Origin of the sequence: Micromonospora sp. WMMD1076 (assembly GCF_029581475.1) — a bacterium.
GTDB lineage: Bacteria > Actinomycetota > Actinomycetes > Mycobacteriales > Micromonosporaceae > Micromonospora > Micromonospora aurantiaca.
In genome coordinates this window covers 1,855,012-1,912,682 of record NZ_CP120862.1, presented here as the reverse complement: position 1 = coordinate 1,912,682, position 57,671 = coordinate 1,855,012, and the positions used below count along the sequence as shown (strand labels likewise).

The window sequence follows — 57,671 nt, the reverse complement described above, 5'->3', positions numbered from 1 at the left end:
GCGCTCGACGCGATCGTCCGCTCCGGCAAGGCGCTCTACGTCGGCATCTCCAACTACGACTCGGAGCAGACCGAGCGGGCCGCCGAGATCCTGCGCGACCTGGGTACGCCGCTGCTGATCAACCAGCCGTCGTACTCGATGATGAACCGCTGGACGGAGAGCGACGGGCTGCTGGACACGCTGGAGAGCGTCGGCGCCGGCTGCATCGCCTACAGCCCGCTCGCCCAGGGCCTGCTCACCGACCGTTACCTGAAGGGCATCCCGGCCGACTCCCGGGTGCGCACGAGCGTCTTCCTGAACGAGAGCGACCTCGACGAGGAGACGATGGCGACGGTCCGGGGGCTCGCCGCGGTGGCCGAGCGACGCGGGCAGACGCTCGCCCAGCTCGCCCTGGCCTGGGCGCTGCGCGACCCGCGCATGACCAGCCTCATCATCGGCGCGAGCAGCGTGGCGCAGCTGGAGGGCAACGTGGCCGTGCTGGACAACCTCGATCTCGCGGCGGACGACCTGGCCGAGATCGAGAGCCTGCTCGGCTGAGTCACCAGATGCGGCGCCGCCCGGCGCGGTGGTTGCGGACACCGCACGGCCGCCCGGGCGGCGGCCCGCCGGTCCGCCGCAGTCCGACCGCTGCCGCCGCGAGCAGCGCGACGACGAGCGCCGCCGCGCCGACGACGACCGGCCGGGACAGCGGTCCGCCGTCGGTCACCGTCGCGACCGGCACCGCCGGCTCGTCGGTCGCCGCTCCGGCGAGGGTACGCGGAGCGGCAGCGCCCGCCTTCGGCGCTGCCGGTGACGGGTCCGGCTTACCGCGTACCGCCCGGAAGATCACGTCCGAGCAGGAGTAGTACGTGTCCTGGGTGTCCGAGTTCTGCCAGATGACGTAGACGATGTGCCGGCCGCTACGGTCGGCCGGCAGGCGCCCCCGCATCTCGTACGCGCCCGCGCGGATCGGCGGGTCGGTGACCTGGAGGAACGGCTTCTCCTCCAGATCCGCCCAGGTCAGCGAGCGCCGCGGCGAGTACGAGCCGGTGGTGACGTAGTACCGGAACGTGCCCCGGTGCGGGATGGTGGTGCGGTAGCGGAACGTGTGCCGGGCACCGGCTGTGAGCGTGGTGGCGGGCCAGTCGGCACGCGCCAGGTCCAGTCCCCGGTACGCGGACAGCCCGCCGCTGCACAGCTCCCCGTCCGGGATGCGTTCCCGGTCCCGCCCGTCGATCCGGGCCACCCGGATGTTGTCCCACTCGCGTACCGCCGCTCCGGCGGCGATCGCGGCCCGGCAGGCGGGCGTCTGCGCCCGGCCACCCTCCGGCCCGCACGCGGCGGCCCGGCTCAACGGGCTGGTCGGCGCACCGTGCGCCGCGGCCGGCGCGGCGGTCAGCGGCACCGTCGCGGCGACGGCGGCGAGCGCGGCGAGCGCGCGACGTGCGGCCATGTGATCGACCTCCCGCGCACTGGTACGGCCGCGAGCCGCCAAAGGTTCGATCCGCGCCGATCGGCCGGGGCGGCATGACCGAACGGACAACCGGGGCGGCGACGGACACCTGACGGGCCCTACAGTGACGAAACCCCGTGATCGAGGAGCGTCCCTTGTCCGAGCCGGCCCCGTCCCCCGAGCCGTCCCGCGCCGCCCCCGCGGCCGGGCCCGCGCCGGGCGACGTCCCCGCCCCCGCACAGCCGTACCTGCTGGTCCTGCCCACGATGGAGGGCGCTCCCGCGCCGATGCCCTGGCCGGGCGCCGAGGGGCAACCAGGCTGGGCTATTCCGGTCACCGTGCCGCCCGGCACCCAGGGGTACGCGTTGTTCGTCCCGGTGGTCCCGGCGACCGGCCAGCCGACGGTGACCGGCCAGCCTGCGGCGGCGGTGCCCGCGCAGGCCACCGGCGACGCGGCATTGTCCACGCCGGACGCCACCCCGGTGGCTTCGGCCACTACCGAGGCGGCCGGCTCGAAGCCGTCCGTCGCGAGCGCCGCCGCGGCGGGGGCGGCCACGGCCGGCTCCGCTGTGGCCGGGACCGGCACGCGTCCCGGCGACGGCGCTCCGCAGACGGCCGCTTCCGCGACGTCCGGCCCGTCGGGAGCCTCGCAGACGCCTGCCGCTCCCCCGGGCACGCAGCCGGCCTCCGCGTCACGGGCTGCGCCGGGCACGCAGCCGGCCTCCGGGCCGCCGACCGCGCCGGGTGCGCAGCGTGCCCCGGGCACGCCGCCTCCGCACGGCGGTGGGCCGATGGCCGCGCCGCCGCACCCCGGAACGGGGTGGAGCGGGCACCCGCAGGCACCGACGTGGGCGCCGCGACCTCCGGTGCCGCGGACCTCGTTCCTCGGCGCGCGGTGGCCCGGCCCGAAGGCGGCGACCGGGCGGGCCGCGCCGCTCGCGGTGCTGGCCGCCGCGGTCGGCAGCGCGGTCTTCGTGCCGCTCGGCCGCGTCGGCGTCGGCTGGTTCCTGGGCTGGCTCACGCTCACGCTCGCGGTGGTGCTGGCGGTCCGGTCGAAGACCGCCGGCCTGCCGCGCGCCGACAAGCTCATCCGGGCCGGGTGGGCGGCGGCCGCGCTGGCCCTGATCGCCGTGCCGGCGTTCCGCAACGCTTGGTGGCTCGTCACGTTCTGCGTGCTCGGCGCGCTCGGCTGCGCCACCCTCGCGATCACCGGCGGGCGGCTGGTGCGCTCGGTCCTGTTCGGCCTGGTGGCGACGCCGTTCGCGGCGTTGCGCGGCCTGCCGTGGGTACGCCGGCACATCACCGCCTCGCCGCAGGAGGCGACGGTGCGCAAGGTGACCGTCTCGGTGGTCGCCACGGTCGTGGTGCTCGTGGTCTTCGGCAGCCTGCTCGCGTCGGCCGACGCGGCGTTCTCCGAGGCGCTCGGCTCGGTCGTCCCCGAGATCAACGTCGGTACGGTGTTCGGCTGGCTGTTCCTCGCAGTGGTGGGCGGGCTGATCGCTGTCGCGGCGCTCTACACGCTCGCGGCTCCGCCCGACCTGTCCACTGTGGATCGGGTCGGTGAGCGCCGTCTCGGCCTGCTGGAGTGGGCCCCGGCCATCGGCGCGCTCACGCTGCTGTTCGCCGGGTTCGTGGTGGTGCAGTTCACCACGCTCTTCGGCGGCCAGCAGCACGTGCAGCGGATCGCCGGGCTCAGCTACGCCGAGTACGCGCGCAGCGGCTTCTGGCAGCTCCTGTTCGTCACGCTGCTGACGGTGGCGGTGCTCGCCGGGGTGAGCCGCTGGGCCCGCCGGGAGCGGCCGGTCGAGCGGATCCTGCTGCGTGTGCTGCTCGGGCTGATCAGCGCGCTGAGCGTGGTGATCGTGGCGTCGGCACTGTCCCGGATGTGGACGTACCAGAGGGTCTACAGCTTCACCGGCGAGCGGATCTTCGTGATGGCGTTCGAGATGCTGCTCGGCACGGTCTTCCTGATGATCATCGCGGCGGGCGTCAAGTGGCGGGGCCGGTGGATTCCCGGCACCACGCTCGCGCTCGCGGTGGCGATGCTGCTCGGCCTGGCCGTGCTCAACCCGGAGGACTACGTCGCACGCCGCAACACGCTCCGCTACGAGCAGACCGGCAAGATCGACGCCTGGTACCTGCGGGCGCTGTCCGCCGACGCCACCCCGGCGCTCGCCAAGCTTCCCGACCCGGTACGCCGGTGCACGCTGAGCTGGATCGCCGACGACCTGGCCGAACCCGACCCCTGGTACGCCTGGAACCTGGGCCGCCAGCGCGCCCGCAAGGCCCTGGAGGAGGTCGGCCCGAAGGCGATCGGCGGCCCGAAGGACTGCCGCCGGGCCGACCAGTTCGACCTGCCGAAGACCCGGCGTCCCCGCTGACGTCGCGGGCCGGGCCGCGGACCGCCGCGGCCCGGCCACCGGCAGCCGTCCGGCGACCGTTCATCCGCTCCTCACCTCGACGCCACGGCGGGCACCGACTCCGCACCTAGCTTCGGCTGCGCGAACGACAACCGAGGTAGCGGAGGTTTCCCCATGTCCACCCGTCAGCTCTTGACGGCACTCGTCGCCGGCGCGGTGCTCGCCGTGCCGGGCGTCGCCCACGCGGGTCCGGCCGACCGTCCCGGCGTACCGCCGCAGCGGACCCACTTCGACCTTCAGGCCCACCGCGGCGGCATCGGGATGACCACCGAGGAGACGCTCGCCGGGTTCGCCAAGGCGATGCGCCTCGGCGTCACCACGCTGGAGCTGGACACCCAGGTCACCCGGGACGGGAAGGTGGTCGTCACGCACGACCGGCAGGTCAGCGCGCAGAAGTGCCGCGACACCGCCCCGGTGCGGCCCGGCGACCCGGCCTACCCGTACGTCGGGAGGTACATCAAGGACCTCACGCTCGCGCAGGTCAAGACCATGGACTGCGGCTACCAGCAGTTGCCCGGCTTCCCCGAGCAGGAGCAGATCGCCGGTGCCCGGATGGCCGAGCTGCGCGACGTGCTCGACCTGGTGAAGCGCTACCGCGCGCACGGGATCACGCTGAACGTCGAGACCAAGGTGGAGGCGGGCGCGCCCGAGCAGACCGCGCCGCGTGAGCTGTTCGTCCGACGGGTCTTCGAGGAGATCCGGCGATCGGGCATCGAACGGCAGGTCACCATCCAGTCCTTCGACTGGGGCGCGCTGCGGGAGATGCACCGGCTCGCGCCGCGCTGGCCCCTCGTGGCGCTGACGAACTACGACTTCCTCCAGGTCGGCAAGCCGGGCGCGTCGCCGTGGCTGGGCGGGCTGGACGTGGACGACTTCGGTGGTGACTTCGTCCGGGCCGCCGCCGCGATCCCCGGCGTGACCGCGCTGTCCCCGAACTACGGGTTCCCGCAGAACGGCACGATCGCCGACCCGAACTTCCGCTTCTACCCGGACCGCCGGATGATCGCCGACGCGCACGCGCGAGGACTCAAGGTCATCCCCTGGACCTGCGACGACATGCCCACCGTGGCGGCGCTCATGGACATGGGCGTGGACGGGATCATCACCGACTACCCGAACCGGGTGCGGCAGCTCATGGCCGAGCGCGGGATGCGGCTGCCGAAGGCGTACCGGGCGCGCTGAGGTCCGGCGGCGGCCCGGTCAGGCCGGGCCGCCGCCGAAGCCGATCTCGTTGCCGTCCGGGTCGTGGAAGATCACCTTCCGGACGCCGTTGTCGTAGGTCTCCTGCGCGGTCGGCGTCAGCCCACGGGCGGCGATCGCCGCGACGCGGGAGTCGAGGTCGTCGACGAAGACCGTCTGCATGGCGTGACCGGCGTGCTCGGGCCGCACGTCGACGTAGAGGTAGCGGTGCTCGGCCAGCTCCCACACCGCCTCGCTGTCGTCGGGCCGGAACTGCGGCGGGGCGCCGAGCAGCCGCTCGTACCAGTCCGTCGCCACCGCGAGGTCGCGCACCGGGACGCCGGCGAACAGGTCGACAGTCATCCGGCCAATCTATCCGGGCCGACGTGCCGGCGCGGGCTCACGCCGTACCGGCGTTTGAACGCCGTACTCAGGGCGAACGAGCTGCCGTAGCCGACCCGGCGGGCCACCGCGCCGACCGTGGCGCCGGGCTCGCGGAGCAGGTCGGCCGCGAGCGCCAGCCGCCACCCGGTGAGATAGGACATGGGCGGCTCACCGACCAGCGCGGTGAACCGCCGGGCCAGCGCCGCCCGCGACATCCCCACCTCCGCGGCGAGCGACGCCACCGTCCACTGCCGGGCCGGGTCGTGGTGCAGCATCCGCAGCGCGCGGCCGACCACCGGATCGGCGTACGCCAGGTACCAGGCGGGCGCGGCGGCGCCGGGCCGGGCGAACCACTCCCGCAGGGCGGCGATGAGCAGCAGGTCGAGCAGGCGATCCAGCACCGCCTCCTGGCCGGGATCGTCCTTGACGATCTCGGCGGCCAGCAGCGGCACCAGCGGCGTGTCCCAGGACTCGCGCCGCACCACCGCGAGCGGCGGCAACGCGTCCAGCAGCCGCCGCCCCACAGTGCCCCGCACCGGGTACGTGCCGGTGAGCAGCACGGTCCGGCCGTCCGGCCCGTTGCCCCAGGTGCGTACGCCCCACCGCGTCATCGCGAACAGCTCGCGCCCGTCCGGCGTGGTGCAGCGCTGGCCCGGGTGCACGACCACCTGCGGCACCGTGGCCGGGTCGTCCGCCACCGTGTACGGGGCCGCGCCGCGCACGATCGCCACGTCACCGCCGGTCAGCCGCGCGGCCTCCCCCTCCTCCGGCACGATCCAGCCGTCGCCGCGCACCACGGCGACGAGCGTGAGCGGCGCCTCGTCCCGGATCAGCATCGACCAGGGCGGGGTGAGGATCGAGCGCAGCAGGAAGGCGCCCCGCGCCCGGGGACCGTCGAGCAGACCGGAGACAGCGTCCACGAGACGATTGAACACAGGATCGCGCGTCCCGGCCATGGGCCGTCTCACCACGTGGCGGTTCGATGAGGACATGCGACTCGTACAACAACTGACGCTGGTCGGCGCCACAGCCGGGGCCGGGCTGATGGCGGGCCTGTTCGCCGCGTTCGCGTACGCCGTGATGCCGGCGTTGCGCGGCGCGGACGACCGCACGTTCGTGGACGCGATGCAGCGGATCAACGTGACCATCGTCAACGGCTGGTTCCTGCTGGCGTTCCTGGGTACGCCGGTGCTGGCCGCGCTCGCGGCGGTGCTGGCGTGGCGCGGGGCGGCCCGGCCGGCGCTGCCGTGGATCCTCGCCGGGCTGGCGCTGTACCTGGTGATGTTCGTCGTCACCGTGGCGGTGAACGTGCCGTTGAACGACGCGCTCGCGGCGGCTGGTTCCGCCGATCTCGCTGCGGCTCGGGAGCGCTTCGAGTCCGCCTGGGTCACCTGGAACGTGGTGCGGACGCTGGCGAGTACGGCCGGGTTCGGCGCGCTGTGCTGGGCGCTGGTGCTCACCGGCCGCGCCGCGTGAGCGCCGTTTGCCTGCGAGATGCTAGGAGATGAACCTGTCCGCGTACGCCTCCGCAGGTTCCACGTTGGTGATGACGTCGATCAGGACGCCGTCCGGGCCGGCGAGGATGAAGTGCCGCTGTCCGAACTCCTCGGTCCGGACGGGAAGCACGACCTCCAGGTGCCGCAGGCGCTCCCACTCGGCGTCGACGTCGTCCACCTCCAGGTTGAGCAGCATCCCGCCGGCGACCGGCCCGCGGTAGGCCGCCGGGACGGTCTCGTGGCTGCTGTCCAGCACCGCCAGTTCCCAGTTGTCGCGGCGCAGGCTCACGTACCACTCCGTCTCGAAGGTCGGCTGGAACCCGAAGTGCTCGCGGTAGAAGGCCGCGGTCGAGGTCACGTCGGTCGTCATGAGGACCGGGTACGAGCTGGCGAGTGCCATGCCGAACTCCTTTACATACACTGTGTAGGTAAATGAAATATACATACACGGAGCATGTAAAGGAAGGGTGCGGCATGGCGCGAGCCACCAAGGAGCAGAGCGAGATCACCGGCCGGCGCATCCGGGACGTCGCGACCGCCCTGTTCGCCGAACGCGGCTACACCGCCGTCCGCCTGGAGGAGGTGGCCGCCGCAGCCCAGGTCACCAGGGGTGCGGTCTACCACCACTACCGCAACAAGCAGCACCTGTTCGAAGCCGTCGCAGCCGCCGCGCAACAGCGGATCGCCGCTGCGGTCGCCAGCGCCGCCGAAGCGGCCGCCGATCCTTGGGACGGCCTGGTCGCCGGCTGCCGGGCGTTCCTCACCGCCAGCGTCGACGACACACACCGGCGGATCCTGCTGGTCGACGCGCCCGCGGTGATGGGTTGGCGCACGTGGCGCAGCCAGGACGCGGCCGCTTCCGGGCACCACCTGGCCGAGGCGGTGGCCACGCTGGCAGCAGCCGGGCACCTTGAGGTCAACTCGCCCGAGGCAACTGCCACCTTGCTCTCCGGCGCGATGAACGAGGCAGTGCTACGGATCGCCGAGGCCCCGGACCGGGACGCCGCATTGGTCGAGACGTGGCCCGATCTGCTGCGCCTGCTTCAGTGCCTCCGCGGGCCGCACACCGCATCCGTCCGGCACGGTTAGCTGGTGGTGCGGCTTCGAGGGTGATCGGGAAGGCGCCTGCCGCCCGCCATCGCAGATACGGCAAACGCCCTGGCACGGGATCATGTCCCCCCACCAGGGTGTTTTCGCTCGGGTGGGCCGGAGGCACCACCATGCGAATCACACCGCCACGATCGCCGGTGGCCCCCTACCACTGAGTTTGCCCAGCTCACAAGCTTCGGACGGCGCTCGCTGACCTCGGCTCGCCGACGGCGGGGTTGGCCGGAACGACCATTCTCGCCGTGCGTGATGTCGTCTGAGGCTCGCGGCGATCAGGCGATCTGCCGGAGGTCACTGCCGTAGTCGAAGATGATCCGCATCCGGGCGCCCAGTGCTCGTGCGTATCGGCTGAGGGTCGCCACCTCATTGGCGTCCAGGTCGCCGTTCTCGATCTGACTCACCCGGCCGGGCGTTACCCCCATCAACTCGGCGACCTGCCGCTGGGTGAGACCGAGACGTTTGCGCTCCTCGGCAAGGTGGAACGCGCTGACCCATGCCTCGGTACGGGCGCGTTCCGCGTCGAGCGCATCGTCGTCCCCATCGTGCAGCTCGGCGCGGATATCGTCCCAGTCATGGAAGTCGCTCATCAGCTCTCCCTCCGCTTCCTCTCGAAGGCAAGCCAACCTTCGTAGGCGACCTCGGCGATCGGGATCGCGTTCTCGTACCACCGCGTCCAGTCGCCGGCCTTGTTGCCAGCAACCAACAGCACCGCTTGCGACCAAGGGTCGAAGACGAACAGAACCCGGATTGCGACGTCGCGGCCAGATCTCGGCCGCAGTTCCTTGAGGTTGCTGAGGCTCGAACCCCGGAGAGTGTCGACCAGCGGCCGCCCCAGACCCGGACCAGTCTCGGCGAGCATGTCGATCGCCGCGTTCACGGACCGGTACGCCGCAGGGTCTGTCTGACGCAGTGCCGTAACCAGTCACGGACATCACCTGTCGTCCTGATCGCCTAGCGGTGCACTGGCCCCTTGGTCACGGAAGAACTATAGCTCAACCTATACATCTGTTCCGTACCGAGTTTGATGGATCGGTCTTGAAGGTGTGTCGGGCCCGGCTGTGACCAAAAGATCAAGAAAAGCGGCATTCCTCGATGAGAAATGCCGCTCGACCTGCACAAAAAAACAAGGTGGAGCCGAGGGGACTCGAACCCCTGACCCCCACACTGCCAGAAAGGTGAGACACATCACGGCCAATACCGGACCGTGCCGAAACCTGCCGTCAAGTGCGCATATGCACTCCAGGCCATGTCGGCTTATGCCGCGCACCGCCGGATGATGCCAGCGATTTGATCTTGATTTGTGACGCCACCTGTGACCCGCTCGAGTGTGGGGGCCGCCGTGTTAGACGGATAAGCATCGATGAACGCGTGCCCAATGCAAGGATGGAACCGTTAACTGGGTGGCCCTGGCATCTCTTCGGATCCAACAGCCCTGCTTGCCGTTACTGCGCGGCCCCTCGGAGCCTCTAGCAGAAGGTCCAATGGGGTCAGCTAAGCCTGATCCAACACTCTCGCCAACTCATGAGCCAAATCCGTCCTATCGTTCTCACGAAAGAGTCGTTCTAGCATACGAACCAGATCTCGGGCGTTCTGCCTCGGAAACTGCTCGAGAAATTTCTGGATGCATTGCGCAATGACCACCCACTCGCTACCGGGGGCCCACTGACTTACGGACCGCATGATTTCGTCGAAGTCGCCTGGCACCGGCAGGTTTCCATGCTTTGTGATCCAGTACAGCCGGGCTGTTGCAGGATCACAGAAGACATCGTCCCTAAGAAAAGTCAGCTCGGCTCGAACTCTCTCCCTTTCGAGCCTCTTCTGCGACATCTCGCGTACCGACTCCTCATAAAGCTCAGCAGCCTTATAGACAGCGTCAGCTACGGAGACCGCGACATGAGCGGAAATAAATTCTACCTGTTCTGTGGCCCTAGGAAAATCGCGACCCAGCACATAGTTAATCTCCTGCTCCGTCGTTGACGAGCGCAGCACGTTGAAGCGCTCCGCAACTGGCTCGACTATCTGCCGTGCACGACGAGCTGCCAGAGCAACAGCTTGCTGACGACTCATCTCAGCGGCCGAACGACAAGACAACGTCACATGGACGTCGAAAGGAAAGACTTTTCGTCTACTGTCTACCTGATCCGTGTACTGAAAAGTCCAGTTGTCGCCGAATCGAGGACGTGCCCAAAAACTAAGAAGGGCCTTGAGGTTCACGGTGTGCGAGTTGGGTCGGGAATCCCAGGAGTCTCGCTCTCGTCCTTCGCGCCAAGGGACGAGACATACCCCGTCGGAAGTACCTCGACCACCGGTGGCGACGCTGCGGCATCCAATTCTGGCCGCGCGATACCTCGTGGTAGGTCTGGTTCGGCATTAGATAGTTGCCTACCCGCCGTCGATACGTCCGGCTGCCCCGATAGTAGGGCACCATATCCTGATGAATCTTCTTCGAACCAAGACGCGGCTGGAGCCGCAATGGGGTGACTCTCCGCATCATCGGCCGGGTAGTCCGCAGACCGCTCATAGGGAATTCTGTAAACAGAGGCGTCACGTTGACCTGCAGCGTAACGGTCCACATAGAGCAGCTCGTCTAGCTCTCGACGAAGCTCCCTACGCCCCGGGCCGACGTCCAATGCCATCGACCAGCGCTGCAACGAGTCGTCCAGTCGATGACGAAGCAAAGTTGGTACGCTAGATCCATTGACTACATCTCTGAAAAGCTGCAAGACGAACTCGCGTTCATCGGCGGAGGCCAGGCACGCCTCGAACCAACTCCAAACGCATTCGTCTAACTCATTCTCATCAACGGGCGCAGCCAGGAACGTCTGCCAGCAACTGAGAATGGCTGTCAAGTTCGCGGTTGAGCTGTTATCCTGGGCAGCAATGAGGACAGACGGCTTGTGGTGCGTATCGTCCAATATTGCCGCTAGCGCGCCGAAGATATTCGGGCCGGCCGAGTCATTGCCGCTACACCAGGCTTCGACCTGCTTCAGAAGAGTCGGCCGCGTTGTTTTTTCATTCCATAAAGTCTCGACAGCCTCCTTCACTGCTTTGAGAACAGAAGGGTCGTTCGACCTCGCCGCATGCCGAAGTCGAACCAGAGCCTTTCCGGGGTAAGCGAGTCCGAATGCCCCCGCGCACACACGGGCACTCGCCTCTATCAATCTTACGTCCCCTCCAGAAGCCCACAGACGCAGCTTATGGTGCATTCTTCGGTCAATTGATTGATCGAAGCACGCCAGCGACACCAACCGAACGGATTCTTCGTAGAGGGCTTCGTCACCATGCCAAGATTTGACGATTGTGTCGAGAAGATCCAGCTTGTCAAAGCGGACCATGAACGCTAATGAGAACTCTACTACCCTCTTGGCTCTGAATTCTTTGCTTTCCGTCTCGCCATTAACCGGACGAACTACGTCGTTCACTAGCCAACTAAGAAACTCGTCGCGGCAGCGCGGGCGGTCTGCCCAGAAGTACTTGACAACAGCATCTTCCCATCCTGGACGGGCAAAAGAGACTGCATCCTCTGCCAGGTCCGCCCCGACCCGGTCGACTACTTGGAGAACGCCAATCCCTTCTTGACCGTTGGTGGAAAATTCCGCAGAAGGCTCCCCGAAATGCTTGCCCAAACGTTGAGCGGCATCGTACACGTCACCCACAGGAGCATCACCATACGCGGCCGCGATAAGCATGAAGTTGCGCTCGAAACTACTCCTTCCAGGTTGCGAATGCCAAGTAAGGAGTTCTTTGTGCCAACTACGCCTAGCCGCAACCACGCTAAAAACTCGCCGCTGGAATATCTCGTCGCCGACCTTCATCTCTGAAAGTTGGCGATCTTGCAAGACGGCAGGAAGTTGCTCCACAGGAGCTCGGTCGGCTCGCATGATCAGGTGCACCACGCTCATCACGCCTCTCGGCGTTTCATCCTTTAAGAGGCGCACTATCTCATCATCACTGAGCCAGCGGTCAACGTCCCTGTTCCCGTACCGTTCGAGCCAGCCTCGCATGATTTCTGCGCCGGGGGCTGGAGTAACATGGTGCGCCTTAAAAGGTGAATTAACGCCGATCCTGTCCCACTGTCTCTCATCAATAACAACTACGAGCCGACCGCCACTTTCGGCCATGACGGCGGCCATCGCATTCAGATGGTCCCCGAACCTACTCGATACCATAAATCCTGGCGACACTGAAGACCGTTCCCCACTGCGCCCGTCGTCGTCTGGCGGCAACTCGAGGATCGTGCAGACGTCGCTCGAGTCTCTTAGTCGATCTACGTCGATGAGCCGTTCCGCGCCGTAGCCGAGCCTTCTGAATCGCCGCTGCCCTGGCACAATTCCGCTTATGTCAGACAGTAATGCAAGGGCCGTAATCGATTTGCCGACACCCGGTTTGCCGGTTACTACGACGATGGACCCAGGGGCTAAGAGGTCAAATAGGACTTCGTAATAGCCCGCCGATCGTGCAAAGAGGGACCCTATCGATTGAAGCTGGCTCGGCGTTATGGGCTCGGCGGCATGATCTTGCTGAATAAACCCCAGAACTACCTGGGCCCCGATTGCGGTGCCGCCACTTTGCGTGCCGACGTCCACCTTTACGCTCAACTGCTTCGCTAGATCGCCGATTTCGTGGATCGCCTTCTCGAGCATCACTGAATCACCCGATTCGATCGACGCGGGCCCCGGTGAATTCGCCCGATTCATGGACACGGGCAACTTGATTGTCTACTTCTGCATGACCGCCGTGGCTGATCTCACCCAAAACAGCACCGACAGCCCTTCCATGCACATCTTCCAGGCGGTTCTGCACCTTAAATGTTGCATCATCGCCCTTACCGAACTTGAATTCCTGACCATAAACAGCGTCAAGGATCGACTTGGCTTTACCTAGAACTATGCGAAGTTGGGCTTCCCTTCCGTCGAGGTTCTCGTAACCCTGCGAAACCCTCAGCAACGCATGCAAGATTCGAATTTCCGACTCGTGTTGCTCGATGAGATCATCATTAAGTTGCAGTGGTCCGTCAACCTCGATCGATGAGGGAATTTCCAGAGCTTCCGGTGCCGACGGATGTTCGCCCTGTCGGCTCGCACGCCGACGTTCAAGAAAGAGGTCGAGTTGACCGTAGGCAAACCTGACGCCCTCAGCCAGCGCAGCGCCCACCAGGACTGGGAAGGTAACTTCTTCCACTGGGTCTCCTTCCGTAACCATACGTATGGGGCAACCATGTGGCGTTGCTCGGACCAGGCGCCACAACTGCGCGGCCCATCGGGTGCAAGCAGCTCCATACTCGACAATACGGCAACTTTCGCTCTCTCGTCTTGCCGTAGATCGATGAGGATCTGACTCTCTAAGCGTCTGACCTGGGGAACTTGGTCTTCGATAGGACTCGAGTCATTGGATTTGTCGAGTTGCCGACACTCATCCTTGGGCTTTCACTACCGACAGCGGCAGGTGTATGTTGTCTTCCTTTGGTCCACGCAATCACTCGACTATGCGGTAGCTGCTCGCGTCCACGGACAAAAAACCACCCTGCGGCAACGGGCCAATTGGGGCTCCTGCTGAGAGGGCATCAATGAAGTACTGTCACGCTATGACCTGTTTGCGGCAAGCCCTACCTGCCTTATCCGTCGCTGTCGACGGCGAGCGACCCTCGTCGTGCAGGCCATCCTCGTTCTGCGCCACGTCGAAGCCAACCGCTACGCAGAATAAAAAGGCTCAATAGCTGGCCGTCAATGTTTTCCTCAAGGTCAGCCCCTTCTAGCGAACCGCATGCTGCTACTCGGCTGCAATAGTGGTTAAGACCGGAACCCGAAGCTCGTTGGCGATCGGAGTGTAGAGGTCGATGTCCTGCCCATGCGTACGGAGCGAGACGATGAGTGCGTAGCGCACGGGCAGGTTTGTTCGGTCGGAACGGCGGTTGTTTTTCCACCAGCCACCGGTGGGGTAGACGGCGATCGAGTTACACGCCGCGAGCTCCTGGCCCGTGCCGGTCCACTCGTCTTGGTGCAGCGAACCGAGGTGGCGCTGGCTTGGTCCGATGAACCACCGGTCGGTCGTTGTTCCCGTCCGCGAGGTGCCTTCTTCATCGTCTCCGGCGTCGCGGTTGATGCGTCGAACGAACTCGGTCTGGGTCTCGAGCGAACTCTGTAGATCGAAGCGGAGCCCGTGCGAGGGGTAGAGGTACCGCTGTCGCCAGCCGCGTCTTGATGCGGACGGCTCAATGAAGTAGGACAAGGTAATGCGCAGGCGCACCGATGTGTCACCGATGTTGGAAAGCACATCTGCGGGCCAGGGCAGGGTGTGCAGGCGGAACCTCTGCATGCGGTAGTCGCCGTCGAAGGGCACGAAGCGGTCCTGGCTGACGAGCGTGACGGCCTGTTCGGTCGAGTAGAGCACAGCGGCTTCGGTGGGGACGCCCCATCCGTAGCGGCGCAGCAGGTTGAGCCGTCCTGCTTTGCCCGATTTGCTGCGCAGTTCGGCCTCCATCGGAGGAGTCCACTCGGCGGAATGCGTGAGAAGGCCGCGAACTGTCTCGGGCCAGTACTCCGGGTAGCGCGCCATCGTCAGGGCGGCTAGTCGAGATGCTTGAGCCGCGGCGGCGCTGGTGGCGTTCGCGGACGCCAACCGCATGTCGTTGGCGCTTCCGGTGGAGCGGAGTGAGAACAGTGGATGCCGATCTTCGAATCCGCCGGCGCCGTCGCTGAGGACGTTGCCACCCTCCATACAGATGTCAGGTTTGATTGGCCAGCGACGCGGGGCGAACATCACCGATGTTCGGCTATGCGGTGACAGCTCACCGGCCTTCGCCATGGGTTTCCAGCCGTCGTAGTCCGGGTTGCCTGGTAACGCGTCGAGGTCGGTGTGCGCGGCGACGGTCAGGGCGTTCCAGGCTTGCGCAGGATCTTCTATCGCTGATGTGTCCGACTCGGCCCGGTGGTCGAGTTGGTAGCTGTCGACGTTTCCGGCCGCGACGACGATGAGCCGTGCGGCGCTCTCATCGGGTGTAGTGAGCAGCCGTAGTGTTGGGCCGTCGCGGACAATGTCGGTCCCCGTGGCAAGGGCATCGACGGTCGCTGACCAGAGGGTTGGTTCGCCTGGCTTGTCGGGTGTGGTGCTCAGCGGCAGGCAGAAGACGCGACGTCGCGCGGCGGTGATCTCGGGAAGAGCAACGGCGTTGGCGGTGGCCGTCCCGTAGTCGAGTGGGTCGGTTTGTTGTTCGCCGGAACCTGGCCACATCCGCACGGATTCGAGACGGTGCACGAGGCGCACGGGTTCATTTGTGGCGAGCGGGCCGTCCAGGTTGCCGTAGAGGGCAAGGCCTGCCATGGATGTGCCGTGGCCGTTTACGTCGGTGCCGGACTCGCCCATGATGCTGTGCTGGTCGCCGGTGCTGAGCGAGTCACGCAACAGCAGGTGGGTTCGGAAGACGCCGGTGTCGAGGTGGCAGACGGCAGGGGCATCGACGCCTGCCGGGGTAATCCGGGCCGCGAGGTCCTGCACGTACTCGTTCTGTTCGCCGACGGGAAGGTCCTCGAAGGAGTCGATGAACTCGGGACGGCGGATCTCGGCGATCGGGACGCTGAGGAACGGCAAGACCTGAAGTTGCTCCCACGTCGCCTGTACCCATACGACAACTCGATCATAGAAGGTGACCGTTCTGGGGACCGAGCGCAGGCGGTAGGTAGCGAGGAACTTGTCGAAGGCATCTCGGTTAAGTTCTGCGGCTTCGAGCCATAGTTCCCACCAGTGCGTGCCGGATCGTGGTGGCTCGTCGGCGGAGGTCCACAGGTCTTCGAGGATGGCGCGTCGGATCCGGCCGATGTTGGCGACGAGGGCCTGGTTGGCGGGGTTGCCATCCGGGGTTGTCCAGTTTTTCTGGGCGGCCTTCGTGGAGAGCTGTGTGAGGTAGTCCTCGAACAGCTTGAGAAACGCTGCTCGGTGAGCGTCCGCGACCCAGACTGTTGCGCGCTCCGGCTCGTCATCGGTGGCGGGGTGTACCGAGAGCAGCAGCCACATCGGCTGTCTCGGGGTTTTGCGGTGTTTGGTGTGCCGGTTCAGTGAATCGAGTTGAAGCGGGTAAGCCGCGTCGGTGCCCTCTAGGACGATGACCGTGCCCAGCGCCCGGAGCTCTTCGACACTGACGCTAAGGGCATGACGTTCCTGGTCGGCCTCGGAGAATGCTTGATCGAGTTGCTCGCCGACGGCGAGCCCATGGGCCCGGTGCTCGACCGGGCGAATCTTGGGATTGCCCTGCCCACCGCGGTGGAAGTCTTCATCTGCGGCGCGCTCGATGATGTAGAGGTGGTCGAGGTGCCGTAGTTCGTCAGCCAACGCTGGCCTGCCGACGAGCAGTGAGTGCTTCGATCAGATCCTCACGGGTGACGCTGGCTTCGCCGCGCATGAGCGCGCCCTTGGCAGCTGCCTCCGCCGCCTTGACGAGATCGGCATGGCTGAGACCGTGCGTGCACTCGGCCAGCTTCGCAAAGCTCAGCCCTGTTGCTAGAGAGCCGAGCCGCAGACGGATCACTGTGGTTGCCTGGCGGGCGTCGGGTAGGTGATAGGTCAGCACCGCGTCGAAGCGTCTGAACAGGGCCCGATCGAGGATGGAGCGATGGTTGGTGGCCGCGATGACAATCGACTCTGGGCTGGCCTGCTCAAGGAAGACAAGGAACGAGTTGAGGATACGACGAGCCTCGCCGACGTCGTTTCCTGAACGGTCAGCACCGAGCGCGTCGAACTCATCGAAGAGGTAGATACCCCGGCGTGCGGCGACGGCATCGAACACCACACGAAGCTTCGCTGCAGTTTCGCCCATGTACTTGCTGAGCAAGCTGTCTAGGCGGACGGTGAACATCGGCAGAGCGAGTTCGTGTGCGAGCACAGATGCCGTCATCGTCTTGCCGGTACCTGGAGGGCCTTCAAGCAGGAGACGATGTGCGGGGGCGAATCCGTGCTCGAGAAGCGTCTTGCGCTGGCGTTGCTCGCCGATGACTTGCTTGATGTGTGCGACGAGAGAGGCTGGAGCGACGAGGTCGCGCAGCGCCACCTCTGGATGAGACACCTCGACAAGTTCGGCGAGATCTCCGCGGGGCTGGGCGAGTTTGGTGACATTACTACGCGGGGTGGTCTGACGGACGGTGTCGACGGCCTTTTTGATGTCGTCGGCCAGCAGGTGGTGCCCCCGGCGGGCCTCGCGGGCGGCTACCTGCAGCGCGACGGAGTAGAAGGCCGCGTCGTCGCCGGCGGCATGGCTGCGCACCATGGCGGTGATGTGCTCGCCGAGCCCAGCCACGCCTCCCCCTCCCCGCGCCTCTGATGGACAGGGTTATCTCTCTGTCTATCGTACGGGTGCGACGTCCTCGGTCTAAGGACTCGTCCTCCAGGTCGCGTCGCGCGGCGGGCCGAGTCGATCTGGACGCATCGTGACCATCACGCTGCCTCTAATTGATCTCACCGGGCGGCGTCGCTTCCTCCAGACCGAAGCGATCGAAGGTTCTCCGCACAATCGGTGGGCGCCATCAAGGGACAAAAGCCCCTTTAGGTGCTTAAGCGCACGCAAGCCTGGCCAGACCTGGCCGTGGTCACAGTCCCCACATTTCGCCCTTCGCGTGCCTTAGCGTCCTGTGGGACAGAAAGCCCTGGCAGGACCGGGTCTAACACCGACTGATGATCTTTGCTGGCCGTGAGGGTGTGTTGGGGCCAGTTGTGACCATATCTGTGACCAAAAGATCAAGAAAAGCGGCACTCCTCGATGGGAAATGCCGCTTGACCTGCACAAACACAAGGTGGAGCCGAGGGGACTCGAACCCCTGACCCCCACACTGCCAGTAAACCGGCCAGCCTGCTGGGGTCTGCCCGGCAGCGTCGGTTCATGCCGAACATGCAGGTCAGCGCACTCTTGATCGTTCGAACCATGACGGCCTCAACCGGGCCTTTCCAAGCCGTCCGTGAGACGGTGGTGAGATATCGCGGCAGCGGAGCGGGCTGGGCGCCCAGCCCGCTCCCCAACCCAGCATCCACCTCTGCGCCTGCGTTTCAGTCGGCCGGACTCGTTGCACCGGGTTGCTGACTTCGCAGCGCGGAGCAGCCGCCAGGCAGGGTTGTTCCGAGGAAGACCTCAAAGTCGTCGTGATCCACCGCGCTACCCCTGCCCGCACCCATTGCCCGGTAAAGACCAAGCTGGTACGGACGGCTACCGAACGCTATCTGCCGGGCACGTTCCTCTGGCAGACGGTGCCGCGCTCACGGGCCTCGGCATGGTGTTCGGGTACGGCAGCACGCTCCGCGAGGCCCCCCACGGGCCCACCCCTGCATCGGTGGCGCACAGGGTTCGGGATCGCCCGTCTGGGGCCGGCTCCGCCGTACGGGACGGTTACCCGGCTCGTGACGAGAGAAATTCTGGCCGCTTGGCGGGAGATGGCGCCCTGGCCGGCTGGACTTTCGAGCGAATCAGCGGTCCAGAATAGACGACTAGACCTAAACGACCCGAGCCGCGAAACTTGACAGAAACATGACAGGTGGCCGCGACGCGCGTGGCTCTTCATCACTCGGCGCAGACCGAGCCCTAACCTGTCAGCCGTTCACCTCTCGACAAGGAGATAGCGGCGTGCGGGATCACGTTGGGGTTTCAATCCCCTTGACCATTGTCAATGATGGCGGCAAGCGGTTGGATTACTCGCCGGCAGACGTATCCATCGGCATCGTACGGCTGGGCCGATGGCAGATTCACCCGGTGCGGATGGATCGAGGGCTCTTCGACCGTTCCTCGGCCTATCTAATCAAGATGAACTGGGGGTTGGAGCTCGAACCGGACCTGGCAACGATGCCTTGGCTCGAGATCGGACTCCATCTCGACAGCGACGAACGGGCCACCGTTTTGGACGCGGTCCCCCGGAGTTCGAACACGCCCCAGGCAGCCAGCTCGTACACGATAAATCGGCACCTGGAACTCGTCCCCGCAACGTCATCCGACGAAGCACAGATCCATACTCCGGCCATCGAAGAAAGCATCAACCAGCACGACACCGGCACCTCCTCGGTGCGCTGGCGGTACTCGACGCGCTCCCGCTTCGGCATACAACCCGGGTCTCGCGCAGCCTGGATTCTCCTGCTCGCACCGGAGGGCCGTACGCAGCAGCCGTGCCGGCTCGCGGTGCGGTACGACCTGCGGCCGGACGACGACACGCCCTACCTGCCCACCCAGCAATCGGCCACGTTCACGATCACGCTCGACGATTCCCCACCGGAGGGGGCGATCTCCCCGCTGGCGTCCGCGCCCCGCCGCACCGAGCCGGTCGGCAACACCCGATCCGCGTTCATCTGCTACGCCCACGAGTCGCCCCAGTTCAAGGCGGATGTCAAGAGACTCGCCGACGTCCTGCTCGGCGAAGGGCTCGATGTCCACTTGGACCAGTTCGACGGTGGACCGAGAAAGGAATGGGGGAACTGGGCCCGGAAGAATTTCGATGAACAGGAGTTCACTCTCGTCATTGCCTCGAAGGCCATGCGAGATGTCGGAGACGGTCTGATCACGGACGGCCGGCATTCCGGCCTGCAGAGCGAGCTCACCGCGCTCAAGACGTACTACCAGCGCTATCCCGAGTGGCAACGATACGTCCTTCCGGTGATCCTGCCAGAGCAGTCGAAGGACGGCATACCGATCTTCCTCGGGCCCGAAAGCTGGGACTACTACGAGGTGGACGACTACACGCCCCGTGGCGTGGGATACCTGACGGATGCCATTCGAAAGACCGAGCCGCGGACGTTTCGGCTCAAGTAGCCGTCACTCGTCGTCCGGCTCGGAGTTTCGGTAGTCCGGATGGTCCTGGTCCGCGACGATGCTGAGGTGCAGCGGGGCGGGGACGAGGGTTCGGCCGTCCCAGGCGATCGGCTGCTCGCACAGCCGCGCCGCGAGGGCGGCCAACTCCGCCGGCTCCCACAGGCCCGATCGGACGACCAGAATCTCCCGTGCGGTATAGGAGTGCCACGGCACGCCCAGCTCGTGGCGAAGGTGGTCGGGCAGAGTCCAACGGGTGTACTGCGCACCGGTCCGGCCCCCTTTCGCCGCGAGCGATCGGGACTTGCCGGCAAGCAGCCACGACGGCTCGGCGCTCTCCACCAATCGATAGACGCCGTTGCCGGGGGCGGCGGGTTGAAGCGGATCGCTCGCCTGCCGTCCCTCGTTGACCCGGGTGACCGGCCTGCCGAGCTCTGCCATATCGGCGTTCATCCGGACTACGGCGACGTCGAGCCCTTCGGCGCGTAGACGGTCGCCCGGCAGCGGACCGTTCCCGAATCGAACGTTCTGGAGTCCGGGCCAGATCGCCCTGGCCGTCTCCGCCGCCACGAACACCACGACTGGTACGCCCTGCAGATCCGACGAAACCAGATCCATCAGGCGCCGCTCGATCTCCACCCGAGTAGCCCCCGCCTTCTCCCCGGTACGACCGAGATGGGTAACGCCGATGGCACCGGCGTGGAAATCGGTCAGGGCGTCAGCGACCGGGGCCCATTCGCGCCTGCGGTCGCTGTACATCAGCACGCGCCACTGATCCAGCGCGTCTGGATCCGCGAGGATCGCGATCATGGTGATCACAAACGGCCGCTCCCGGCCTGAGGTCCGCTGGGCCCGCGCATGAATGCCGAGCAGAAGGGTGCGCCGGTCCAGCCGGTTACGCAGGCGGATCCTGGCCACCGCACTCCGCACCCGCTCATCGAGCACGCCGGCCGATCGCAGCAGGTCGCGCAGTGCCGCCCGGGCCGCGTGCTCCTGAGTGGCCTCCGTCGCTCGAGGTGCCCCAGACGGCAGGACAGCCGGTTCGGTGGCGAGAAACTGCGTCGGGATGCCCAGGTGCCCGAAGAGCCGGCGCAGGTGTGGCTTGGCGTCGATCTCACGATCGCCCACGCCTGGGTGGTACTCGGTTTCCACCCAGGCAACGACCAGATGATCGTCTTCGTCGGGCAGGTGCAGCGAGTCGAGAGCCGCCGCCCGATTGGGGCTCGCGTGGTCGACCAGGTCTGGGCAGTAGCGGGCGAGCAGGTCCAACCGCTCGTGCACCCGTGTGACGGCGCCGTCGGCCGCCGGCCGGTAACCGGTGAGCTCGTCGAGCTGATCGAGCATGCGATCGCGGGCCTCGGCGGTGCGGTACAGGCAGACGATGGTCACCTTTTTGTAGCCGGTCGGCGCGACCGACTCCGGGCGGACGCCTTCGGCCGGAAACTTTTCGACGCGTTCCGGAAGGTTGATCGCCCCGTCCCGCTCGTAGGTCAGCGGCGCGAGCAGCGGCAGTTCCGCTGTGAGGTATTCGTGCAACCGGAGCATGAACCTCGGCCCCGGGCCGCTGCCCAAGTCGGACCTGCCATGACGCAACTTCGGCCGGTATTCGGCTGGGCACGCGGGAAACTCGTCCGGCAGCCGCAGCGGCGCGAGTTGGCATGCCGAGAGGATGGACGCGAGGGCCGGGTCGAACTCGGCATGCCACTCGTCTCCGACCTTGCGCCGCCTGACCGGAACGTCCAGGATCGGCGCATCGTCCGCGCGCTCGACCCAGAGCGCCCCGTACCACTTGCCGCGCGGGTCGATGAGCGACTGATGGGCGTCGAAGGCCAGTACGAAGTCCTCGATGCCGGGACGGGTGGTCAACCGGACGGACACCGTGGTCATGGCGAACGCCGTGCCGTCCCGGCCGCCGATGAGATCATCCGCCGCCCAGGCCAGTAGCTGCCCGAAGGTGTCCATCCGCAGTCGCACCGGGGCACGGCTGTCGATCGGGAGCGGGCGCGCGGCCAGGGTACGGGCGATCTGCCAGGCGGCCACTCGGAAGACCCAGTTCGGCGCGACCGGTACCGCTCCCGCCCGGAACTCGACGAAGTCCGTGAAGCACCGGCCCTCCTCCGGATCGGGGATGAGGTCGGCCAGGACGGCGGGTCCGCCGGCACGAACGTGACGCTCCCAGGCGCGCACCGCCACCCGGAGGCGATGGTCAAGGGCGCAGTCGGTGGTCAGCAGGAGCGCCTTCGCCCCAGAGTCGCGCTCTCGTTCGGCAAGGTCACGCTCTCCGAACAGCCGCACCGGCCTGCCGGTCGCCGCCATCAGCCCGGTGGCCAGGGATGCGAACGGCGGGCGACCACCCGGCAGCGTCGCCCAGGCGTCCTGGAACCCGGCAGTGAGCGGGTACGCAGTCACCGTACCGAGCAGCGTGGTCAGATGTTCACGGGGAATCCGGTAGGCGAGTGTGCTCAGCACGCGGAGGCTCCATCGCTGTGTCGGGCGGCGTAGTCGAGGAAGGCGTCGAGGGTCGAGCCGTAGAACTCGCGCATGTCGCGTCGTTGCTCCGGCCGCCACCTCGTCAGCAACGTGGTGATCAGTGCCGGCAGATCGGTGCCCCGGGAACCGGTCTGGAAGGCGCCGTCGACCAGATGCAGAACGGCGGAGGTGCCACCCCGGCGGGCCCGGCCGATGAGTTGGATCGCGCCGAGGACGATCTCCGCAGCGACGCCGAGCCGCACCAGCTCGGGTTGGCTCTGGAAGTAGGGTGGACAGCGCATGATCTCGTCGAGGAATTCGCGCGCCTCGTTCCGGCGTCTGGCGAGCAGGGCCACCGGGTCCGCGACCGGACCGGGGTGTCGGTGCAGCGCCCACGCCTGGACGTGAGCGACGAGTTCCGCAGGTTCGTCGATGATCGGTATCGGCCGGATGATCAGCCACACCGACCCGAGCGCGGACCGGGAGCCGGAGCCGATGATGTTGATCCCGCGCTGTACCCGGGCCAGCGGTGCAATGAGAATCTCGGCACCGGGCAGAGACGGGAACATCTCCAACCGATCGGCCTCCAGTTCCTGCCACGATTGCCCGTCCGACGGCTTCGACTCGGGCGGCACACCGAGGCAGATTCTCATCCCGTTCACGCCCGCGGCCACCAGCCCTTCCGCAACGTGCCGGGCCGCGGCGTACGAGGTGGTGGCGAGCAACACTCGCTGCCGATCCGGGTCCTCTCGCGCCAAGCGCTCGAACTCCCCGACAAGGTGTCGTGACCAGAGCGACTTGGCGATCCGCCGGGTGGCGTCGTCCCGGTCGGTACCCTGCCGGCCGGAGATCCGGCCAGCGTCATGGTCCGCGTCGGGCACGGTCGCCGGCTCGACGCGTACCCCTCCGGCCGTCTCGTCGCGCACCCACCATCGTGGCCGCACGTGCAGATGGTGGTGTGGAGCGAACGGAAAGTACGAGGTCGCGGAGAGCCCGAGGACGATGCGCCGGGTGCCGGCGTGGGCCAGCGCGGTGACGTCGCCGAGCCCCACCGCATAGCTGTGCGGATCACCGCCGAACGCCGCGGTCGCGAGCCGGGCGGGTTCGGAGCCGGTGTCGTCGGAGTACTCGGTGAAGGCGAACACGAGCCTGCCCAGCGGACCGTACGGAGTGGACCGCCACTGCCCGTACGCGCCGAGCGCGTCGGCAATTTCCTGCGCCGACTGGATGCCGATGTCCACCAACTGGGAGTTGTTCGCCATCAACCGGTGCAGGAAAAACCGGATGCGTTCGAGAATCGACCGACGGAGCATCCCATCGACAAACTCCCGCCGATCGTCCTCGGACAGAGCAGGGACCATGTCGCCGAGCGCGTGTCGGGCGGCGTGGATCGCGACTCCCGCGAAGCCACCCGTCCCCGCCACGAGCTCAAGCTGACGCCTGGCCCGGTCGAACCCGTCCGGCTCGTCCGAGCCTGGCCGGACCTGGCCCGAAAAGAGCGAGCGGAACAGTCTCGTCTGCTCCTCGGTAACCTGATCCGGCTCGACACCGAAAAGCTTGGCGACAAGCCAGTTGTCCCGCCGACGGGGCAGAATCCAGGCCCGGCCCGGCCCCGGACGACGACGTCCCTTCGGCCCTCGGGCGGCACCCAGGCGTTCGTAGGCCAGGTGACTGACGTAGTTCTCCGACAGGTAGCGGAGACCGAAGTAGGCGTCCCGGACGTTGGCGTCGACATCGTCGTGCAGCCGGCCGAACGCGGCGCCGAAATCCTCGTCGAAAGCCCGTAGTTGAGTGGTCGTCCGACCGGCCTGGTCCAACACCAGACCGCGTCCCGCCTGCTCGATCGCCGTACGCTGGAACACGTCGACCTCATCGACGACGACAACCTGGCAGCGGCGCAGCAGCAACTCCTCGACGCTGAGCCGGTCGTTGCCGCCGTGACCATCCTGCACCGGGGTTTGCAGGACCCCCAGCAGCAGGTTCACGTGCGAGGTCACGATCACGTCGGCGGTGCACGCCGCCCGTGATGCCTGGAACCGGCCGCAGGTCGTGCGCCACGGGCAGGCGAAGACGCGGGGCTTGGCGTTGCCGCGTCGGGGCTCGCGCAGTTTCGTGCAGGGCTCGTTACCGGGCGCCCAGCCGTCAACGCCGCCCGTGCTGGTCGCGACGGCGGCGAGCGCGCACCCGTACCCGAAACGGTCCCACACCCAGTCGGCGTCAGGGCCGTCGGCCGACGTGCGTGCGGCGACCGTCTCGGCGACCTTGGTACGCGATCGGGGCGAGGTCAGCGCGACGATCTCGCGCTTCAGGCCGAGGGCCGCGACGGCCCGCTCGATCTGGTAGGTGGCCTTGACGACGTCCGCGTTCGTCGGCAATACGAACCCGACCGCAACCTTCTTCATCATCGCCCAGCAGGCGAAGACCTCGACCAGCACGACCGACTTACCGAAGCCGGTGTAGGCGAGCAGCGAATTGGTCTCGCCCGCCGTCAGTTGCAGACCTTCGACGTCGTCCGTGTCCCGCGAGCGGATCGACCTCCGGAACCTCTCCACTGCCCCGGCCCGGTGGTCTCCCGGAATGTCCGGGCGTCCGTCCAGGTCCTTGGAGATCGTGGCGAGTTCGTCGAAGGACACCAACAGGTCGGCCAGCGGCGGCGACGTCACCACCTCGGGCAACGGATGCCCGGGATCCTGGTGGTGCGCCTGGAGTTCGAAGCGGAACTCGACGTAGCGGTCGTCGGTGCCGGCGACACCCGGAACCCGGATCGACGTCGTGTACGTGCCCGGGGTGGCGGGGGGCAGAGCACGCCGACGCGCGGCGTGGATCTCGTCGAGATCGTTCAGCGCCGCGTCGACGAAGTCGGCGAGTGGCATCCCGGCGTCGACGACGATCCGGCCGCCGACGCCGTCCTGATAGTCCTCCCCCGCCCGGCACCCGCCGATCGCCTTGTCCCGCAGTAGTCGGTCGAGGATGGCGCCAGCCGTCTCGGGGTTGGCCAGGTCGTTGACCCGGCGCTTGAGAAGCCGGGCAGAGCGCTCCCGTCGGCCGACGGCCACCGGCCCACCGGCCCACCATCCCGACCATTCGGCGATGTGCCCGTCGAGCAGGAAGAGCACCCGGTCCCGGGTCGTGGTCCAGGCCGTCCCTTCGCCATCGATCGGAAACAGGTCCGCGGCCAGCCCGATCGCCGCGGCCATCACTCTCGGTCGGACTCTTCGGACGTCTGCGGTCTCCGTCCGCTCGGTCACCGGCACTCCTTGAGCTGATTGCGGATCCGGGAGACGAACCGCCGCTCGGTGGTGACCCGGACGGCTCTCGGCAACGCGTCCTGGAGGACCCCGAGCTGGCGGTCGTGGGTGTCGGGGAGCAGGATCTCAACATCCGGCCGCGCATCACGCAGCTTCTCCAGGAGCCGCCTCGTTGACCGGTACTCCTTGAGGTCGATCTTGTACGCCATGGACCCGACCGTCACCAACAGGTCGTACGCGTCGAGATCGGGCCAGAGCTCCACGGCGGCCCCGAGCCTCGTAAGCTTCCGGTAGAGGCGCAGCTCGCTGGCGCCCGGAACGACCACGAACCGCCAGATGCCGGTTTCGACACAGACCGCGTCGGCTGCGGGCTGGGCGGCAGGCATCGCCACTCGTGGCCCCGGGTCGGTCCGGGTCAGCACCGGCCGGATCCGATGTCGTGACCTCGGCCCGGTTTCCGGCGCTACACCGGGTCTGGACCTCGACCTGGCCCACGGGGTGCGGGCGATCCGGTAGGACGCCGTGTGCGGGCGGTAGCGACAGCGCACCCGGTCCCCGGTGACCGCCATCGGCCAGCGGCAGATGGGGCACGGCCACCACCAGTCCACGCCGTCCCTCGCCCGGTGCCGCTGCTCGGCGGGGATGGCTTGGTATCCGCCCGGCGGCAGGCTGACCCCGGCCACGCTCAGCAGCTCGCGCAGCTCGGCGCGGGACGTGGCGGCGGGATGCTCGATCAGAAATCTCCGGGACGCGACATAGTCCTGCTGCCGGCCGGACTCCGCCATCGCCTCGCGCGCGGCCGCCTGGATCTGCTCGGCTCGCATCATGGTCCAGGAGGGCAGCCGGGATCCCTTGTCGATCGCCGCACCGAGTGGGCCGGCATACTCGCAGGCGAGATCGTATGCCTGGTCGGTGAGGCAGTCGTCCGCCAGCAGGATCGCGTCGGAGATCTCCCTGTCGTCGCAGTCCGCGATGGCGGGCAACAGACCCAGCCTGCGGTGCAGTGCCTCGGCCAGCTCCCCCGGGGTGACCGGCCCCACGCCGGGGCCGTGTGCCGCCATGAGCACGCCGGTCATCCGCGCCACCTCCTTGACGGCTGCGGCTCCGGTGTGCCGCACCGACCAGGCGTACGCCGCACGCAGCACGGCGGCCAGAACCTGCTCCCACGGCGCGGGCGGGCCGACGACCGGGCCCGTCACGAAGGCTCCGTTCGGGCGTCCGGACACCAGCGGGTGAATGGACAGTCCCGGCACGCCTTGCCCGGTTTCGTCGGGTAGTCGGTATCCGCGAACCAGCCCTCGGCGAGGCTGGTCACCTTTCGTTGAGCGCGAGCGCGTACCGCCGGGTCGTCGACCTCCACCCCGGTGAGGATCGGCCCTGTCGATGTCAGTCGCTCGAGTTCGACCCGGAGCCGGGTGCCGTGCTCGGCATACACGTCTCCGGCCGAGAGCAGCACCGCGAGCGCGAGCTGCGGAAACGTTGTGAACCCCGGATGTCCTGGCGCACGGCGGGACTTGGTCTCGCGCAGTGTCCAACCGGCCGTGTCCCGGTAGAGCAGATCCGCCTTGGCGACGACCAACGCGTTCGCCTCTGGATCGAACACGACGATCAGATGCTCGGGCAGCAGCGTCGCCTCGTCGGTGAGCCCGCGGATCGGGCAGATCAGCGAATGGTCGCCGATCATCTGCACCCCCAGCCTGGCCTCCTTTCCCTCGACGCTCCAGCCACCCGAGGTCCACGACCGGGTAGAGCCCGGCACGTCCGGCGCGCGGCACCCGCGGTGCGGGATCGCTCGGTGCCGCTGCTCGATCCAGTGGTGCACGGCCCGACCTCGGCGGGTCGCGGGAGTCTCCTCGACTGACCGGTCACCGGGGAGGAAGAGACTCCGGAAGTACGCCCGGGCGGGACAGGCGGCGTTGTCGGCTCCCGTGCTCACCGACCAGGTCCGCCGCGGCTCGGTGCTGGCGGAGACGCCCAGCAGTCCGGGCATCGACGGCACGGCCGGACAGCAGTCGACCAGGACGCATCGGACGCAGTCGTACCCCGGTCGGTGGTCGCCCCCGGCGGTCACCGTCGTCAAGGGCTCCTCGACCACAGCTTTGTAGCGTTCGATGGCCTCCTGGCGGGTGTCATCGAAGAGGACCCGGGCCGAGCCATCCAGGCAGCCCACCTCCACGACCCGGACCCGCCGTGGCGGCTCGAACCGGCCGAGGCGGTACTCCCTGCTGGACCAGGGGTTAGTCAGGACAGGGCTGGCGCCGGCCACCACGCCGGCGGCGAAGGCGACCTCACGCAGATCGACCTCGCGCTGATCGGCTCGACGGCGATCGCCCACGGGCTCACCACCCGGCTGGGTACCCGTTGATCGATCGTCGACCGAACGGGGGCGCAGCAAGCGGATCTCCCGGACGCCGTCCCCGGTCTCGTAGCGACGCCCGTGGACCGTCTCCTCGTACATCCCCGGGCGCTCCGACGCCGTTGGGCGCTGGCGAGCCCACCACCGCGACACCGGTACGAGACCAGCGGGGATGCCCTCGATCTTCGTCTCGGCCGCCAGCACGTTTCCCACCGCGTAGGCCACCCATCGCGCCACCCCGGGATGCGGAGCGGCACGTTCACGCCAGCGCCGGATCGCCACGGCCGTATCGAGCCGGTCGAACTCGATGAAATCGAGCACCGTGTGCACTGCGCGGAGCGGAGACGACCCAGCAGCGGCTCGGGTACGCTCGCCTATGTCAGAGCGTGACAATCCAGGATGGACCTCGACGGCAATGCGCTCCGGACAGCGTTCACCGACATCGCGCGCGTGTCCCGAACGTACCCGAACTAGTGCGCCGTTTCCGGACAGAACATTAGATCTCAGCCAGTCAGCCATGTACGTCTTTCCCTCGGCGCGCGACGGTGCGTCACCGCGATTCCCGGTTACGGCCGGAGACGCTATCGTGCCGATCTGGCGCCGGGCTACCGGTGGCATGTTTTTGTCCAAAAACTGCACGACGTTCGGGAGGACGCGTGGCGGAGGGGCCCGGATTCCATGGCCTGTTCATCGGGGTGAACAACTACCAACATCCCAGCTTCAGGGCGCTGAGCTTCGCCAGGAGGGACGCGGGGGTGCTCCACGCACTCTTCTCGGACACCTTCGGTGGCAACGCCACCCTGCTGCTCGAGGGGGACGCAACCAGAGACAAAATCCTGACAGAACTAGGCCGGATCGAGTCAACGTCCGCCGATTCGGATATCGTCGTCGTCACCTTCTCGGGCCACGGCACTCCAGCACATGAACTGGCCCCCTGGGACGCCTCCCCGGAGCGACCTACCGAGACGGCGATACCCTTTGCCGACTTCGCCGGTCACCTCGAACGCATCACGGCACGGGTTCTTATCGTGGTGCTCGACTGCTGCTTCTCCGGCGGTCTGCTCAAAACGAGGATTCACCAGGCGGAGGTCACCCACCAGGCGAAGGTGCTGCACCAGCCCGACGACGGGTACACCAGCCGCCATGCGACAGCGGACGCCGATGTTGATCTACTCCTAAGTCGGGTACGCGGCTCCGGACACTTCGTGTTCGCCGCGTCCGGGCCGGACGAGTATGCCTACGAAAAGGCGGAATTCGGCCACGGCGTACTCACCCACTACGTGATCCAGGCGCTGCTCGGCCCCGCCAGCGTGCTGGACGGCGACGGGATCTCGATGCTGAGCTTCGCCGACTACGTTCTGAGGAATGTCGCATGGCACCGGTCCGGGCTCCTCCGGAGGAGCCAGGACGCGAGGCTCGGAGGCTCGATGTCGCGGGTGCGGATACCCGTGCTGCGGCCGGGTCCCCGGTACGCCGAGATCGCCGGCACACCCCCGCTGCCCGCCACGAAAGCCCTCTCCTCGCTGCATCGGCATGGCATTCCGGACAACGTCACAACGATTTGGAGCTCGTCCATCAGGCAGCTCAACGAGGTCCAGCTCACCACGGTCAACAACGCTGGTCTGCTGCGCGGCGAACCGGTGCTGGTGAGCGCTCCGACCGCCAGCGGAAAGACGCTGGTCGGCGAACTCGCAGCGGTCCGGGCGAAGCAGGCCGGGAAGCGGAGCGTCTTCCTGCTGCCGAGCCGGGCGATGGTCAATGAACAGTACGACCGGTTCCGGCAGATGTACGAGCCGCTCGGGATCACAACGGTTCGGGCCACCGGCGAGCTGCGCGACCACCTTACCCACCTGCTCCGCGGCGACTACGACTTCGCGGTGCTGACCTACGAGAAGTTCAGCGGCCTACTGAGCAGGCGGCCAGGCCTGCTGCACCAGATCGGGGTACTGGTGGTCGACGAGATCCATACCCTGTTCGACCCCACCCGCGGTCCCGGGCTCGAAACGCTGCTCACCCAGATCAAGCATGGGCGCAAGTCCGGGACAGTGCCTCAGCTCGTCGGGCTGTCGGCGGTGCTCGGCGATCCGCACGGCCTCGCAGGCTGGTTGGGCACGGAGTTGGTGACTAGTCGACACCGCTCGGTGCCGCTCGTCGAGAACGTGATCGGCCCCGATGGCAGGTGCCACAGTCGCCGCAGCGACCTCGACGAACCGGATGCGCCAGACCCGCAGGCCACGCCGTTCATCGACCCTGTGCACAGTGGTGCAAAGGACGACGTGCTGGCCGCCCTGGTGACCACGCTGATCTCCAGGGGCCAGCAAGTGATCGTTTTTCGGGGCACCCGGGACCAGGCGAGACGCACGGCGGACCGGCTCGCGGACACGCTGTCGCTGCCGCCCGCCGAGAAAACGATTGCCGGCCTGGCAGGCAGGGACACCGGCAACACATACGACCGGCTGCGCCGATGCCTGGCGGGTGGCGTCGCGTTTCACACCGCCGACCTGTCCGAGCGGGAGCGGCGGGTGGTCGAGCAGGCGTACCGGGAGTCCGGCAGCGAGGTTCGCGTGCTGGTGGCCACCACGACGTTGGCCCAGGGCGTCAACCTGCCCGCCGACGCGGTGGTGATCTGCGAACTCACCCATCCGGATGGCACCGACTACACGGTCTCGGAGTACAAGAACATGGCGGGACGGGCGGGGCGCGCGGCCGAGAACGTCCCGGAGGGCATGGCGTTCGTTCTGGTCGGCGGGAGCGCCGACACGACGGCCAAGTGGCAACGCTACGTACTCGGCGAGCCCGACGCACGCTGGTCGGCGCTGCTGGCTCCCGCAGGCAACCTGGGCACGCTGGTGCTGAACGTTCTGTCGGTCATTATGGCCAACCAGGGCCACTGTGCCGAGGAGGACGTGCGCGACTTCCTCGCCCACACGCTCGCCGCTCACCAGGCGTACCTGCGGCACATGCCGAGCCCGTTTCCCGACGACCTGGTACGCGCGACCGTCGAGGATCTGCTCGACCAGTCCTTCCTGTCGCGTGACCACGCCGGCCTGGCGCTGACCCGGCTCGGTCGGATCGTGGTGGAGCACGGCCTCGGCATCCGCTCGGTCCGGAGGATCGTCGACCTGCTCGCGACGGTCGGCCTGGCCGAGCTGACCGACCGGACCCTGCTGTGCGTCGCACAGTTCGTTGACGAGCTCCGTGATGTCCGCTTCATCTGGAGCAGCGCCAATCCGCAGGGGGACCTGGATTACCTACGGAACTGGCTGTCCGAGAGCAACGTGCCACACAAGGTGATGGCGTTCACCGATAGGGACCCGGCGGAGGGTGCCGGCAACCTGCGAAGGGCCTTCGCCAGCTTGAGCTGGACGCGTGGTCGGCCGCTCGCCCAGATCGAGCACGGTATGCTGTCGACGGTCCGGAAGCCTGGCATCACTGGCGACCCGGGGCCGATAGTGCAGGCGATGCGAAGAGCTGCGGACGTGATTGCCGCAGTCATCAACATTGCGTGTCACGTGCATCCCGAGGCTGACCTCGGTGATCTGTGGGAGGTCCTGCCCGGCAGCCAGGAACTCGGCATCCTCGCAGAGCACGTGCTGATCGCGAGGAAACTCGACGGCGATGTCGATCGTGGCGTCTTCGTGGCGCTGTGGGAGGCCGGGCTGACGACGGTCCGATCGGTCCGGGCGGCCGACGAAGACATCCTGTTGGATTGTGTAGGCGGCGATCACGACATGCTCCGGCGGCTTCTCGACGCGGCGAAGGTGGCCGCGGAGGAGAAGGAGCGGCCGTCCCTCAGCGATATCGTTCCGCCGATTTCCGACTGAACGGGTCGCCCACGTGCTCACCGGGTCGCCGCAGGGTGGCGGCTGACTGCCATCAGTCGGCGGCCGGCTGCCAGTGCAGCCCGTAGGACCGGCCGGGCCTCAGGTCCCGGAAGACTCGCCGGACCTGTCCCGCCCTGTCGACCCCGACCGTCTGGGTCGCGCTCCCCGGGTCGGCTGCCTCGTGGGCAAAAGCACCGTCGACTACTCGAATCGGGTTCGGCAGACGCTCACGGTCAAACCTGACCTTGAGTTCGAATCTCCCGCAGGGGTAGATGGGCGTGCAGAGGTAGAACGGCGACATGACGGGCAGTCGCACTCGAAACCCGAACTCGTGTGTCTCGGAAAGATCGAGGACCCGGGGGAACTGGACGTCGAACACGACTCGTCGCGCCGTTACGAGTCGCGGCCGGCCCAGGCCCGCGCCAGACACTGCCCGCAGGTGCAGTGCAGCGGGATCGAGCGGGCCGGCCGAACCGACCGCGGGTACCGTGATGGAGTGCTCGATCCGGGCCAGCCCGGCATTATTACTCTGGATGGCTCTAATTTCAGTGACGTCAATGCCTGGTCCGTCGAGCAACAGCGTGACGCGCAGCGCCTCGGTCTGCCAGGGAGCGTCGTACGACTGTCCCGGCGGAGAGAGCTCCTCCGCGACCGCGAAATCGGCAAGCATGTCGAGCACCTCGTTGCTGTACCGCTGGAGGCTGCGGTTGCTGCGGTCGAGTTTCGGCTCCAACGCGGCAAGGCGGTTGAGGTAGCGCGCGTTCGGGAAGCTGCCGAAGCCGAGGGCGACCCTGGCAACCATGCTTCGCGGCGGGTCCAAGCGGCGCGTCAGGCGATCAAGGGCGGCGATGATCTTTTTCCTCGTCACGGCCGCAGACTCGGCGTCCGACACGCCAGAGATATGCCGCAGGCCGGGGCCGACCCCTTTAACCCATTCCTGCCCGTTGATCCCAAATCCCTTGCGCAGGGCTCTCAACTCGCCAGCCAGCGAAGCTGCACCGTCGCCTGGTCCATCTACCGGCGTGTTCACGCATCCACCCCTGGTTATCGGCTGCGGTGACGCATTGTACACCGCCGCCCCGGCGACGGCCGCGCCCACCAAATCGTTTCCATCCGTTTCAAATTTCAGGAAACAGCACAGGCCGAGCCCGGTTTCCCCAGCACCTAAGAACTGTCCACGAGAAACCACTGTTCATCGCTGACCCCTGTCGGCAGTATTGGTTCGTCCAGCGGGCCTCGCCCGACATTCATTCGATCACCGCCTTCCCAAAGGCGAATCAGTGGCGTTCAGCCGGGAAGGAAGAACCATGCACACGCACCTGATCGTTATCGTGTTGAGCCAGTTAATCGCCGTGCTCGGCTAGCACGTGGCCCGGCCCGTGGCGCGCACCACGGGCGACTCACCTCACCTTCAGGAAGGGAATCCGATTAATCGTGAGAGAATTCAGATCCGAATTGCGGAGAAGGCGCCAGGCGTGCGGGATGACGTTGACCGCGCTGGCCGAATCCGTCAGCATCTCCAAGGGACACCTCAGCAGAATCGAAAACGGCAGATCCCGACCTACTTCGCGAATCGTGCGACTCTGCGACGAGAGGCTCGACGCCAAGGGTGAGTTGGTCGCCCTGCTACCACAGGTATGCGACGAAGCTGCTGCCCGCCTGCCGCGCCCATCCGGTATGCCCGGCCCGCCGCACCTGTTCATCGGCCGCTCGGACGAGTTGGCTGCGCTGGCGTCGATGCTGGACGCGCAGGGGGCCGGCAGGGTGTGCGTGATCAGTGGGCTGGCGGGAGTGGGCAAGACAGCGCTCGCGCTGACGGCGGCACACGCGAATGCGGTGAACTTTCCTTACTGGCGCCTCTATGTCGACCTACGTGGCCACACTCCAGGCACAGCGCCGGCCACCTCCGGCGAGGCGGCGTACCGGCTACTGAGCCAGCTCAGGGTATCTCCCGACCAGATCCCCCCTGACGCCGAGGAACGGAGCAGCGCCCTTCGCATGATGCTCCGTGGCCTGCGCGCGCTGATCGTGCTGGACAACGTCGCGACCGCCGGACAGGTCCGGCCGCTGCTCGTCAACAGCCCGGACTGCCGATTCATCGTCACCAGCCGCAATCGGCTGGCCGCCCTCGACGAGGCCCATCACCTGCCCTTGGAAACGCTGCCCCAATCGGACGCCGTTGTCCTCTTCCGGGCGGTCGCCGGAGACAAGAGCTCGGAGGACAAAGCAGCGGTGACGGAGATCGTCCGTCGCTGTGGCACGTTGCCACTGGCGGTCCGAATAGCGGCGGCCAGGTTCGCCACCGGCAACTGGACCGCTGACAGATTCCTCGACCGGATCACCCGCGCGTCGAGCGTGCTGCCAGCGCTCAACGACGGTGAGCGCGACGTGGCCGCAGCGTTCCGCGTCTCCTTCCAGGAACTCGCCGCCGAAGATCGGCGAACCCTGGCTCTGCTGGCGGTCCACCCCTCGGGAGCCATCACGACCGGGGCCGCCGAGGCGCTGATGGGCGTACGCGAAGGAGACCTGGACTACGTCCTCGACCGTCTGCACAACGCCCACCTAGCGACCCGTGACCTGGCGGGCGATATTCACCTCCACGACCTCGTGCGGGCCTTCGCCGCGCGGGCAACACCGAAGAGTATCGACCAGCATGCGCGGCGAGAGGCCGTCCTCCGACTCGTGGACCATGCCCTGAGACTGGCCACGGCCGCTGACGAGATGCTGGAGCCGCATCGGTTCCGTAGGCGCCTCTACGCCCCGGCACCCAGCCGTCGCCCGTTCGTCGACACAGAGCAGGCGCTGGCCTGGCTGCGGGCGCGCTGGGGAACCCTTACGGCGATCGCCCTGATGGCCGATGGTGACCCTCGGTGCTGGCAGCTCGCCCTTGTTCTCCGGGCGTTCTTCTTCAGGGAGAAGTTGCACGAACCGTGGATCGCCACCCATGAGGCCGCGCTCGTCACCGCACGGGCACTGGGTGACCAGCTCGCCTCGGCAATGGTCCTCAACAACCTCGGGATGGCGCATCTGGAGCGAGGCTCGCTGGAGGAGGCAATGGACCATCACAGCGCCGCGCTGGCCGCCTTCGCCCAAGCCGGTGACCGCCATGGCGAGCTGGACGCGATCTCCAGTATCGCCTGGGTGCGCCTCTATCAGGGCGCGCCGGAGGATGCGGTGCACGGACTCAGCGTCGCGCTCGACGTCTACCGGCGTTCGGGGCGCACCCGCAACGCGGTCATCGCCCTCCGCGGGCTCGCCTTAGCGTCAGCGGCGCTCGATTGCCACGACGACGCCCTCGCGTATGCCCGCGAGGCGAAGGACCTCGCTCAGCTCCCCGTGGACGTGGTCATGTGCCTCAACTGCCTGGCCTGGGTCTGTTTTCGAGCTAACCAGCTCGGCGACGCCGATCGGCTGTACCGGAAGGCTGTTCAACAGGCCGAGCTGACCGGCAGCTCGTACGAGCGGACTCGGGCCCTGATCGGTCTGGGCAACATCGCCGCCCGTCGGGGCGAGGCGGCGCTGGCGGTCGCGCTCTGGAACAACGCGGACGAGTCACGGCTACTGGTGAACCCGGTCGTCGTGGGCGAGGGCGCGGCCCGCTCCTCGCTGGAGCCGATGGTCGAAACGACGAGCGCCCCCCGGGTGCGCGCCTGAGCGCCCGTGGTCCCCAGCACAGCCGCAGGACCCGGACACCATCGGGTCCTGCGGCTGGCGTCCGAATACCGCGGCGCATGCGGCGGCGAAGGCCCGAACGTGACCTTACGGATGGCTCCGTCGCCGTCCCGATCTTCGCGCAAGCCACACCGAACCAACCACCTCAGGCGCGGTGAGCTGGCTGGTGGCGTACAGGACGTGGGTTCTCCTGTAATTCGGTGGGCAGCGGCTATTCGGTGGGTAGCGGCCGTCCTCGGGCGTTACCGGGTAATCTGGCCAACCACCGCTTCACGCGACGGCGGCCATGTCACCGCCGTTGCCGGGTCGAGCGCAGGAGCCCTTCGGCTTCGGCAGTCTGCCGAATCTCCCCCTGGTCGACTACCGGACGACCTCCGCGCAGGTCGCCGTCGGCACACGCCTCGAACCGATTACTAACAAGATCGCCCACCGCATCACGTGATCACACATTCGATGTGGTGCGGTGCCTCGCCGACGGTCTCGTAGCCGGCAAACTTCGACGAGCCGGGCGGGCCAACGGGCTGACGCAGCCGCTACCACCAGGGAAATCACCTCGGAGAGAAACAAGATTTGCGGCTGCCCTGGCCATGCTCCGACCCTTGGAGTAGGCATCTCCAGGAGGCCAAAGACCTCCACGTCGTGAGACGATGTGAGACGCGAAGCCGGCGACATTAACAAGCATCGCTTGAAAATGCCGCCGACCTGCAACTTCAGGGTGGAGCCGAGGGGACTCGAACCCCTGACCCCCACACTGCCAGTGTGGTGCGCTACCAGCTGCGCCACGGCCCCTTGCGGTCGTCCCCGGTCGCCCGGGCACGGAGAGAACTATACACACGCCGCCCGGCATGGTCATCTCGCGGGGGTGATCCGCATCCGGCTCAGTTCAGCGCCACGTCCGGCGGGAAGTGGGCCACCGCCGCCGTCATGCCGCCCTGCCGCCGCAGCACCATCGGCCACAGATCATCCGGCCGGTCGACGAAGGCGTCACCGGGCAGGGCGTCGAACACGAACCAGGAGCCCTCCTCGATCTCGCGCTCCACCTGGCCGGCGCCCCAGCCGGAGTAGCCGGCGAACACCCGGATCCCGCCGACCGATTCGCGCAGCTTCTCCGGGTCGACCGAGAGGTCGATCGTGCCGACCGCGCCGGAGACGCGGTGGAAGCCTTTGACCGGCCGGACGGGGTGCCGCATCCGGGCCAGGCAGATGGCCGAGTCGGGCTGCACCGGACCGCCCTCGAACAGCACCGCCGGGTCGCGGGCCAGGTCGCTCCAGTCGCCGAGCACGTCGGCCACGGAGACCTCGGTGGCCCGGTTCAGCACCACCCCGAGAGCGCCGCCGGGTTCGTGGGCGACGAGCAGCACGACCGTACGGTCGAAGTTCGGATCCTTGAGCCCCGGTGTCGCGACCAGCAGTCGTCCGGTCATCGACTCCATGGCTCGGCCACCGATCGCCTGTCCCTCACCCTGCATGTCCGACACCCGTCAGCCGTGCGCCCGTACGGGCCCGAGGCCGTCGACCGTCCACCCTGTCAACGCCATGTCACGCACCATAGCCTGCGTCCGGCCCGCTGGTTAAGGTCTGACGGGCGGGTGATCACGACGGATCGAGGGAGGGCCGGATGGCGGCGCAGGCCGAACTGGCGGTGATCGGCGGGTCGGGGCTCTACGCCCTGCTCGACGGGGTGGAGCACGTGGTGGACACCCCGTACGGCGAGCCGTCGGGCCCGGTCACAGTCGCCGAGGTGGGCGGTCGCCGGGTGGCGTTCCTGCCCCGGCACGGGCGCGATCACCGGTACCCGCCGCACCTGATCCCCTACCGGGCCAACCTGTGGGCGCTGCGGTCGCTGGGCGTACGCCAGGTGCTGGCACCGTGCGCGGTGGGTGGCCTGCGGCCGGAGCTTGGCCCGGGGACGTTCGTGGTGCCGGATCAGTTGATCGACCGCACCAGCGGGCGGGCGCAGACGTACTACGACAGAGGCGCTGTGCACGTGTCGTTCGCCGACCCGTACTGCCCGGCCGGGCGGCGCACGCTGCTGGACACGGCGGCCGGTCGGGGCGTGCCGGCGGTGGACGGCGGGACCGTCGTCGTGGTCGAGGGGCCGCGCTTCTCGACCCGGGCGGAGTCGCGCTGGTTCACCTCGATGGGCGGCACGATCGTCAACATGACCGGCCACCCGGAGGCGGTGCTGGCCCGCGAGCTGGCCCTCTGCTACACGTCGATCGCGCTGGTGACGGACCTGGACGCGGGCGTCGAGGCGGGCGAGTCGGTCACCCACGAGGAGGTGTTCCGGGTCTTCGCGGAGAACACTGACCGGCTGCGCGGGCTGCTGCTGGACGCCGTGGCCGCGCTGCCCGCCGAGCGGGAGTGCGAGTGCGGGAGCGCCCTGGACGGGATCGAGCTGCCGTTCCCGCTGCCCTGAGCGCGGGAAGCGCCCGAAAAGTCGCCTTCAGCCCGATAGATTCGGGTGGTCGGGAGACTGGGCACCGGGCCGGCTCCGGCACCCGCGTGCGGAACGGAGGCAGCCGGCGATGGCGACGGTGCGCGAGGCGACCTACGACCTGCTGCGCGGCCTCGGCCTGACCACTGTCTTCGGCAACCCCGGCTCGACCGAGGAGCCGTTCCTCCAGGAGTTCCCGGCCGACTTCCACTACGTGCACGCGCTCCAGGAGGCGTCGGCGGTCGCGATGGCGGACGGCTACGCCCAGGGCACCGGCCGGCCCGCGCACGTCAACCTGCACACCGCGCCGGGCACCGGCAACGGCATGGGCAACCTGGTCACCGCCTGGCACAACCGGACCCCGCTGATCGTCAGCGCCGGCCAGCAGACCCGCGAGATGCTGCTGATCGAGCCGCGCCTGGCCAGCCCCCGGGCGGTCGAGCTGGCCCAGCCGTACGTCAAGTGGGCCCACGAGCCGGCCCGCGCGCAGGACATCCCGGCGGCCTTCATGCGGGCGTACGCCTCGGCGGTGCAACCGCCCGCCGGGCCGGTGTTCCTCTCCCTGCCGATGGACGACTGGGACCGCCCGGCCGACCCGCCGCCGCAGGTGCGTACCGTCGCCACCCGGATCGCGCCGGACCCGGACCGGCTGCGGACGTTCGCCGAGGCGCTGGCCGCCGCCCACGCCCCGGCGCTGGTGCTCGGCGCGGCGGTGGACCGGTCGGACGCCTGGCCGGAGGCGGTAGCGCTGGCCGAGCACCTGGCCGCCCCGGTCTGGGCCGCCCCGGCGCCGGAGCGGGCAGTGTTCCCGGAGCGGCATCCGCACTTCCGGGGCGTGCTGCCGTACGCGATCGGGCCGCTGTCGGAGGCGTTGCGCGGCCACGACGTGGTGCTGGTGGTGGGCGCGCCGGTGTTCCGCTACTACCCGCACGTGCCGGGCGACTACCTGCCCGGTGACGCGCGGCTGCTGCACGTCACCGACGATCCGGACGAGGCGGCCCGCGCCCCGGTCGGGGAGAGCCTGCTCGGCCACGCCGGGTTGACCATGGCCGCGCTGCGCGAGCTGCTGCCGCCGGCCGACCGGGCGGCGCCGTCACCGCGCCCGCAGCCGGCCCCGCCCGAGCCGGCCGACCCGCCGAGCGCCGACGCGCTGTTCGCCGCGCTGGCGGACGCGTGGCCGGCGGACGGGGTGCTGGTGCAGGAGTCGCCGTCCAACCTGGCCGCGCTGCGCCGCCGGCTGCCGGTCGAGCGGCCGCGCTCGTACCTGACGATGGCCAGCGGCGGCCTCGGCTTCGGGCTGCCGGCGGCGGTCGGCATGGCGCTCGCCGAACGCGACACCGGGCGTGGCCGCCCGGTGGTAGCGGTGGTCGGCGACGGCTCGTTCCACTACTCGGTCCAGGCGTTGTGGACGGCGGCGCGGCTGCGGCTGCCGCTCGCCGTCGTGGTCCCGGTGAATCAGCAGTACGCGATCCTGAAGGCGTTCGCCGAGCTGAAGCACACCCCCGGCGTGCCCGCGCTGGACCTGCCCGGGCTGGACGTGACGGCGGTGGCGCACGGCTACGGCTGCGCCGGTGAGGTGACCACGCCGGACGGGCTCGGCGCGGCGCTCGCCACAGCGCTCGACGCGGACCGGCCGACGGTGCTGCCGGTGCCGATCAGCACCGACGTGCCACGAATCCTGTGAGCCTCAGCCGGGCCGGACGGTCAGCGGGGCGCCACTGGCGGCATCCAGCACGGCCCGGCCGCCGAGCGGCGCGCCGAGCGTGACGCTCACCGGCTTCATCACGAGCTGCGCGGTGCACGGGCCGGTGGGCGAGACGACGGCGCCACCGATCACCACCACGTCCGGCCGTTCCAGCACCAGCGGCGTGGGCGGACCGTCGCAGGCGCCGACGCCGAGCAGGTAGTCGATGCGGTCGCCCTCGACCGCCCGCAGCTGCTGCGCGGACACCAGGCCCGCCGGGAGCGGCCCGGCAGGCACCGCGCCGCCGGGGGCCCGGCCGGTCACGCGCGGTGCGACAGCGACCCGCGCCACGGGTACGGCCAGCTCGTCCACTGTGAACAGCCAGGCGGGCACCTCGGCGCGTCCCCGGCTGGTCCACACCGGTGCGGTGCCCAGCCGTACCCCGGTCACGGTGAGCGCGACGCACGGCGTCGGTGCCGAGGTCGACACCGGGTCGTCCGGGCCGGGCCGGCCGGTCGGTGCCGGGTCCGGTGCGGCCGGGCGTCCGTCGCAGGGCGGCGGGTCGCCCTGGTGCAGTTCGGCGTACGCGTCGGCGGCGCTGGCCAGCGGCACCCGCAGCGTGCCGTCGGGGAACCGGATCGTGCCGTCCTTCGGCACGTCGGCCGGCATCGGGATCTGGTCCCGGTACCAGCCGGCGCCGAACGCCGTCTTCGTCTCCTCGGTGAAGCCCGGGTCACCGGTGAGCACTGTGGCGTCCTGGAGCGGCACGTACCCGTCGCGCCAGCCCGGCCCGGGCCGCCAGCCCGCCGCCACCTCCTCGGCCCGCTCGGTGAACGCGGGCCGCTGGTCCGAGCCGGCGGGCGGGGCCGTCCCCGGATCGGCGCCGGGCGTGGCGCAGGCGGAGAGGGCCAGCAGCGGGATCCCGAGCAGGGCGAGTACGCGACGCATACGGGTTTGGACGCCTGCCCGTCCCGGCCGGTTCCCCCAGGCTCAGTCCTCGCCGCCGAGGTCGGCCTGGTACGCCTCCCAGAGCAGGTCGGCGCCGTGCCGCCGGTGCCGGTCGAGCGCGCGGACCAGGTCGCGCGTGCGCGCCCGCACCTCCGCGGCGGACACCCCGGGCAGGCGTACGGAGTGCTGGAGCGCCGCGAGCGCCGCACTGATCGCGGCGTGCTCGCCGACCAGCAGGCGTACGCCCCGGTCCAGCCGTGGCGCGGCGCGCACCAGGTCGGCGTAGTGCCCACCCGCTCCCTCGGTGACGCGGACGTGTTCGGTGAAGCCCCGCCGGACGGGGTCCAGATCGGTGAGAAGTCGCTCCCGCCAGCGCGGCCCGGTGGCCGGTGCCCGCCCGAGGGCGCGCAGGTCACCGACGGCGCTCGGGAGCACTGCGGTCGGCTGCTGGATCGGACTGGTGACCATGGGACACCTCCCGCTGCTGGGTGCGAACCCGTATGGCGATGGTGGACCCGGTTCGGGGGCCTGTCCAGCGGTCGGTGCCGCCTCATCTGCCTCTCCGGCACCACCGGCCCCAGCCGCCCCGGCCGCCCCGCAGGCTGCGGAGACGACGGGCCGCGGAGACGACTGTGCGCCCCGGTCCGGGTGGACCGGGGCGCACAGGCCGTGTGGTGGAGGTGCCGGGAATCGAACCCGGGTCCTTCGCCGGTTTGTCAGGGCTTCTCCGAGCGCAGCTCGCTATGCCTCTACTCGGCCCCACCGCTCACGCGAGCAAGTTGGTGTGACGGGCCCAGTCGCTGATTGATCTCGCCGCACGGACCCCGCGACCGGGTCCGATTGGCCAGCCTTCTAGCTGATGCCGGCTAACTGGGTCGAAGGCGCTCCCAGGCCGACAGACTTGCTACTCGCCTCAGGCGGCGAGAGCGAAGTCAGCGCGATTGTTCTTGGCGCTTATTGGTTTCCGACGACCGATTCTCGAGACGACGTCGGCTTCCTCGGCTCGCTTCCCCTGTCGCTGCGTACGAAGTCGAAACCAGTCACCCCCTCGAAGCGCTGCCCCTGTCGGCAGCACACCAAGCCTAACGCCTGGCGCAACCGGTTTCATCCCGAGGCCCGCTCGACGCGGGCTACCGGACGAACCGGACGTATCACTCAGCCATGCCCTTGCCGCGCCGGCCCACCGCCCGGGCGATCTCCCGGTCGGCGTCCCGCTTGGCGAGGTCCTGACGCTTGTCGTACGACTTCTTACCCCGCGCCAGGCCGATCTCCACCTTGGCCCAGCCGTCGGAGAAGTAGACCTGCAGCGGCACCAGCGTCAGGCCGCTCTCCTTGAGCTTGCCCAGCAGCCGGTCGATCTCCAGCCGGTTGAGCAGCAGCTTGCGGGTACGCCGGGGCTCGTGGTTGGTCCAGGTGCCCTGCGCGTACTCCGGGATGTGCATGGCGTGCAGGTAGATCTCGCCGTCGCGCTCCTGGGCGAACGCGTCCACGAGCGACGCCCGCCCGGCCCGCAGCGACTTGACCTCGGTGCCGGTCAGCGCCATGCCCGCCTCGTACGTGTCGAGGATGGCGTAGTCGTGACGTGCCTTCTTGTTGGAGGCGACCACCTTGCGACCCTTTTCCCGTGGCATCGGCGCCACCCCCTTCCTGATCGACTCACCGGCCACCGGCCGGCGAGCGGAGATCATGCTACCGGAACCACAAGGGCCCTTCCGCGCCGTTTATTCCGGCGCGGAAGGGCCCTCGGTGAGCCGTACGAGGTGACTAGACCCGCAGGTAGAAGCGGAGCGTGACCCAGGCGGTGACCGCGCTGACCACGCCACCGACGGCGGCCATCAGCGGGAAGGTCAGGAAGATCTCGGACCAGGAGATCGGGGTGATGAGGCCCTCCAGGGCCGCCATCGAGCTGCCCGCCGCCAGCAGCTTCACCGCGATCAAGGCGAGCAGGCCCAGGATGGAGCCGAACAGACCGGCCACCACCGCCTCCAGCACGAACGGCGCCTGGATGAACCAGTTCGACGCGCCGACGAGCTTCATGACCGCGACCTCACGCCGCTTGCTGTACGCGGCGACCTGGATGGTGTTCGCGACGAGCAGCAGGGCGGCGACGGCCATCACGATGGCGACCGCGAGCGCGCCGTTCTGGAAGCCGCTGAGCACGCCGAAGACCTTGTCGAGCAGCTTGCTCTGGTCGACGATCGTGTCGATGCCCTCGGTGGCCTTGTACTTGTCGTAAATCGCCTTGTACTGCTCCGGGTCGTTCAGCTTGACCCGGTACGACTCGGGAAGCTGGTCCGGCTTGACGGCGCTGACCAGGTCCGGGGCGTCGGCGTACATCTGCTGGAAGCGCTCGTACGCCTGCTCCTTGTTGACGTACGTCGAGTCCTTGACCAGCGGGTCCTGGTCGAGCTGCTGACCCAGCGCGTCGACCTGTTCCTTGGTGGCATCGGTCTTCAGGAAGATCGAGACCTCGACGTTCTCGTAGTAGAGGTCCTTCATGTCGCCGACCTTCTGGTAGAGAAGGCCGCTGCCGCCCAGCATGAACAGCGACACCGCCATTGTGATGATCATGGCGATGGTCATCGTGACGTTGCGCCACAGCCCGACCAGTACTTCGGACAGGACGTACTTCATCCGCATCGGGATATTCCTCCGGCTCTCCGGCGTGAGGTTTCGTCGTCAGGGTCTACGGAACGTCGTCCGGCTCAGCCGTAGACGCCGCGGGCCTGGTCGCGCACGATGCGGCCGCTCTCGATCTCGATGACCCGGCGCCGCATCTGGTTCACGATGTTGGAGTCGTGCGTGACCATCACGACGGTCGTACCGGTGCGGTTGATCCGGTCCAGCAGGCGCATGATCTCGATCGAGGTGTCCGGGTCCAGGTTTCCGGTCGGCTCGTCGGCCAGCAGGATCAGCGGCCGGTTGACGAACGCCCGGGCCACCGCGACACGCTGCTGCTCACCACCGGATAGCTCGTGCGGGTAGCGGTGCTCCTTGCCGCCGAGACCGACCAGCTCCAGCACCTCCGGCACGACCCGGCGGGCGACCGCCTTCGTCTTACCGATCACCTCCAGCGCGAACGCCACGTTCTCGTACGCGGTGCGGTTCGGCAGCAACCGGAAGTCCTGGAAGACGCAGCCGATGGAACGCCGGAAGTGGGGTCGCTTCCAGGAACGCATCGAGGTGACGTCCTTGCCGTTGACGACGACCCGGCCCTTGTTGGGCGTGACCTCGTGCAGCAGCAACTTGATGATGGTGGACTTGCCGGAGCCGGATGGACCGATGAAGAAGACGAACTCGCCCTTCTCGATGGAGACGGACACGTTGTCGAGCGAAGGCCGGGACGCCTTCGGGTACGTCTTCGTCACTTGCTCAAGCTGAATCACGGGTCGGTAGTCTACGCGGTGTAACCGCAGAGCCAAGCCCCACGCCCCGCCGAAGCGCTGCGCGTCATCGATTCACCCGGTCAGCCCGAGATCGACGACGCGCTGCGTCCGACCGTGATCACGCACCGTCAGCGGTTAGCTGCTGCTGCTTCCGCCAGCGGATTCCCGCCTCGATGAAGCTGTCCAGCTCGCCGTCGAAGACCGAGGACGGATTGCCCGTCTCCTGTTCGGTACGCAGATCCTTCACCATCTGATACGGGTGCAGGACGTACGACCGCATCTGGTCGCCCCACGAGCCGGCGGCGTCGGTCTTCAGGCCCGCCATCTTGGCCTGCTCCTCCTGCCGCATGCGCTCCAGCAGCCGGGCCTGGAGCACCCGCAGCGCGGACGCCTTGTTCTGGAGCTGGGACTTCTCGTTCTGGCAGGTCACCACGATGCCGGTGGGGATGTGGGTGATCCGGACCGCCGAGTCGGTCGTGTTGACGCTCTGCCCGCCCGGGCCGGAGGACCGGTAGACGTCGATCCGCATCTCGTTCTCGGGGATGTCGATGTGGTCGGTCTGCTCCACGACCGGCAGCACCTCGACACCGGCGAAGCTGGTCTGCCGGCGACCCTGGTTGTCGAAGGGGCTGATCCGCACCAGCCGGTGCGTGCCGGACTCCACGCTGAGCGTGCCGTAGGCGTACGGCACCTTCACCGTGAAGGTGGCCGACTTCAGGCCCGCCTCCTCGGCGTACGAGGTCTCGTAGACCTCGGTCGGGTAGCCGTGCCGCTCGGCCCAGCGCAGGTACATCCGCAGCAGCATCTCGGCGAAGTCGGCGGCGTCCACGCCACCGGCGCCGGCCCGGATCGCGACGAGCGCCTCCCGCGAGTCGTACTCGCCGGAGAGCAGCGTGCGGACCTCCATCTCCTGGATGGCCTTGGTCAGCCCGGCGATCTCCGTCTCGACCTCGGTCAGCACGCCCGGGTCGTCCTCGGCCTGTGCCAGCTCCAGCAGCACCCCGGCGTCGTCGAGCCGGGAGCGCAGGTCACCGAGCTTGGTGATCTCGCCGTTGACGTATGACAGCTGCGACGTCACCTGCTGCGCCTTGGCCTGGTCGTCCCAGAGGTCGGGCGCGGAGGCCTCCTGCTCCAGCCGGGCCTTCTGCTCGCGCAGCTTGTCGAGGTCGAGCACAGCCTCGATGTTGCGGAGCGTGGCGTCGAGGTCCTTGAGCTGTTCGGCGTAATCGGCAGCGGTCACGACAGACAAGACTACCGGCGGGTGCGAGGAGTGAGCTTGCGAGCCCCGCAGTCACGCGCGAAAAGTCTGCGCTGCGCGTGCGAGGAGTGAGCTTGCGAGCCCCGCAGTCACGCGCGGAAGGTCTGCGCTGCCCGGTCCAGCGGGTCCGCCGGAGGTGGTCAGCCGACCGGCGCGGTCTTCAGCCAGGACAGCGCCGCCTTGTGGTAGGCGACGGCGAACTCCAGCGCGCTGGCGTCGTAGCTGTCGCCTTCCTTCTTGGCGTTCTTGACCTGCTCCCGCACCGCCGCCAGCGCCTCGGTGTGGTACTCGTTCGCCGTCGCGTACAGGCTCTTGAGCTGGCTCGACGAGTGCAGGTCACCGAACGCCATCCGTAGCGCTATCGGGTTACGGATGGTGTCCTTGCCGGGATTCTCTGCCAGCCAGCGGGAGAACGTCCGTTTCCCGGCCGCCGTCAGCGCGTACGGCTGGCTCATCCGCGGCCCGGGCTTGCCGAGACGCACCAGACCCTTCTCGGCCAGGACCGGCAACTCCCGGTAGACCTGACTGCGGGTCATCGACCAGTACGGCGCCAGCCGGCGCTCGGCGGCGGCCATCAACTGGCCGCCAGTCATCGGGCCGTCGTGCAGCAGACCGAGCAGAGCTGCTGCCGTCGGGTTGACTCCGGATTCCGCCATGCCCTCTAAGCTGCCACTTTGTCGGCTCTGGCGTCCAGGATTTGCTCATTTCGACACTCGATGACGGGTCCGATGTGCACTGTCGGATGAGGAAGAGGGCCCACCCCGGCCGGGACGGGCCCTCTCGGAGCGCCTCAGCCCATGTGCGAGTAGACGTGATCGGTCGGCGGGACGAACGTCTCCTTGATCGTCCGCGGCGACATCCAGCGGACCAGGTTGTGCCAGGAGCCCGCCTTGTCGTTGGTGCCGCTGGCCCGGGCGCCGCCGAACGGCTGCTGCCCGACCACCGCGCCGGTCGGCTTGTCGTTGATGTAGAAGTTGCCCGCGGCGTACCGCATCTTCTCCGCCACCTGGTCGACCACCCGGCGGTCGGTCGCGAAGATCGACCCGGTCAGCGCGTACGGCGCGATCGACTCGGCCTGGGTGACCACCTCGTCGAAGCGGGCGTCGTCGAAGACGTGCACGCCGAGGATCGGCCCGAAGTACTCGGTGGTGAACGTCTCGTGCGCGGCGTCGGAGCACTCGAACAGCGTCGGCCGGACGAAGTAGCCGACCGAGTCGTCGGCGGTGCCGCCGGCCAGGATGCGACAGGAGTCGTCGCCCTTGATCAGCTCCAGCGCGGCGGTGTGCCGGCCGAACGCCTTGTCGTCGATCACCGCGCCGCCGAAGTTGCTGAAGTCGGTCACGTCGCCGTAGGTCAGCGAGTCGGCGGTGGCGGCGAGCCGGTCGCGCAGCCCGCCCTCCCAGATCGACCGCGGGACGTACGCCCGGGAGGCGGCCGAGCACTTCTGGCCCTGGTACTCGTAGGCGCCCCGGATCAGCGCGGTGTGCAGCGCGTCCACGTCGGCGCTGGGGTGCGCGACGACGAAGTCCTTACCGCCGGTCTCGCCGACCAGCCTGGGGTAACCCCGGTAGCGGGCGATGTTGTCGCCGACGGTCTTCCACAGGTGCTGGAACACCTTGGTCGAGCCGGTGAAGTGGATGCCTGCGAGGTCCGGATCGGCCAGCGCCACCTCGGAGACCTCCTCGCCGCGCCCGGTGACCATGTTGATCACACCGGGCGGCAGGCCGGCGGCCTCGAACAGGCGCATGGTGAAGTGCGCCGCGAGCTGCTGCGTCGGGGACGGCTTCCAGACCACCGTGTTGCCGAGCATGGCCGGCGCGGACGGCAGGTTGCCGGCGATCGCGGTGAAGTTGAACGGGGTGATCGCGTAGACGAACCCCTCCAGCGGCCGGTGGTCGAGGCGGTTCCAGACCCCGGGCGAGGACAGCGGCTGCTCGGCCAGGAGCCGCCGGGCGAAGTGCACGTTGAACCGGAGGAAGTCGATCAGCTCGCAGGCCGAGTCGATCTCCGCCTGGACGGCGGTCTTGGACTGGCCGAGCATGGTGGCCGCGTTGAGCGTGTCCCGCCAGGGGCCGGCGAGCAGGTCGGCGGCGCGCAGGAAGATCGCGGCCCGCTCCTCGAACGGGAGCGCCCGCCACATCCCAGCGGCGTCCTTGGCGGCCTGGACCGCGGCGCGGGCGTCGTCGTGGGTGGCGTGCCCGGTGACGCCGAGGACGTGCGCGTGCTTGTGCGGCTGCACCACGTCGATCGACGCGCCGCCGGCCATCCGGCGCTCGCCGGCGATCGTCATCGGCAGCTCGATCCGCTCGGCGGCCAGTTCGGCCAGCCGCCGCTGGAGCCGTTCCCGGTCGGCGCTGCCGGGCTCGTAGGTGTGGACCGGCTCGTTGAGCGGCTCGGGTACGGAGAACACGGCGTCCATCACAGGCTCCTGGCGATCTCGACGGCGACGGCGAAACCGGACCCGCGGGCGCCGGCCGGCGGCCGGACGCCGGACACCGCGGGGTCAGCGGCGGCGGGACCTGGCCCGATTCTGTCACGACAAGCCCGCTCCGGACGCGCCTCCCCGGCACACCGGACGGCCGGGCCGTCTCCGGACCGTCGGCCCCAACCCACCCGATTCCGACGAAACATCGGACCACGACTCCCTTTGTCGTCGATTCGTCGGGATGCCACCCGGGCGTTGGTCCGCACCCTCGGGGAGGTGGCGGTGTCCGAGCCTCCGGATGGCACCACCTCCCCGAGCTGCGGTGGACCAATGCGCAGGCCCCGCCCGGGAGGGCGGGCACGTCCCGGCTCGCGGACGTCACCACACCGGCGAACCGCAGCCGATCAAGGTGCGGACGGCACACGGCCCGCCCGAGGAGCGACAGCGCGCCGCGTACGCTGGATGATCGGTGACCTGCCCGGCCCGGCGCGGGGAGATCGTGCGACCGTCGAAGGGAAGACGATGAGCAACCAGCCCGGCGGCTCCACGGCCGCGGAGACGGACCAGCCCGAGGCCGTCGAGCCGACCACGGGCGAGGCGACGGCTGCCGAGGCGACGGCCGGCTCCGACGACGGGCCGTCCGGCGAGGCGGGCACGGACGACGCGGCAGCCGGGCACGAGGCAGGCGCCGACGAGGCCGTGTCCACCGGCGGGCGCCCGGAGTTCGCGCCGGGCGCGATAGTGCTCGCCCTGGTCTCGACCGGATGGCTGGCGGCCATGCTCTGGTCCACCCGCGAGGCGATCCACTCCACGGCTGCCGGCGTCACCGCGATCAGCCTCTCCGCGTACGCGCTGCCCGGCGTCATCACCGCGGCGCTGGTCACCGGCGCCACAGTGGCCCTGCTCGCGACCAACCGGCTGGGCCGCGCCACGCTGCGCTTCCTGGCCGCCGTCGGCACCGGCCTCCTGGTCGGGCTCGTCACCGCGGTGGCGATCAACCTGACGTACACGGACAACGCCACCACGAACACCATCGCCGGAACCGCGGCGGCGGCAGCGATCATCGGTGGGGCGACGGCCGGTGCGCGCCAGGCCCGGGTGGTGGGGGCGATCACGCTCGCCACGCTCACCGCGCAGATCTTCGTGGTGCTGTTCAGCCGCGCCCGCGACCCGCTCTCCGACCTGTTCGGCGCCGGGGAGACCCAGCAGTCGGTGCTCGACGCCGCGAAGTGGGTGTCGCGTACCGAATCGCTGCTCGCCGGGCTGCTCGCCGGCCTGGCCGCGTACCTCTATCTGACCTGGTCCCGGCGTCGGGCGGAGCGCCGCGACGGCGTGGCGTCGCCGCTGCGCTGGCCGGCCTACCTGGTGGCCGGGGCGGGCGCGGGCCTGCTCCTGCTGCTCACCGAGGTGATCATCCGGATCGGCGGCCGTGGGCTGCTCGACCTGGCCGCCGCGCTCAGCGAGGCCGACGAGGTGGCGCAGACCGCGCTGGGCACCTCGCGGGTGGACAACGGGATCTGGGTGCTGTTCGTCGGCGCGCTGACCACGCTCATCGTCTTCGGGCGCACGCTCGGGCCGCGCCCGGTGGACGACGACGAGGACGAGCCGGCGGCCTGAACCGCCGCGCCGTCAGCCCGCCTCGCGCAGCAGCAGGTCCAGCTCGGTCACGTCGTACCACTCCAGTTCGTGGTCCTCGGCGCCGTCGACTGTGAACTGGGCGTCCGGGTCACCGGCCTGGGCCTCCACCACGACGTCGACGGCGGCGGCCACGTCCTCGACCGCGTCCGCGCCGTCCACGTGCAGCGCGGCGACCGACTTCACGGGTACCGGTCCGACCGGCCGGACCACGCTCGATCCCAGCTCGCCGTCGGCCCGGCCGACCGCACGGGCCGGCAGGTCGGCCGAGACCACCACCCGCCGCCGGGGCGCGGCGGGGTCGTGCCGGAGCAGGAGCAGCGCGTCCTGGGCGGCCCGGGTGAAGGCCACGTACTCCAGCTCATCCTCGTCGCCCTCGGCGTACCACTCGCGCAGCTCCGGGGTCACGGCGTGCGCCGCCTCGGCGCTCAGCCCCTCCTCGCGCAGCCGGGCGAGCATGGGAACGGTCGCCGGCAGGTACACCCGGACAAGCTCGTCGGTCACGGGTCACTCCCACACTCAGGCCGATCGTCGGCGGACGCCGACTCCGGGCGCCGATCATGCCGTACGCCGAGACCGTCATACACCCGGCACCCGCGCGGGTGAAGTCTCCCGCCGGTGTGTCTCCCGAACGGGCTCGCGGCGATGTCACCAGGTAGTGGCAAACTGAAGCAAACGCAATCAACCCCGGGAGTCACACCGTGGAGTCGAGGTTCCTGCTGCTGTCCGACGTCGCCGCCGAGCTGAACGTCTCGGACTCGCAGGTCTACCACATGGTCCGCAGCGGCGAGCTGCCCGCGATCAAGATCGGTGGCCGGGGGCAGTGGCGGGTCGAGCGCGCCCGGCTGGAGGAATACATCGAGCGCAAGTACGCCGAGACCGCCGAATGGGTACGCGGCAACCCGCTCGGCGAGCGCGACGAGGAGTGATCGCCCGAGGACCGTGGGCCATTGACGGCGGTCGTCCCCGTCCGGGAAGATGAGGATCTGTCGGAGGCAAACGAAGGCAAACGCAAGGATTCGAGATGGTCGACACCCGCCGTCCCCGCGCACCCCGCCCGCCGGTCCGTCTCCGGCCCGCGCCGCCGCTCGACCCGCCGTGCACCGACGAGGAACCGCTCTGGAGTCCCGTCGGTCAGCTCACGCTCGACCTGGCCGACCCGCGTCCCCGTCCCGCCGCACGCCCCGCCGGCCGCGCGCCGGACCCGGCGCCCGCCTGGCCCCGCTGGTCCGGCGCGCAGGCGTCGGCCCTCGCCTCCGCCACACCCGAGGGGGCGCGGGCGGCGCACCGGTTCGTGCGCACCTTCCTGGAGATCGTCAACGGCTTCCGCCCACCCGGTCAGCTCCGGCCGCTCTGCCTGCCCGAGTCGGCCGGTCCGGTGGCAGCCGAGCTGACCCGCGCGGCCCGCCGGGTGACACCGGTCCGCCGCCGTACCGCCCGGCCGGCGCTGCTGCTGCGACGTCTGCGGGTCTGCGAGCCCCGTGCGGGCGCGGTCGAGGCCACCGCCGTGTTCGCCGGCGCCGGAGGCGCGAGCTGGGCGGTCGCGGTACGCCTGGAACGCCGCCGAGGCACCTGGCTGTGCCTCGTCCTGGAAGTCCTTTGAGCCCGGGTCGTCGCCTCCCCGACCTGGCTCGACGCGCCGCGGCCACCCGCGCCGATCTGCGAGCGGGCGTAGGCTCCCGGCTCCCGGCTCATGAATCGGGCACGATGAGGGCCGAAACTGCAAGATCGCGGGGGCAGGTAGGGCGGGCGGGGACGGCGACGGGCCCCGGCCGGAAGGCTGGGGCCCGTCGGGGGCGCTTGTTCGGGGTCAGTTGCCGCCGTTGGGGGAGCCGTGGCAGCGCTTGTACTTGCGGCCCGAGCCACACGGGCAGGGCGCGTTACGGGACGGGCCCTCGCCACCGTCGACCTGGCCCGGCGCGGCCCGCCGGGCGGTGCTCGCGGCGACCGCCTGGCCGCTCGCCCCGGCCGGCGCACGGCGCGGCGTGGAGGCGGCCGGACGCTCCGAGGACTGCTGGCCGATACCGAGCGCCGGCGCCTGCTGCTCGGGCCGCTCGATAACCGGGGCACCCCGGCCGGCCTCACCGTCCACGGCGGGCGCGGAGTATTGCAGGCCCTGCTGCTGCGGCGCGCGGTTGAGACCCTTGGCCCGGATCTCCACCGGCTTGTCCAGCAGCTGCACCTCCTCGGCCTCCGGCTCCGCCTCCTCGACCTGGACGTCCAGGTTGTAGAGGAAGCCGACCGTCTCCTCCTTGATGCCGTCCATCATGGTGGCGAACATGTCGAAGCCCTCGCGCTGGTACTCGATGACCGGGTCGCGCTGGGCGTACGCCCGCAGGCTGATGCCCTCCTGGAGGTAGTCCATCTCGTAGAGGTGCTCGCGCCACTTACGGTCGATCACCTGGAGCAGGACCATGCGCTCGAGCTGGCGCACCGCCTCCTCGCCGAGGCTCTCCTCACGCCTGTCGTACGCGGCGTGCGCGTCCTCCTTCAGGCGGGCGAGCAGGAAGTCCTGGTCGATGCCCGAGCGGGAACCGACCTCCTCCTCCAGCTCCTCGACGGTGATCCCCACCGGGTAGAGCTGCTTCAGGCTCGACCAGAGCTGGTCGAGGTCCCAGTCCTCGGCGTAGCCGTCGCTCGTCGCGCCGACCACGTACGCGGTCACCACGTCGTCGATCATGTTGCGGACCTGGTCGGACAGGTCCTCGCCGTTGAGCACCCGGAGGCGCTCGGCGTAGATCACCTGGCGCTGCTTGTTGAGCACCTCGTCGTACTTGAGGACGTTCTTGCGGATCTCGGCGTTCTGGCCCTCGATCTGGGCCTGCGCGCTCTTGATCTGGCGGGTGACCATCTTCGACTCGATGGGCACGTCCTCCGGGATGTTGAAGCGCTCCATCACGGCTTCCACCGCGCCGGCCCGGAAGCGCTTCATCAGCTCGTCCTGGAGCGACAGGTAGAAGCGGGACTCGCCCGGGTCACCCTGCCGGCCGGCACGACCACGCAGCTGGTTGTCGATCCGGCGGGACTCGTGCCGCTCGGTGCCCAGCACGTAGAGCCCACCGGCGGCGGCGACCTCCTCCGCCTCGGCGTCGCACGCCTGCTTCCAGGTCGGGAGGATCTCCTCCATCGCCTTGGCGTACTCGTCCGGCTGCTCGACCGGGTCGAGCCCGCGCTGGCGCAGCTCGTTCGCGGCGAGGAACTCGGGGTTACCGCCGAGCAGGATGTCCGTACCGCGGCCGGCCATGTTCGTCGCGACGGTGACCGCGCCCTTGCGCCCGGCCTGCGCGACGATCTCCGCCTCCTTGGCGTGGAACTTCGCGTTCAGCACCGAGTGCGGGATGCCGCGGCGGCGCAGCATGTGCGACAGGATCTCGGAGTTCTCCACCGAGACGGTGCCGACCAGCACCGGCTGGCCCTGCTCGTGGCGCTCGGCGATGTCCTCGACGACGGCGTTGAACTTGGCCTTCTCCGTCTTGTAGATGACGTCGGGCCGGTCGAGCCGGACCATCGGCCGGTGCGTCGGGATGGTCACGACGCCGACCTTGTAGACCTTGTTGAACTCGCCCGCCTCGGTCTGGGCGGTACCGGTCATGCCGGAGAGCTTGTCGTAGAGGCGGAAGTAGTTCTGGAGGGTGATGGTGGCGAGCGTCTGGTTCTCCTGCTTGATCTCCACCCCCTCCTTGGCCTCGATCGCCTGGTGCATGCCCTCGTTGTAGCGGCGGCCGTGCAGGATGCGGCCGGTGAACTCGTCGACGATCAGGACCTCGCCGTCGTTGACGATGTAGTCCTTGTCGCGCTTGTAGAGCTCCTTGGCCTTGATCGCGTTGTTCAGGTAGCCGACCAGCGGGGTGTTCACCGACTCGTACAGGTTGTCGATGCCGAGGCGGTCCTCCACCTTGGCCACGCCGCGCTCGGTGATCGCGATGGTGCGCTTGGCGTAGTCGACCTCGTAGTCGCCCTCGCCGTCGGTGCCGGGCTGGAGCCGGGCCACCACGGCGGCGAACTCCTGGTACCACCGGGCGGAGTGCTCGGCCGGACCGGAGATGATCAGCGGGGTACGCGCCTCGTCGATCAGGATCGAGTCGACCTCGTCGACCACGGCGAAGAAGTGGCCGCGCTGGACCAGCTCGTCCTTCGACCAGGCCATGTTGTCGCGCAGGTAGTCGAAGCCGAACTCGTTGTTCGTGCCGTAGGTGATGTCGCACTCGTAGGCCGCGCGGTGCTCGGTGGCGGGCCGGTTCGGCAGCACCACGCCGACGCGCAGGCCCAGGAACTCGTGCACCCGGCCCATCCAGGCGGCGTCGCGCTCGGCCAGGTAGTCGTTCACCGTGACCACGTGCACGCCCTTGCCGGCGAGCGCGTTCAGGTAGACCGGCATGACCGAGGTGAGCGTCTTGCCCTCACCGGTCTTCATCTCGGCGATGTTGCCGAAGTGCAGCGCCGCGCCACCCATCACCTGGACGTCGTAGGGGCGCTGGCCGAGCACCCGCGAGGCGGCCTCCCGGCACACCGCGAACGCCTCGGGCAGCAGGTCGTCGAGGGTCTCGCCATCCTCGAGCCGCTCCTTGAACTGGTCGGTCATGCCGCGCAGCTCGTCGTCGCTGAGGTTGACGTAGTCGTCCTCGATCGAGTTGACGGCGGCCGCGATGGCCTTCAGCCGACGCACCATGCGGCCCTCGCCGGCGCGAAGGACCTTTTCCAGAATCGACACGGATCAACGCTCCCCTAGACGGTCTCGAACCATCGTAGGCGCTCCGGCGCGACGATGGTCACTGGTGGCGGCGGTCCGGGCTCCGGAAACCGACATAACGCCGCGACCGCGCGCCACCGGTCGCTAATCGGGTTACGCCGTGCGCGAACGATCCGGCACGATGGCTCGAATGGAGCCTGTCGAGATCATCGAGGACGGCCTGCTGCTGCGCCCGTGGCGCGCGGAGGACGCCGACGCGGTGCACCGCGCCTGCCAGGATCCGGACATCCAGCGCTGGACCACAGTACCTCGCCCGTACCTGCCGGAGCACGCGACCGAGTTCGTCACCACGATCAGCGCCACCGCCTGGGCCGAGGGCACCGCGGCGCAGTTCGCGGTCTGCGAGGCCGGCACCGGCGAGCTGCTCGCCTCGATCGGCCTGGTCTCCGTCGATCGCGCGCTGGACTCGGCCGAGGTGGGCTACTGGACCGCGCCGTGGGCGCGGGGCCGGGGCGTCGCGGTCCGCGCCACCCGCGCGCTCGCCCGCTGGGCGTTCGACGCGCTCAAGCTGTGCCGGCTCACCTGGCAGGCCGAGATCGGCAACCACGCCTCCCGGCTGGTCGCGCTGCGCGCCGGCTTCCGGATCGATGGTGAGCTGCGGCTGGCCCACCCCAGCCCCGGCGGCCGCCCGGAGGGCTGGATCGGCTCCCTCCTCCCGGCCGAGCTGGCCGCGCCCGGCGACCCTGTCCCCTACGGTCCGGACACGCTCCAGGCCCGCCGGGCGGCGGTCTTCGGCCGCCCGCAGCCGGTCCTGTTCGCCACCGCCGGGGACACCGAACTGCGGCTGCGCGCGCTGGAGGAACGCGACCTGGCCGAGGTGACCCGCACCTGCCAGGACGAGCAGACCGTCCGCTGGACCACGGTGCCGCACCCGTACCGGCCGGAGCACGCCGAGGGCTTCCTGCGCGACCTGGTGCGCCCGGCCTGGGCGCGGGGAACAGCCGTGACGTTCGCCGTGGCCGACCCGGACGACCGCTACCTCGCCTCGATCGACCTGCGCCTGCTGCCGAACGACCCCCTCGTGGCCGACGTGGGCTACATGACCGCGCCGCACGCCCGCGGCCGTGGCTACCTGCCGGCCGCGCTCGCCGCCGTCTGCGCCTGGGGTTTCACCACGCTCGGCCTGGCCCGGATCGAGTGGCGGGCGAATGTGGGCAACACCGCCTCGCGGCGGGCCGCCGAGAAGGCCGGGTTCACCGTCGAGGGCACGCTGCGCGGCGGCGTCCAGCACCGCGGCGAGCGGCAGGACGTCTGGATCGGCGGCCTGCTGCCGGGCGACCTGGCGTGACCCCCGAGACGATCGAGGGGTACGGCGTACGGCTGCGGCCGTGCCTCCTCGCGGACGTGCCCGAGATGGTGGCCGGGTGCGCCGATCCGGAGATCCGCCGGTTCATGCCCCTGCTGCCCGACCCGTACGACTCCGACGCCGCCCGCTGGTGGGTCACCGAGGGCGCGCCCGCGGCGCGGGCGGCGGGCGGTGCGGCGTACACGATCGCCGACCCGGCGAGCGACCGGCTGCTCGGCAGCATCGGGCTGACCCGGCTCGGCGCGGAGCGGGCGACGTACGAGATCGGTTACTGGGTGGGAGCGGCGGCGCGCGGGCGGGGCGTGGCCACCGCCGCCACCCGGCTGCTGACCGGGCGGGCGTTCGCCGCCGGTGCGGCCCGGTTGGAGTTGCTCACCCGCACGGAGAACGTGGCGAGCCAGCGCATCGCGCTCGCCTGCGGTTACCGGCACGAGGGCGTACGCCGGGCGGCGGGCGTGGACGGCGACGGCGTACGCCAGGATCTGATCGCCTGGGTGCGGCTGGCCGACGACCCGCCCGGGCCGGTGGCCCGCCTGCTGCCGGACCTGCCCGACGGCCGGCTCACCGATGGCGTGGTGACGCTGCGCCCGGTGGCGCCGGCCGACACGGACGTGCTGTACCGGCTGCACTCGCTGCCGGAGGTGGTGGCGAACCGGGTGCCGCCGGTGGTGCCGGAGCGGGCGGCGCTCGCGCGCCGCTGCCGGCTGGCGGCGAGCCGCTGGCTGACCGGCGAGGCCGCCGACCTGGCGATCGTCGACGCGGTCACCGGCACTGTCGTCGGCGGCTGCGCGCTGTTCCACGACGAGCCGGCCACCGGGCAGGCCATGATCGGCTACAGCCTGCTGCCCGAGGCGCGCGGGCGCGGCTTGGCGGCCCGGACGGTCCGGCTGGTCGCCGGGTGGGCGTTCGGCATCGGGGTGGCCCGGCTGTGGGCCGGCACCCGGCCGGACAACGTCGCCTCGCAGCGGGTGCTGGAACGGGCCGGCTTCCGGCGGGAGGGGCTGTTGCGCGGCCGGCTGCCCGGCCCGGACGGCGCCCGTGTCGACTCGGTGGTCTACGGCCGGCTGGCCACGGACGAGAACTGAGGACGGGCCCCGCGCGGGGCCCGTCCTCAGCGGTCAAGGGGTCACGTGTCGAGCTGGATGATCCCGTAGTCGTACGCGTGCCGCCGGTAGACCACGCTCGGGCGGCCGGACTCCTTGTCCTGGAACAGGTAGAAGTCGTGGCCGACCAGTTCCATCTGGAACAGCGCGTCGTCGACGGTCATCGGTTCGGCGGGGTGGACCTTCGCCCGGGCGATGTGCCACGGCTGGTCGTCGGGTTCGGTGTAGCCGCTCTCGCCGGGGCGTTCCGCGACCGCTGTGGCGGTGCCGTGGCCGTCGAGGGCCGCCAGTCCGGGCCCGTCGAGGTCGGCCACCGGCAGGCCGGCGGTCGCGGCGGCCACGGAGATCGGCGCGTGCCGTCCGCGGTGTACCCGGCGACGGTCCGCCGCGCGGCGGAATCGCGTGTCCAGCTTGGCGATGGCGGCGTCGAGCGCGCTGTAGAAGTCGTTCGTGCAGGCCTCGGCCCGGATCACCGGGCCGCGCGTCACGCACGTGATCTCCACCCGCTGGCAGGTGTCCGCCTGGCGTGGATTGCGCTCGTGGAACAACTCGACGTCCACGCGAATGAGCTTCTGGTCGTAGCGTTCGATCTTCGCGAGCTTCTCGGCTACGTGCACCCGGTAATGGTCCGGCACTTCGACGTTACGGCCCTTGACCACGATGTCCACGTGACCTCCCTTGTTCGGACGGTCGTTCGGTCCGGATCATCCGGTCGACGCACCCCGGGAGGGCCCCGCTCGGCGTCGACCGGTGTTGTTCGGCTACGCCTCCTTCCAATGCCGGGGGAAGGTTTGACCCTCACTACCCCCGACACCGAAACGCTAACTCCTGTTCGGCCACCCGTCACCCCTGGTTGCCGAAGGCGGTCGCGAAATTTAACAGCTCATACACCATGGGGTGAAACGGATACACGAAGCGTCACCGACGGTGCCGTTTTTGCGTTGCGGCGAGCACCGCCGCGGCCTTTGGCGTCATTCCCGCGCGGTGCAACATCCGGCTCACCGCCGCCAGCGTGGCGCCGGTGGTGACGATGTCGTCGAGGAGCACGACCGTCTCGCCCTTCCGGTGGCCGGCCGACGGGCGGCGCAACCGGAACGCCTCCTCGGCGGCGGCGGCCCGCCCGGCGCTGTCCAGCGCCACCGAGTCGGTCCGGGGCAGGGCGCGGAGCGGGCGCAGCACGCGTACCGGCCAGCCGGCCGCGCGTAACCGGGCCGCCGCCGGCCGGACCAGCCGGTCGAGGTGGTCGCCGTAGCGGGCCCGGGCGGCGCGAGCGGTGTCGGGCACCGCCACCAGCGCCACCGGGCCGGGTTGCCCCGCCGCCACCGCGACCACCTCGGCGAGCAGCGCGCCCAACGGCCGGGCCAGCCCGTGCCGGCCCCGTT

General features: G+C 69.0%; 44 protein-coding genes, 1 tRNA gene, 1 other RNA gene and 1 pseudogene (2 of these 47 only partly in view). 16 read left to right on the top strand and 31 right to left on the bottom strand.

What is annotated here, in order from left to right; translation table 11 throughout:
- Nucleotides 1-537, top strand: the 3' portion of a protein-coding gene (gene mgrA / locus O7622_RS09355; RefSeq protein ID WP_282312913.1) for an L-glyceraldehyde 3-phosphate reductase. The gene continues 453 nt to the left of window position 1, outside the view; 537 of the gene's 990 nt are visible here — the last part of the coding sequence; its start codon lies beyond the left edge, outside the window; its stop codon occupies nt 535-537.
- Between the two features lies 1 nt (nt 538).
- Here the strand turns inward: mgrA and O7622_RS09350 are convergent, their stop codons facing one another.
- Entirely contained in the window at nt 539-1,432 is an 894-nt protein-coding gene (locus tag O7622_RS09350) for a lytic polysaccharide monooxygenase (protein ID WP_282312912.1), read from the bottom strand.
- A 155-nt stretch (nt 1,433-1,587) separates the two neighbouring features.
- On the opposite strand from O7622_RS09350, the gene O7622_RS09345 reads away from it, so the two are divergent.
- Nucleotides 1,588-3,813 (top strand): DUF4153 domain-containing protein, encoded by a 2,226-nt coding sequence (locus tag O7622_RS09345; RefSeq protein ID WP_282312910.1) that lies wholly within the window; start codon nt 1,588-1,590, stop codon nt 3,811-3,813.
- Nucleotides 3,814-3,966: 153 nt separating this feature from the next.
- Nucleotides 3,967-5,034, top strand: coding sequence for a glycerophosphodiester phosphodiesterase family protein (locus O7622_RS09340; protein WP_282312908.1), 1,068 nt, complete (start codon nt 3,967-3,969; stop codon nt 5,032-5,034).
- A gap of 18 nt (nt 5,035-5,052) precedes the next feature.
- Here the strand turns inward: O7622_RS09340 and O7622_RS09335 are convergent, their stop codons facing one another.
- The gene (locus tag O7622_RS09335) at nt 5,053-5,394 is read right to left on the bottom strand and encodes a VOC family protein (protein ID WP_282312906.1); all 342 of its coding nucleotides are present in this window, start codon (nt 5,392-5,394) and stop codon (nt 5,053-5,055) included.
- The gene (locus O7622_RS09330) at nt 5,391-6,335 is read right to left on the bottom strand and encodes an AraC family transcriptional regulator (protein ID WP_282312904.1); all 945 of its coding nucleotides are present in this window, start codon (nt 6,333-6,335) and stop codon (nt 5,391-5,393) included. The genes O7622_RS09335 and O7622_RS09330 overlap by 4 nt, the downstream gene beginning before the upstream one ends.
- A 70-nt stretch (nt 6,336-6,405) precedes the next feature.
- Here O7622_RS09330 and O7622_RS09325 point away from each other — a divergent pair, with 70 nt between their 5' ends.
- Nucleotides 6,406-6,891 (top strand): anthrone oxygenase family protein, encoded by a 486-nt coding sequence (locus O7622_RS09325; protein WP_282312902.1) that lies wholly within the window; start codon nt 6,406-6,408, stop codon nt 6,889-6,891.
- A gap of 21 nt (nt 6,892-6,912) precedes the next feature.
- On the opposite strand, the gene O7622_RS09320 is transcribed toward O7622_RS09325, so the two are convergent.
- Nucleotides 6,913-7,311 (bottom strand): VOC family protein, encoded by a 399-nt coding sequence (locus O7622_RS09320; protein ID WP_282312900.1) that lies wholly within the window; start codon nt 7,309-7,311, stop codon nt 6,913-6,915.
- A 74-nt stretch (nt 7,312-7,385) separates the two neighbouring features.
- Here O7622_RS09320 and O7622_RS09315 point away from each other — a divergent pair, with 74 nt between their 5' ends.
- Nucleotides 7,386-8,000, top strand: coding sequence for a TetR family transcriptional regulator (locus tag O7622_RS09315; RefSeq protein ID WP_282312899.1), 615 nt, complete (start codon nt 7,386-7,388; stop codon nt 7,998-8,000).
- A 290-nt stretch (nt 8,001-8,290) separates the two neighbouring features.
- On the opposite strand, the gene O7622_RS09310 is transcribed toward O7622_RS09315, so the two are convergent.
- From O7622_RS09310 to O7622_RS09290, 5 genes are all read right to left on the bottom strand, one after another.
- Complete coding sequence (locus tag O7622_RS09310) at nt 8,291-8,605, bottom strand: helix-turn-helix transcriptional regulator (RefSeq protein ID WP_282312898.1); 315 nt, start codon at nt 8,603-8,605, stop codon at nt 8,291-8,293.
- Nucleotides 8,605-8,895, bottom strand: a complete 291-nt coding sequence (locus O7622_RS09305) for a type II toxin-antitoxin system RelE/ParE family toxin (protein ID WP_348774059.1) — start codon at nt 8,893-8,895, stop codon at nt 8,605-8,607. Before O7622_RS09305 ends, O7622_RS09310 begins: the two co-directional genes overlap by 1 nt.
- Before the next feature lie 614 nt (nt 8,896-9,509).
- Nucleotides 9,510-10,232, bottom strand: coding sequence for a hypothetical protein (locus O7622_RS09300; RefSeq protein WP_282312897.1), 723 nt, complete (start codon nt 10,230-10,232; stop codon nt 9,510-9,512).
- Complete coding sequence (locus tag O7622_RS09295) at nt 10,229-12,664, bottom strand: hypothetical protein (RefSeq protein ID WP_282312895.1); 2,436 nt, start codon at nt 12,662-12,664, stop codon at nt 10,229-10,231. Before O7622_RS09295 ends, O7622_RS09300 begins: the two co-directional genes overlap by 4 nt.
- Nucleotides 12,665-12,668: 4 nt before the next feature.
- A complete protein-coding gene (locus O7622_RS09290; protein ID WP_282312894.1) occupies nt 12,669-13,199 on the bottom strand; it encodes a hypothetical protein in 531 nt (176 codons plus the stop codon).
- Nucleotides 13,200-13,634: 435 nt separating this feature from the next.
- On the opposite strand from O7622_RS09290, the pseudogene O7622_RS09285 reads away from it, so the two are divergent.
- Nucleotides 13,635-13,721 (top strand): annotated as a pseudogene (locus O7622_RS09285) (IS5/IS1182 family transposase); the annotation flags it as partial.
- 66 nt (nt 13,722-13,787) lie between these two features.
- On the opposite strand, the gene O7622_RS09280 reads toward O7622_RS09285, so the two are convergent.
- Nucleotides 13,788-16,343, bottom strand: a complete 2,556-nt coding sequence (locus O7622_RS09280; RefSeq protein ID WP_282312892.1) for a S8 family peptidase — start codon at nt 16,341-16,343, stop codon at nt 13,788-13,790.
- A complete protein-coding gene (locus O7622_RS09275; RefSeq protein WP_282312890.1) occupies nt 16,336-17,304 on the bottom strand; it encodes an AAA family ATPase in 969 nt (322 codons plus the stop codon). The genes O7622_RS09280 and O7622_RS09275 overlap by 8 nt, the downstream gene beginning before the upstream one ends.
- A gap of 1,314 nt (nt 17,305-18,618) precedes the next feature.
- Between O7622_RS09275 and O7622_RS09270 the strand changes: the two genes are divergently transcribed.
- On the top strand, nt 18,619-19,791 hold the full coding sequence (locus tag O7622_RS09270; protein WP_282312889.1) for a TIR domain-containing protein: 1,173 nt from the start codon (nt 18,619-18,621) through the stop codon (nt 19,789-19,791).
- A gap of 3 nt (nt 19,792-19,794) precedes the next feature.
- Here the strand turns inward: O7622_RS09270 and O7622_RS09265 are convergent, their stop codons facing one another.
- Genes O7622_RS09265 through O7622_RS09250 form a run of 4 tightly spaced genes read right to left on the bottom strand, consistent with a single transcriptional unit; the run spans nt 19,795 to nt 28,191 of the window.
- Nucleotides 19,795-22,257, bottom strand: a complete 2,463-nt coding sequence (locus O7622_RS09265; protein WP_282312888.1) for an RNaseH domain-containing protein — start codon at nt 22,255-22,257, stop codon at nt 19,795-19,797.
- Nucleotides 22,251-25,505 carry a hypothetical protein gene (locus tag O7622_RS09260; RefSeq protein ID WP_282312887.1) on the bottom strand — a complete coding sequence of 1,085 codons (3,255 nt, stop codon included), beginning with the start codon at nt 25,503-25,505 and terminating at the stop codon, nt 22,251-22,253. Before O7622_RS09260 ends, O7622_RS09265 begins: the two co-directional genes overlap by 7 nt.
- Nucleotides 25,502-26,704 carry a hypothetical protein gene (locus O7622_RS09255; protein ID WP_282312886.1) on the bottom strand — a complete coding sequence of 401 codons (1,203 nt, stop codon included), beginning with the start codon at nt 26,702-26,704 and terminating at the stop codon, nt 25,502-25,504. Before O7622_RS09255 ends, O7622_RS09260 begins: the two co-directional genes overlap by 4 nt.
- Complete coding sequence (locus tag O7622_RS09250) at nt 26,701-28,191, bottom strand: PD-(D/E)XK nuclease family protein (protein WP_282312885.1); 1,491 nt, start codon at nt 28,189-28,191, stop codon at nt 26,701-26,703. The genes O7622_RS09255 and O7622_RS09250 overlap by 4 nt, the downstream gene beginning before the upstream one ends.
- Before the next feature lie 326 nt (nt 28,192-28,517).
- Here O7622_RS09250 and O7622_RS09245 point away from each other — a divergent pair, with 326 nt between their 5' ends.
- Nucleotides 28,518-31,685, top strand: coding sequence for a DEAD/DEAH box helicase (locus O7622_RS09245; protein WP_282312884.1), 3,168 nt, complete (start codon nt 28,518-28,520; stop codon nt 31,683-31,685).
- A 52-nt stretch (nt 31,686-31,737) separates the two neighbouring features.
- Here O7622_RS09245 and O7622_RS09240 read toward each other — a convergent pair whose 3' ends face one another.
- On the bottom strand, nt 31,738-32,715 hold the full coding sequence (locus tag O7622_RS09240; protein WP_282312883.1) for a hypothetical protein: 978 nt from the start codon (nt 32,713-32,715) through the stop codon (nt 31,738-31,740).
- 404 nt (nt 32,716-33,119) lie between these two features.
- On the opposite strand from O7622_RS09240, the gene O7622_RS09235 reads away from it, so the two are divergent.
- Nucleotides 33,120-35,339 (top strand): helix-turn-helix domain-containing protein, encoded by a 2,220-nt coding sequence (locus O7622_RS09235; RefSeq protein ID WP_282312882.1) that lies wholly within the window; start codon nt 33,120-33,122, stop codon nt 35,337-35,339.
- A gap of 734 nt (nt 35,340-36,073) precedes the next feature.
- Here the strand turns inward: O7622_RS09235 and O7622_RS09230 are convergent.
- Both O7622_RS09230 and O7622_RS09225 read right to left on the bottom strand, forming a co-directional pair.
- Nucleotides 36,074-36,146 (bottom strand) — tRNA-Ala (locus O7622_RS09230).
- 89 nt (nt 36,147-36,235) lie between these two features.
- Nucleotides 36,236-36,826 carry a YqgE/AlgH family protein gene (locus tag O7622_RS09225; RefSeq protein WP_282312881.1) on the bottom strand — a complete coding sequence of 197 codons (591 nt, stop codon included), beginning with the start codon at nt 36,824-36,826 and terminating at the stop codon, nt 36,236-36,238.
- A 149-nt stretch (nt 36,827-36,975) separates the two neighbouring features.
- Between O7622_RS09225 and O7622_RS09220 the strand changes: the two genes are divergently transcribed.
- Both O7622_RS09220 and mdlC read left to right on the top strand, forming a co-directional pair.
- Nucleotides 36,976-37,776, top strand: coding sequence for an S-methyl-5'-thioadenosine phosphorylase (locus tag O7622_RS09220; protein ID WP_282312879.1), 801 nt, complete (start codon nt 36,976-36,978; stop codon nt 37,774-37,776).
- A 109-nt stretch (nt 37,777-37,885) separates the two neighbouring features.
- Complete coding sequence (gene mdlC, locus O7622_RS09215) at nt 37,886-39,478, top strand: benzoylformate decarboxylase (protein WP_282312877.1); 1,593 nt, start codon at nt 37,886-37,888, stop codon at nt 39,476-39,478.
- 3 nt (nt 39,479-39,481) lie between these two features.
- Here mdlC and O7622_RS09210 read toward each other — a convergent pair whose 3' ends face one another.
- From O7622_RS09210 to pruA, 9 genes are all read right to left on the bottom strand, one after another.
- Entirely contained in the window at nt 39,482-40,426 is a 945-nt protein-coding gene (locus O7622_RS09210; protein ID WP_282312875.1) for a hypothetical protein, read from the bottom strand.
- A gap of 42 nt (nt 40,427-40,468) precedes the next feature.
- Entirely contained in the window at nt 40,469-40,894 is a 426-nt protein-coding gene (locus O7622_RS09205) for a hypothetical protein (protein WP_282312873.1), read from the bottom strand.
- Between the two features lie 204 nt (nt 40,895-41,098).
- Nucleotides 41,099-41,474: a transfer-messenger RNA gene (ssrA, locus tag O7622_RS09200) on the bottom strand.
- A 103-nt stretch (nt 41,475-41,577) separates the two neighbouring features.
- A complete protein-coding gene (smpB, locus tag O7622_RS09195) occupies nt 41,578-42,057 on the bottom strand; it encodes an SsrA-binding protein SmpB (protein WP_013284227.1) in 480 nt (159 codons plus the stop codon).
- Between the two features lie 133 nt (nt 42,058-42,190).
- Complete coding sequence (ftsX, locus tag O7622_RS09190) at nt 42,191-43,066, bottom strand: permease-like cell division protein FtsX (protein WP_282312867.1); 876 nt, start codon at nt 43,064-43,066, stop codon at nt 42,191-42,193.
- A 65-nt stretch (nt 43,067-43,131) separates the two neighbouring features.
- Complete coding sequence (gene ftsE / locus O7622_RS09185) at nt 43,132-43,812, bottom strand: cell division ATP-binding protein FtsE (protein WP_013284225.1); 681 nt, start codon at nt 43,810-43,812, stop codon at nt 43,132-43,134.
- Between the two features lie 118 nt (nt 43,813-43,930).
- Complete coding sequence (prfB, locus tag O7622_RS09180) at nt 43,931-45,052, bottom strand: peptide chain release factor 2 (RefSeq protein WP_282312865.1); 1,122 nt, start codon at nt 45,050-45,052, stop codon at nt 43,931-43,933.
- Between the two features lie 158 nt (nt 45,053-45,210).
- A complete protein-coding gene (locus tag O7622_RS09175) occupies nt 45,211-45,726 on the bottom strand; it encodes a PadR family transcriptional regulator (protein ID WP_282312864.1) in 516 nt (171 codons plus the stop codon).
- Nucleotides 45,727-45,860: 134 nt separating this feature from the next.
- A complete protein-coding gene (gene pruA, locus O7622_RS09170) occupies nt 45,861-47,489 on the bottom strand; it encodes an L-glutamate gamma-semialdehyde dehydrogenase (protein WP_282312863.1) in 1,629 nt (542 codons plus the stop codon).
- A 528-nt stretch (nt 47,490-48,017) separates the two neighbouring features.
- Here pruA and O7622_RS09165 point away from each other — a divergent pair.
- The gene (locus O7622_RS09165) at nt 48,018-49,112 is read left to right on the top strand and encodes a hypothetical protein (RefSeq protein WP_282312862.1); all 1,095 of its coding nucleotides are present in this window, start codon (nt 48,018-48,020) and stop codon (nt 49,110-49,112) included.
- Nucleotides 49,113-49,124: 12 nt separating this feature from the next.
- Here the strand turns inward: O7622_RS09165 and O7622_RS09160 are convergent, their stop codons facing one another.
- On the bottom strand, nt 49,125-49,634 hold the full coding sequence (locus O7622_RS09160) for a hypothetical protein (RefSeq protein WP_282312860.1): 510 nt from the start codon (nt 49,632-49,634) through the stop codon (nt 49,125-49,127).
- A 197-nt stretch (nt 49,635-49,831) separates the two neighbouring features.
- Between O7622_RS09160 and O7622_RS09155 the strand changes: the two genes are divergently transcribed.
- The gene (locus O7622_RS09155) at nt 49,832-50,059 is read left to right on the top strand and encodes a helix-turn-helix domain-containing protein (protein WP_013474124.1); all 228 of its coding nucleotides are present in this window, start codon (nt 49,832-49,834) and stop codon (nt 50,057-50,059) included.
- A 95-nt stretch (nt 50,060-50,154) separates the two neighbouring features.
- A complete protein-coding gene (locus O7622_RS09150) occupies nt 50,155-50,733 on the top strand; it encodes an Rv3235 family protein (protein WP_282312857.1) in 579 nt (192 codons plus the stop codon).
- A gap of 207 nt (nt 50,734-50,940) precedes the next feature.
- Here O7622_RS09150 and secA read toward each other — a convergent pair whose 3' ends face one another.
- Nucleotides 50,941-53,841 (bottom strand): preprotein translocase subunit SecA, encoded by a 2,901-nt coding sequence (gene secA / locus O7622_RS09145; RefSeq protein ID WP_282312855.1) that lies wholly within the window; start codon nt 53,839-53,841, stop codon nt 50,941-50,943.
- Between the two features lie 169 nt (nt 53,842-54,010).
- Here secA and O7622_RS09140 point away from each other — a divergent pair, with 169 nt between their 5' ends.
- A complete protein-coding gene (locus O7622_RS09140) occupies nt 54,011-55,168 on the top strand; it encodes a GNAT family N-acetyltransferase (RefSeq protein ID WP_282312854.1) in 1,158 nt (385 codons plus the stop codon).
- Nucleotides 55,165-56,271 carry a GNAT family N-acetyltransferase gene (locus O7622_RS09135; RefSeq protein ID WP_282312853.1) on the top strand — a complete coding sequence of 369 codons (1,107 nt, stop codon included), beginning with the start codon at nt 55,165-55,167 and terminating at the stop codon, nt 56,269-56,271. Before O7622_RS09140 ends, O7622_RS09135 begins: the two co-directional genes overlap by 4 nt.
- Nucleotides 56,272-56,312: 41 nt before the next feature.
- On the opposite strand, the gene raiA is transcribed toward O7622_RS09135, so the two are convergent.
- Complete coding sequence (gene raiA / locus O7622_RS09130; protein WP_282312852.1) at nt 56,313-56,957, bottom strand: ribosome-associated translation inhibitor RaiA; 645 nt, start codon at nt 56,955-56,957, stop codon at nt 56,313-56,315.
- A 250-nt stretch (nt 56,958-57,207) separates the two neighbouring features.
- Nucleotides 57,208-57,671: the 3' portion of a phosphoribosyltransferase family protein gene (locus tag O7622_RS09125; protein ID WP_282312851.1), read on the bottom strand. It continues 241 nt past the right edge of the window; 464 of the gene's 705 nt are visible here — the last part of the coding sequence; its start codon lies beyond the right edge, outside the window; the stop codon is at nt 57,208-57,210.

What these genes read in the sequence shown, in the direction of transcription:
- O7622_RS09350 (WP_282312912.1), bottom strand. Translation starts at nt 1,432, where the DNA reads ATGGCCGCACGTCGCGCGCTCGCCGCGCTCGCCGCCGTCGCCGCGACG.
- O7622_RS09340 (WP_282312908.1), top strand. Translation starts at nt 3,967, where the DNA reads ATGTCCACCCGTCAGCTCTTGACGGCACTCGTCGCCGGCGCGGTGCTC.
- O7622_RS09335 (WP_282312906.1), bottom strand. Translation starts at nt 5,394, where the DNA reads ATGACTGTCGACCTGTTCGCCGGCGTCCCGGTGCGCGACCTCGCGGTG.
- O7622_RS09325 (WP_282312902.1), top strand. Translation starts at nt 6,406, where the DNA reads ATGCGACTCGTACAACAACTGACGCTGGTCGGCGCCACAGCCGGGGCC.
- O7622_RS09320 (WP_282312900.1), bottom strand. Translation starts at nt 7,311, where the DNA reads ATGGCACTCGCCAGCTCGTACCCGGTCCTCATGACGACCGACGTGACC.
- O7622_RS09315 (WP_282312899.1), top strand. Translation starts at nt 7,386, where the DNA reads ATGGCGCGAGCCACCAAGGAGCAGAGCGAGATCACCGGCCGGCGCATC.
- O7622_RS09310 (WP_282312898.1), bottom strand. Translation starts at nt 8,605, where the DNA reads ATGAGCGACTTCCATGACTGGGACGATATCCGCGCCGAGCTGCACGAT.
- O7622_RS09225 (WP_282312881.1), bottom strand. Translation starts at nt 36,826, where the DNA reads ATGCAGGGTGAGGGACAGGCGATCGGTGGCCGAGCCATGGAGTCGATG.
- O7622_RS09220 (WP_282312879.1), top strand. Translation starts at nt 36,976, where the DNA reads ATGGCGGCGCAGGCCGAACTGGCGGTGATCGGCGGGTCGGGGCTCTAC.
- mdlC (WP_282312877.1), top strand. Translation starts at nt 37,886, where the DNA reads ATGGCGACGGTGCGCGAGGCGACCTACGACCTGCTGCGCGGCCTCGGC.
- O7622_RS09210 (WP_282312875.1), bottom strand. Translation starts at nt 40,426, where the DNA reads ATGCGTCGCGTACTCGCCCTGCTCGGGATCCCGCTGCTGGCCCTCTCC.
- O7622_RS09205 (WP_282312873.1), bottom strand. Translation starts at nt 40,894, where the DNA reads ATGGTCACCAGTCCGATCCAGCAGCCGACCGCAGTGCTCCCGAGCGCC.
- smpB (WP_013284227.1), bottom strand. Translation starts at nt 42,057, where the DNA reads ATGCCACGGGAAAAGGGTCGCAAGGTGGTCGCCTCCAACAAGAAGGCA.
- ftsX (WP_282312867.1), bottom strand. Translation starts at nt 43,066, where the DNA reads ATGCGGATGAAGTACGTCCTGTCCGAAGTACTGGTCGGGCTGTGGCGC.
- O7622_RS09175 (WP_282312864.1), bottom strand. Translation starts at nt 45,726, where the DNA reads ATGGCGGAATCCGGAGTCAACCCGACGGCAGCAGCTCTGCTCGGTCTG.
- pruA (WP_282312863.1), bottom strand. Translation starts at nt 47,489, where the DNA reads ATGGACGCCGTGTTCTCCGTACCCGAGCCGCTCAACGAGCCGGTCCAC.
- O7622_RS09165 (WP_282312862.1), top strand. Translation starts at nt 48,018, where the DNA reads ATGAGCAACCAGCCCGGCGGCTCCACGGCCGCGGAGACGGACCAGCCC.
- O7622_RS09150 (WP_282312857.1), top strand. Translation starts at nt 50,155, where the DNA reads ATGGTCGACACCCGCCGTCCCCGCGCACCCCGCCCGCCGGTCCGTCTC.
- O7622_RS09140 (WP_282312854.1), top strand. Translation starts at nt 54,011, where the DNA reads ATGGAGCCTGTCGAGATCATCGAGGACGGCCTGCTGCTGCGCCCGTGG.